The organism is Bradyrhizobium sp. YCK136, assembly GCF_044570075.1.
Classification (GTDB): Bacteria; Pseudomonadota; Alphaproteobacteria; order Rhizobiales; family Xanthobacteraceae; genus Bradyrhizobium; species Bradyrhizobium diazoefficiens.
In genome coordinates this window covers 8,825,358-8,882,126 of record NZ_CP172424.1, presented here as the reverse complement: position 1 = coordinate 8,882,126, position 56,769 = coordinate 8,825,358, and the positions used below count along the sequence as shown (strand labels likewise).

Annotated in this window: 42 protein-coding genes and 17 pseudogenes (2 of these 59 running past the window's edge); 37 read left to right on the top strand and 22 right to left on the bottom strand. The window is 60.5% G+C overall.

Annotation, left to right across the window (positions count from 1 at the left end; all coding sequences use genetic code 11):
* Both ACFLEY_RS42930 and ACFLEY_RS42925 read right to left on the bottom strand, forming a co-directional pair.
* On the bottom strand, positions 1–670 hold the 5' portion of the coding sequence (locus ACFLEY_RS42930; RefSeq protein ID WP_026192128.1) for an IS630-like element ISRj1 family transposase. The gene continues 395 nt to the left of window position 1, outside the view; the window shows 670 of its 1,065 coding nt (coding positions 1–670); its start codon is at positions 668–670; the stop codon falls past the left edge of the window.
* A 398-nt stretch (positions 671–1,068) separates the two neighbouring features.
* Positions 1,069–1,823, bottom strand: a pseudogene (locus ACFLEY_RS42925) (IS6 family transposase).
* 54 nt (positions 1,824–1,877) lie between these two features.
* On the opposite strand from ACFLEY_RS42925, the pseudogene ACFLEY_RS42920 reads away from it, so the two are divergent.
* From ACFLEY_RS42920 to ACFLEY_RS42910, 3 genes and pseudogenes are all read left to right on the top strand, one after another.
* A pseudogene (locus ACFLEY_RS42920) lies at positions 1,878–2,373 on the top strand (transposase); the annotation flags it as partial.
* Positions 2,374–2,611: 238 nt separating this feature from the next.
* A complete protein-coding gene (locus tag ACFLEY_RS42915) occupies positions 2,612–3,037 on the top strand; it encodes a hypothetical protein (protein ID WP_162136781.1) in 426 nt (141 codons plus the stop codon).
* Between the two features lie 554 nt (positions 3,038–3,591).
* Positions 3,592–3,801 (top strand): ClpX C4-type zinc finger protein, encoded by a 210-nt coding sequence (locus ACFLEY_RS42910; protein ID WP_080586299.1) that lies wholly within the window; start codon positions 3,592–3,594, stop codon positions 3,799–3,801.
* Between the two features lie 281 nt (positions 3,802–4,082).
* Here ACFLEY_RS42910 and ACFLEY_RS42905 read toward each other — a convergent pair whose 3' ends face one another.
* Positions 4,083–4,457 carry a PilZ domain-containing protein gene (locus ACFLEY_RS42905; protein WP_396604999.1) on the bottom strand — a complete coding sequence of 125 codons (375 nt, stop codon included), beginning with the start codon at positions 4,455–4,457 and terminating at the stop codon, positions 4,083–4,085.
* A gap of 112 nt (positions 4,458–4,569) precedes the next feature.
* Between ACFLEY_RS42905 and ACFLEY_RS42900 the strand changes: the two are divergent.
* A pseudogene (locus ACFLEY_RS42900) lies at positions 4,570–5,001 on the top strand (transposase); the annotation flags it as partial.
* Positions 5,002–5,636: 635 nt separating this feature from the next.
* Here ACFLEY_RS42900 and ACFLEY_RS42895 read toward each other — a convergent pair.
* Positions 5,637–6,850 (bottom strand): IS3 family transposase gene (locus ACFLEY_RS42895; RefSeq protein ID WP_244433177.1). Its coding sequence is split into 2 segments (ribosomal slippage): positions 5,637–6,574 and positions 6,574–6,850, totalling 1,215 coding nucleotides; the frame shifts between segments, so codons are not numbered across the junction.
* Positions 6,851–6,974: 124 nt separating this feature from the next.
* Here ACFLEY_RS42895 and ACFLEY_RS42890 point away from each other — a divergent pair.
* The gene (locus tag ACFLEY_RS42890; RefSeq protein ID WP_370167447.1) at positions 6,975–7,817 is read left to right on the top strand and encodes a hypothetical protein; all 843 of its coding nucleotides are present in this window, start codon (positions 6,975–6,977) and stop codon (positions 7,815–7,817) included.
* Here the strand turns inward: ACFLEY_RS42890 and ACFLEY_RS42885 are convergent.
* Positions 7,762–8,518, bottom strand: a pseudogene (locus ACFLEY_RS42885) (IS6 family transposase). The gene ACFLEY_RS42890 and the pseudogene ACFLEY_RS42885 sit on opposite strands and share 56 nt — an antisense overlap.
* A 174-nt stretch (positions 8,519–8,692) precedes the next feature.
* Between ACFLEY_RS42885 and ACFLEY_RS42880 the strand changes: the two are divergent.
* The 3 genes and pseudogenes from ACFLEY_RS42880 to ACFLEY_RS42870 form a co-directional block, all read left to right on the top strand.
* A complete protein-coding gene (locus ACFLEY_RS42880) occupies positions 8,693–8,884 on the top strand; it encodes a hypothetical protein (RefSeq protein WP_038945794.1) in 192 nt (63 codons plus the stop codon).
* Between the two features lie 135 nt (positions 8,885–9,019).
* A complete protein-coding gene (locus tag ACFLEY_RS42875; RefSeq protein ID WP_038945793.1) occupies positions 9,020–10,399 on the top strand; it encodes an aspartate aminotransferase family protein in 1,380 nt (459 codons plus the stop codon).
* A gap of 55 nt (positions 10,400–10,454) precedes the next feature.
* A pseudogene (locus tag ACFLEY_RS42870) lies at positions 10,455–10,786 on the top strand (dTDP-4-dehydrorhamnose 3,5-epimerase family protein); the annotation flags it as partial.
* Positions 10,787–11,124: 338 nt separating this feature from the next.
* Here the strand turns inward: ACFLEY_RS42870 and ACFLEY_RS42865 are convergent.
* Complete coding sequence (locus ACFLEY_RS42865) at positions 11,125–11,628, bottom strand: type II toxin-antitoxin system YhaV family toxin (protein ID WP_011084500.1); 504 nt, start codon at positions 11,626–11,628, stop codon at positions 11,125–11,127.
* Positions 11,625–11,966, bottom strand: a complete 342-nt coding sequence (locus ACFLEY_RS42860) for a type II toxin-antitoxin system PrlF family antitoxin (RefSeq protein WP_014498004.1) — start codon at positions 11,964–11,966, stop codon at positions 11,625–11,627. Before ACFLEY_RS42860 ends, ACFLEY_RS42865 begins: the two co-directional genes overlap by 4 nt.
* A 300-nt stretch (positions 11,967–12,266) precedes the next feature.
* On the opposite strand from ACFLEY_RS42860, the pseudogene ACFLEY_RS42855 reads away from it, so the two are divergent.
* From ACFLEY_RS42855 to ACFLEY_RS42835, 5 genes and pseudogenes are all read left to right on the top strand, one after another.
* Positions 12,267–12,679: pseudogene (locus ACFLEY_RS42855) on the top strand (transposase); the annotation flags it as partial.
* Between the two features lie 98 nt (positions 12,680–12,777).
* Positions 12,778–14,309 (top strand): annotated as a pseudogene (istA, locus tag ACFLEY_RS42850) (IS21-like element ISFK1 family transposase).
* Between the two features lie 18 nt (positions 14,310–14,327).
* Positions 14,328–15,088: pseudogene (gene istB / locus ACFLEY_RS42845) on the top strand (IS21-like element ISFK1 family helper ATPase IstB).
* Positions 15,089–15,266: 178 nt separating this feature from the next.
* On the top strand, positions 15,267–20,417 hold the full coding sequence (locus ACFLEY_RS42840; RefSeq protein ID WP_060909230.1) for a Ulp1 family isopeptidase: 5,151 nt from the start codon (positions 15,267–15,269) through the stop codon (positions 20,415–20,417).
* A 365-nt stretch (positions 20,418–20,782) separates the two neighbouring features.
* Positions 20,783–21,104: pseudogene (locus ACFLEY_RS42835) on the top strand (DDE-type integrase/transposase/recombinase); the annotation flags it as partial.
* 50 nt (positions 21,105–21,154) lie between these two features.
* On the opposite strand, the gene ACFLEY_RS42830 reads toward ACFLEY_RS42835, so the two are convergent.
* Complete coding sequence (locus ACFLEY_RS42830) at positions 21,155–21,412, bottom strand: WGR domain-containing protein (RefSeq protein ID WP_060907935.1); 258 nt, start codon at positions 21,410–21,412, stop codon at positions 21,155–21,157.
* A 570-nt stretch (positions 21,413–21,982) separates the two neighbouring features.
* Between ACFLEY_RS42830 and ACFLEY_RS42825 the strand changes: the two genes are divergently transcribed.
* Positions 21,983–22,204: a hypothetical protein gene (locus ACFLEY_RS42825; protein WP_014497999.1), complete on the top strand. Its 222-nt coding sequence runs from the start codon at positions 21,983–21,985 to the stop codon at positions 22,202–22,204.
* A gap of 522 nt (positions 22,205–22,726) precedes the next feature.
* Here the strand turns inward: ACFLEY_RS42825 and ACFLEY_RS42820 are convergent.
* A complete protein-coding gene (locus ACFLEY_RS42820) occupies positions 22,727–23,071 on the bottom strand; it encodes a hypothetical protein (protein ID WP_011084509.1) in 345 nt (114 codons plus the stop codon).
* Positions 23,072–23,227: 156 nt separating this feature from the next.
* On the opposite strand from ACFLEY_RS42820, the gene ACFLEY_RS42815 reads away from it, so the two are divergent.
* The 3 genes from ACFLEY_RS42815 to tnpC (ACFLEY_RS42805) are packed head-to-tail and all read left to right on the top strand — an operon-like array spanning position 23,228 to position 25,292.
* Positions 23,228–23,626 carry a transposase gene (locus ACFLEY_RS42815; RefSeq protein ID WP_026193420.1) on the top strand — a complete coding sequence of 133 codons (399 nt, stop codon included), beginning with the start codon at positions 23,228–23,230 and terminating at the stop codon, positions 23,624–23,626.
* The gene (gene tnpB, locus ACFLEY_RS42810; protein WP_396604431.1) at positions 23,623–23,940 is read left to right on the top strand and encodes an IS66 family insertion sequence element accessory protein TnpB; all 318 of its coding nucleotides are present in this window, start codon (positions 23,623–23,625) and stop codon (positions 23,938–23,940) included. The genes ACFLEY_RS42815 and tnpB (ACFLEY_RS42810) overlap by 4 nt, the downstream gene beginning before the upstream one ends.
* Positions 23,941–23,993: 53 nt before the next feature.
* Positions 23,994–25,292, top strand: a complete 1,299-nt coding sequence (tnpC, locus tag ACFLEY_RS42805) for an IS66 family transposase (protein WP_396604430.1) — start codon at positions 23,994–23,996, stop codon at positions 25,290–25,292.
* A 45-nt stretch (positions 25,293–25,337) separates the two neighbouring features.
* Here the strand turns inward: tnpC (ACFLEY_RS42805) and ACFLEY_RS42800 are convergent.
* A pseudogene (locus ACFLEY_RS42800) lies at positions 25,338–26,209 on the bottom strand (IS630 family transposase); the annotation flags it as partial.
* Between the two features lie 409 nt (positions 26,210–26,618).
* On the opposite strand from ACFLEY_RS42800, the gene ACFLEY_RS42795 reads away from it, so the two are divergent.
* The 5 genes and pseudogenes from ACFLEY_RS42795 to ACFLEY_RS42775 form a co-directional block, all read left to right on the top strand.
* A complete protein-coding gene (locus tag ACFLEY_RS42795; RefSeq protein ID WP_396604998.1) occupies positions 26,619–27,671 on the top strand; it encodes a KamA family radical SAM protein in 1,053 nt (350 codons plus the stop codon).
* Positions 27,672–27,678: 7 nt separating this feature from the next.
* Complete coding sequence (locus ACFLEY_RS42790; protein WP_014498635.1) at positions 27,679–29,301, top strand: gamma-glutamyltransferase family protein; 1,623 nt, start codon at positions 27,679–27,681, stop codon at positions 29,299–29,301.
* Complete coding sequence (locus ACFLEY_RS42785; RefSeq protein ID WP_060909225.1) at positions 29,298–30,161, top strand: 7TM domain-containing protein; 864 nt, start codon at positions 29,298–29,300, stop codon at positions 30,159–30,161. Before ACFLEY_RS42790 ends, ACFLEY_RS42785 begins: the two co-directional genes overlap by 4 nt.
* Positions 30,152–31,198, top strand: coding sequence for an ATP-grasp domain-containing protein (locus ACFLEY_RS42780; protein WP_011090946.1), 1,047 nt, complete (start codon positions 30,152–30,154; stop codon positions 31,196–31,198). The genes ACFLEY_RS42785 and ACFLEY_RS42780 overlap by 10 nt, the downstream gene beginning before the upstream one ends.
* Before the next feature lie 552 nt (positions 31,199–31,750).
* Positions 31,751–32,002, top strand: a pseudogene (locus ACFLEY_RS42775) (IS5/IS1182 family transposase); the annotation flags it as partial.
* Here ACFLEY_RS42775 and ACFLEY_RS42770 read toward each other — a convergent pair.
* Together ACFLEY_RS42770 and ACFLEY_RS42765 are read right to left on the bottom strand one after the other, a co-directional pair.
* A pseudogene (locus ACFLEY_RS42770) lies at positions 31,990–32,587 on the bottom strand (transposase); the annotation flags it as partial. The pseudogenes ACFLEY_RS42775 and ACFLEY_RS42770 overlap by 13 nt on opposite strands.
* A gap of 94 nt (positions 32,588–32,681) precedes the next feature.
* Positions 32,682–33,011, bottom strand: a complete 330-nt coding sequence (locus ACFLEY_RS42765; RefSeq protein ID WP_249163443.1) for a hypothetical protein — start codon at positions 33,009–33,011, stop codon at positions 32,682–32,684.
* 333 nt (positions 33,012–33,344) lie between these two features.
* On the opposite strand from ACFLEY_RS42765, the gene ACFLEY_RS42760 reads away from it, so the two are divergent.
* Positions 33,345–33,671 (top strand): hypothetical protein, encoded by a 327-nt coding sequence (locus tag ACFLEY_RS42760; protein ID WP_162130962.1) that lies wholly within the window; start codon positions 33,345–33,347, stop codon positions 33,669–33,671.
* On the opposite strand, the pseudogene ACFLEY_RS42755 reads toward ACFLEY_RS42760, so the two are convergent.
* Positions 33,580–34,954: pseudogene (locus tag ACFLEY_RS42755) on the bottom strand (IS3 family transposase). The gene ACFLEY_RS42760 and the pseudogene ACFLEY_RS42755 overlap by 92 nt on opposite strands.
* 108 nt (positions 34,955–35,062) lie before the next feature.
* Between ACFLEY_RS42755 and ACFLEY_RS42750 the strand changes: the two are divergent.
* The 5 genes and pseudogenes from ACFLEY_RS42750 to ltrA all read left to right on the top strand — a co-directional run bounded on the left by ACFLEY_RS42750 (position 35,063) and on the right by ltrA (position 39,604).
* The gene (locus tag ACFLEY_RS42750; protein WP_014498644.1) at positions 35,063–35,275 is read left to right on the top strand and encodes an aldehyde dehydrogenase family protein; all 213 of its coding nucleotides are present in this window, start codon (positions 35,063–35,065) and stop codon (positions 35,273–35,275) included.
* 246 nt (positions 35,276–35,521) lie between these two features.
* On the top strand, positions 35,522–36,655 hold the full coding sequence (locus ACFLEY_RS42745; protein WP_060909220.1) for an FAD-dependent oxidoreductase: 1,134 nt from the start codon (positions 35,522–35,524) through the stop codon (positions 36,653–36,655).
* A gap of 302 nt (positions 36,656–36,957) precedes the next feature.
* Positions 36,958–37,621: pseudogene (locus ACFLEY_RS42740) on the top strand (IS6 family transposase).
* A gap of 15 nt (positions 37,622–37,636) precedes the next feature.
* Positions 37,637–37,792 (top strand): NAD(P)-binding domain-containing protein, encoded by a 156-nt coding sequence (locus ACFLEY_RS42735; RefSeq protein ID WP_171901149.1) that lies wholly within the window; start codon positions 37,637–37,639, stop codon positions 37,790–37,792.
* A gap of 336 nt (positions 37,793–38,128) precedes the next feature.
* Positions 38,129–39,604, top strand: coding sequence for a group II intron reverse transcriptase/maturase (ltrA, locus tag ACFLEY_RS42730; protein ID WP_060909086.1), 1,476 nt, complete (start codon positions 38,129–38,131; stop codon positions 39,602–39,604).
* A gap of 98 nt (positions 39,605–39,702) precedes the next feature.
* Here ltrA and ACFLEY_RS42725 read toward each other — a convergent pair.
* Positions 39,703–39,951, bottom strand: a pseudogene (locus ACFLEY_RS42725) (IS701 family transposase); the annotation flags it as partial.
* Positions 39,949–40,158: pseudogene (locus tag ACFLEY_RS42720) on the bottom strand (transposase); the annotation flags it as partial. The pseudogenes ACFLEY_RS42720 and ACFLEY_RS42725, both read right to left, overlap by 3 nt.
* A 172-nt stretch (positions 40,159–40,330) precedes the next feature.
* On the opposite strand from ACFLEY_RS42720, the gene ACFLEY_RS42715 reads away from it, so the two are divergent.
* From ACFLEY_RS42715 to ACFLEY_RS42705, 3 genes are all read left to right on the top strand, one after another.
* On the top strand, positions 40,331–40,735 hold the full coding sequence (locus tag ACFLEY_RS42715; protein WP_011090921.1) for a hypothetical protein: 405 nt from the start codon (positions 40,331–40,333) through the stop codon (positions 40,733–40,735).
* A gap of 235 nt (positions 40,736–40,970) precedes the next feature.
* Complete coding sequence (locus ACFLEY_RS42710) at positions 40,971–41,237, top strand: hypothetical protein (RefSeq protein ID WP_014498652.1); 267 nt, start codon at positions 40,971–40,973, stop codon at positions 41,235–41,237.
* Between the two features lie 131 nt (positions 41,238–41,368).
* Positions 41,369–41,806: a hypothetical protein gene (locus ACFLEY_RS42705; protein WP_038952249.1), complete on the top strand. Its 438-nt coding sequence runs from the start codon at positions 41,369–41,371 to the stop codon at positions 41,804–41,806.
* Here the strand turns inward: ACFLEY_RS42705 and tnpC (ACFLEY_RS42700) are convergent, their stop codons facing one another.
* The gene (tnpC, locus tag ACFLEY_RS42700; protein WP_063824250.1) at positions 41,807–43,390 is read right to left on the bottom strand and encodes an IS66 family transposase; all 1,584 of its coding nucleotides are present in this window, start codon (positions 43,388–43,390) and stop codon (positions 41,807–41,809) included.
* An 89-nt stretch (positions 43,391–43,479) separates the two neighbouring features.
* On the opposite strand from tnpC (ACFLEY_RS42700), the gene ACFLEY_RS42695 reads away from it, so the two are divergent.
* Positions 43,480–43,962, top strand: coding sequence for a hypothetical protein (locus tag ACFLEY_RS42695; protein WP_396604429.1), 483 nt, complete (start codon positions 43,480–43,482; stop codon positions 43,960–43,962).
* A 280-nt stretch (positions 43,963–44,242) separates the two neighbouring features.
* On the opposite strand, the gene ACFLEY_RS42690 is transcribed toward ACFLEY_RS42695, so the two are convergent.
* The 3 genes from ACFLEY_RS42690 to ACFLEY_RS42680 all read right to left on the bottom strand — a co-directional run bounded on the left by ACFLEY_RS42690 (position 44,243) and on the right by ACFLEY_RS42680 (position 46,806).
* On the bottom strand, positions 44,243–44,524 hold the full coding sequence (locus tag ACFLEY_RS42690; RefSeq protein ID WP_060909217.1) for a hypothetical protein: 282 nt from the start codon (positions 44,522–44,524) through the stop codon (positions 44,243–44,245).
* Between the two features lie 368 nt (positions 44,525–44,892).
* Positions 44,893–45,048 carry a hypothetical protein gene (locus ACFLEY_RS42685; RefSeq protein ID WP_166354363.1) on the bottom strand — a complete coding sequence of 52 codons (156 nt, stop codon included), beginning with the start codon at positions 45,046–45,048 and terminating at the stop codon, positions 44,893–44,895.
* Positions 45,049–45,159: 111 nt separating this feature from the next.
* Positions 45,160–46,806 (bottom strand): fibronectin type III domain-containing protein, encoded by a 1,647-nt coding sequence (locus tag ACFLEY_RS42680; protein WP_396604428.1) that lies wholly within the window; start codon positions 46,804–46,806, stop codon positions 45,160–45,162.
* A gap of 580 nt (positions 46,807–47,386) precedes the next feature.
* Between ACFLEY_RS42680 and ACFLEY_RS42675 the strand changes: the two are divergent.
* The 3 genes and pseudogenes from ACFLEY_RS42675 to tnpB (ACFLEY_RS42665) all read left to right on the top strand — a co-directional run.
* Positions 47,387–48,063 (top strand): annotated as a pseudogene (locus ACFLEY_RS42675) (IS3 family transposase); the annotation flags it as partial.
* A 572-nt stretch (positions 48,064–48,635) separates the two neighbouring features.
* Positions 48,636–49,034: a transposase gene (locus tag ACFLEY_RS42670; protein ID WP_026192391.1), complete on the top strand. Its 399-nt coding sequence runs from the start codon at positions 48,636–48,638 to the stop codon at positions 49,032–49,034.
* Complete coding sequence (gene tnpB, locus ACFLEY_RS42665; protein WP_060909277.1) at positions 49,031–49,333, top strand: IS66 family insertion sequence element accessory protein TnpB; 303 nt, start codon at positions 49,031–49,033, stop codon at positions 49,331–49,333. Before ACFLEY_RS42670 ends, tnpB (ACFLEY_RS42665) begins: the two co-directional genes overlap by 4 nt.
* Here the strand turns inward: tnpB (ACFLEY_RS42665) and ACFLEY_RS42660 are convergent.
* Complete coding sequence (locus ACFLEY_RS42660) at positions 49,287–51,392, bottom strand: recombinase family protein (protein ID WP_060909278.1); 2,106 nt, start codon at positions 51,390–51,392, stop codon at positions 49,287–49,289. The genes tnpB (ACFLEY_RS42665) and ACFLEY_RS42660 overlap by 47 nt on opposite strands.
* A gap of 588 nt (positions 51,393–51,980) precedes the next feature.
* Between ACFLEY_RS42660 and tnpC (ACFLEY_RS42655) the strand changes: the two genes are divergently transcribed.
* Complete coding sequence (gene tnpC / locus ACFLEY_RS42655) at positions 51,981–53,525, top strand: IS66 family transposase (RefSeq protein ID WP_224517700.1); 1,545 nt, start codon at positions 51,981–51,983, stop codon at positions 53,523–53,525.
* 552 nt (positions 53,526–54,077) lie between these two features.
* Here tnpC (ACFLEY_RS42655) and ACFLEY_RS42650 read toward each other — a convergent pair.
* On the bottom strand, positions 54,078–55,172 hold the full coding sequence (locus ACFLEY_RS42650) for a hypothetical protein (RefSeq protein WP_129557395.1): 1,095 nt from the start codon (positions 55,170–55,172) through the stop codon (positions 54,078–54,080).
* 145 nt (positions 55,173–55,317) lie between these two features.
* On the bottom strand, positions 55,318–56,646 hold the full coding sequence (locus ACFLEY_RS42645) for a DDE-type integrase/transposase/recombinase (RefSeq protein WP_063824249.1): 1,329 nt from the start codon (positions 56,644–56,646) through the stop codon (positions 55,318–55,320).
* A gap of 114 nt (positions 56,647–56,760) precedes the next feature.
* Between ACFLEY_RS42645 and ACFLEY_RS42640 the strand changes: the two genes are divergently transcribed.
* Positions 56,761–56,769: the start of an IS256 family transposase gene (locus tag ACFLEY_RS42640; RefSeq protein WP_396604997.1), read on the top strand. It continues 1,179 nt past the right edge of the window; the window shows 9 of its 1,188 coding nt (coding positions 1–9); the start codon lies at positions 56,761–56,763; its stop codon lies off the right edge, out of view.

Sequence of the window (56,769 nt, the reverse complement as noted above, 5' to 3'; positions counted from 1 at the left end):
CGGTGGCGACTTCGAGCGCCGCAAACAATGTTGTGGTGCCATGCCGCTTGTAATCGTGGCTTTGGCCGGTCAAGGCGCGGCCATTGGGCAACTTCAGATAACCCTGCGCTCGCTCCAAAGCCTGGATCGAGGGCTTCTCGTCCACGCACAGCACAATGGCCTTCGCCGGCGGCGCGACATAGAGGCCGACAACATCGGCGGCTTTGGCCGTAAAGTTCGGGTCGTTGCTCTCGCACCAGGACTTGCGAGCCACCAGGTCAATCTTGTGGCTGCGCAGGAACCGCCAGACATATTGGACATCGACATCGCCCAGCGCCTCGGCCAGCAGGGGGCCGGTCCAGCGCGCAAACCCTTGCGGTGGCGGCTTATCCAGCAGCTTCAGAATCCGCTTGTCGGTCGTCTTCGTATAGATCGGCTGCTTGCCAGGCCGCGGCTTGTCTTGCAGCCCTTCAAGGCCATGGTCGGCATAGCGATGCCGCCAAAGGCTGACAATCCGCGGCTGGACCCCAACTTCCTTGGCGATCGACCGGGTGCTGCGCCCATCCGCCGCCAACAGAACTATCCGCGCCCGCTTCAAATCGCGCTGCAACGTCACCGGTGAGCGACAGCACGCCTCAAGCACCTTGCGATCTTTCCTCGAAAGGTGGACTTCTCTTGCTTCGGGTATCATCCCGACTAGGCCGGTCATTCCGACAAGATCGATCTCCTCCACGAGGCGTTCGGCCACGGAAGGTCCGATTGTCAGACGTAGACCATCGTCGGTTCGGGCAACGCGGAGTCTGAGGCCTTCGTGCCTATCCATGACATGGGCAAGGGCATGCTCGAGCAATCGGATATTCAGGATTCCGCCGGGCAAGAAGAACAGATCGCCGATGCACGTGGAGGCTGAGCAGGCCAAGGGCTACATGGTGGCCTGGGTCATCGATCGCGCCGATGCAGGCGCCACCAGATGACATTGGTGATTCAAACTCATCGGTTCGACGCTGATCGTAAGCGCAGCTCTGCGGCGCTTTAATTGGCGCTTGACGTCTGTTTGATCACGGTGTGTCCTGGCACGGCATCGTCAACTTAATCGACCGCCGAGCCGAAGGAGGCGATTCTCATAGGTCGAGAGTCGGCGATAGCGCTTGTCATGGAGATCTCGCGCCAAGTCGCAAAGGCTCGCTCGCGCGAAGCACGACGGAAGTCGGCGGTGGCGGCTACCGGGATAGGGGATGTGGAAAAGGTTCGCGACCTGATCGTGAACGGACAGAAACCGTTGAGCCTGATGGGACGATCGCGTCATGATCCGCTCGCGTCGCCGCGTCGGCTGATGAGAATTCTCGGCCCGATTGTTGAGAGCTTTGTGCTGGCGATGTTCGACGTGTAAGCCCATCTTCGCCCTCGCAGCGCCGTACGAACGCAGCTTATCCGTGATCATAACGCGCGGCGGCGTGCCGGCGGATTTCAAGAGCTTCTTCATGAGCCGCTGCGCAGCGCGCGTCTCTTCGACGCTGGATCAAGACGTCGAGAACGAAACCATTCTGGTCGACAGCGCGCCAGAGCCGATGTTGTTCGCCCGCGATCGAGATAACGACCTCGTCCAGATGCCATTTGTCGCCGCGGGCGGGAGCGCGCTGGCGGATCCGATCGGAGAACGGCTTGCCGAATTTCCGTCCCCACTGGCGCACGGTTTCATAGGTCACGCCAATGCCACGCGCCGCCAGCATTTCCTCGACCATGCGCAAGCTTAAGGGAAACCGGAAATACAACCAAACGGCATAGCTGATCACTTCCGGTGGGAAGCGATGGCGGCGGTAAAGAGGGTCCTTGGCAGTCCGCATGCCGCTCGTCTACCCCCTCCGCCGCTCCAATTCGTTAACTTGACGGTACCCCTGCCGGTTCTGCGTGGCTATACCGAGACGCGCCATAAGGCAAAGTCCTGGGATCGCGAACGCCGCACCGTCGCCCGTATTGAGGCGACGATGCTCGGCCTCGACATCCGTTTCGTCGTCACCAGCCTCGATGTCGGCTCGGCCGAGTGGATCTACGACAGCCTGTATTGCGCGCGCGGCCAAGCCGAGAATCTGATCAAGCTGTATAAGACACAGCTCGCCTCCGATCGCACCAGCTGTCGTTCGGCGCTCGCCAACCAGGTCCGTCTCGCGCTCCATACGGCCGCTTATTGGCTGATGCTGACCGTGCGCGACGCCCATTCCCAAAGTCCGGGAATTGGCCGCTGCCGAGTTCGCGACGCTGCGTCTTCGTCTCTTGAAAATCGCTGCCCGTGTGGTCGAGACCACGAGCCGCATTCGCCTTGCGTTTGCCGCGGCATGTCCCGAAGCCGACCTGATCCGCGGCTTGCCAGGCGCGTTGCTGCCGCTCGGTCCTTGACCGGCGGGGCGTCCGCCCCCCGTTCGCCCAACCTATACCTCAAGCGCGTTGCAAAGTACGGGTCGTCAGGCGGTGAAAAGCCGAAGGCAATCCTGTGCGCCTCGTCAGACAAGATGTGCGGCCGCATCAATCGGGCCCAAATGCCGCACTCTCACGAATAGGACGGGCTAGTGCGGATGTCGGATGAGGAACACGTCTTCCTGCTGACCCAGCATCACATCGTCTCGGACGGCGGTCGATGGGCGTGCTGGTGCATGAACTCAGTCGGCTTTACCGGGCGTTCGAGGCTGGACAGGACGATCCTTTGCCGCCGTTGGCGATCCAGTATCCGGATTATGCCGCCTGGCAACGGCAGTGGCTGTCGGGGAACGGCTGCAGAAGCAGGCGAAGTATTGGCGCAACGCCCTGTCAGGCACGGCCCGTCTTGTCTTGCCGACGGACCGTGCGCGGCCGGCCCAGCAGTCGTTTGCCGGGGCCAGTGTTCCTGTTGTCATCGATGCGGGACTTGAAGCGGCTGAGCCGGCAGCATGGCACGACGTTGTTCCTGACGGTGCTGGCGGGCTGGGCGGGGGTGCTGTCGCGTCTGTCGGGGCAGGACGACCCTCCCCATCCGCTGCCAACAGAACTATCCGGGCCCGCTTTTCACGCTCCGGAAGCTGACTGAAACGGAGAGCGGCTTCGAACAAGAAAGTCTCAGCCAAGGGCGCGCAGAAAAGCTGGCGCCGTCTCGATGGCCATAACCAGTTCTTGGTGTTGCACGCCGGAAAGGATTGACAATTCTGTTTTAGAAAGTCGGTCTGACGCTCAATAACCCCGGTGATGACGCAAACGCGCCCGATGGACCTACCAAAAATGGTCGGCCGTACTGTTACAGAACAGGGATATACTGTCGCTCTCAACGGAGTGAGATCTGTGCCTACACGATTAGATGTCATCGAACGGGGTTTAGCCGGAAGTATTTTCCGGTTCAAGGTTGAGCAAGAGAAGCCGTGTGTAAGGCGGAGTGTCTTGACAGATCGGGAGTAGATATAGTCTATATTGGGACTCCCTCATGACATTCAAGACGGGATCGAGGTCATCGCCAAGCCGACCGACCGTCAGCCCACAACCGCCGCCGCCTGACCGGCCCCGGCGGTCACCAAAATTCGGCGATAGCTCGCGACTCGGTCCTGCAGGTAGTACTATTCTGTGTCCCCATCACAGGAATGAGAAGCGACTATGACCTCGGACGTAATCTGTTCTTTCTGTAGAATGGAGGCGCAGCATGTTCTTGTGATCGTCACCGCTCCTGACGGAGCAGCTGCTATTTGTGATGAATGCGTTCAAGTGTGCGTTCAAGCTATCGCAGCTCGTTCACCTGAATGGTTGGAGAAGCATCGACGGTTCGTCGGGGAGCTAGGGAGCAGCGGCGGCTTTCAGCGGGAATAATCGATCAGTTTGAAGACCATCGCAAGCGCAGTCCTGTTCGACAGGCAACCCTTGGATCGGATGGTGCGGTGGCGCACGGTAGCGAAGGTGCTTTCGAAGGGGCGTTTTGGTCGGGAAGCGCTTGCAGTATGGTCACCAACTCTTGGACCGTCATCGCGCCCACCGTGGTTTCGGGCGGTCACACGAGCAAGGCGAGTACTGTCAGCACGACCGGCACTAAGCTGCGCAATTGCGAATGACGACGGATGGGACTGCTCCAGGCCCACCTCATTCATACCGCTCTAGCCGAACAGCCGCATCAGCAACGCCTTGCCGACCGGCGCCGCGCGCACGCTGCGGAAGGCGCGGACATATCCGCCGGCATAGAATGCGCGGACGACATTGATCCGCGTCGCAACCGCGTCCTCGAAACGGACGCCGAAGCCGTCGCGGGTGCGGCGGACAACGGTCGCGCTCACGTTCTGGCCATAGACATTGCACTTGATCGAGGCGCCGATTGCCGGCGAGGCGGGATCGATGAAGCGCGCGCCCGAAATCGAGATGTCGGCCATCCGCACCAGCCGCGGCTCGGCGCCTTCGTGAACCAGGATCGGCTCGTCGCGTTCGAAACGCTCGGCCTTGCGGCGCCGCGGCTGCTCGATGCAGATGAAGCGCACGATCGCGAGCACGACGCAATTGTACAGGCTCCAGGCCAGTGCCAGCCCGCCATAGGCGATGTTTTCGCCGCCAGGTGCAGGATGAAGGCGTAGGCGATCGCCACCAGCGTGAGCGGCCACCCGTCGGGTGCTGCGCCAGGCCTGGGAGCTCGATGACGCCGACAAGGCTGAAAAATTGATCCGCAATCTCGCGGGTCGACTCGACCAGCAATGGCCCGGCGTAGCGGCCAGCATCCTCGAAGGCCTCGACGAAATCCTGACTGTCGTCCGGTTGACGCTGCCGAAGGAGCTTTGTCGATCGCTCGCCTGCACCAACATCGCCGAGAACATGATGGGCACCATTCGCCGCGTCACGCGCAACGTCAAACGCTGGCGGGATGCCGGTATGGCGTTGCGATGGGTCGCGGCCGGCATGATCGAGGCCAACAAGGGCTTCCGACGATTGAAGGCGCATAAGCAATTGTCGGTTCTGCGTGCGGCCCTTCACGCTCATCACGATCGCATGACGATCAAGCCCGTTGCCCACGGCTCGAGGGCCGCGTAACATTCATTCCGGCAACGTCGGCCCGACGTAGTTCAACACCGATCGGGACATCCCCGGGCGACCATTCTTTCCACGGATAATCGCGTGCGCCATTTCTATGCTACCTCCGGCCCGGCTTCTTGAGCTTCTTCACTCGGTGCTTCTGATAATCGAGAACGGCCGCTGCAAGTGGTATCGTGCGCGGCACGCTCACAGGTGTGAGGGAGACGACAAACGCTCTGCCTGTTTGTGAATCGACGCTGAATTGACCCCCGCACGCGCGAAGTCAATCAAGCACTTGGGACGCCGATCGGCGTCCGGATCCCACGCCGATTCATCGTGTCTTCCGTCAGCGTCGAGCCTTGCAACCGCTTTACGAGCGCGCGCGGTTTCGTCGCATTCCGAGTAGAAAATGACTGTTGCAACCGTCTAGGTTGTGTGCAACCATAGGGTTGGGCCTCAGAAATCCAAGCGAGATAGTATCAGTGGCCATCAATGGGCCAGCGTATAACGGCCCCGTTCGGTGGGACGGTGCTCCCATGTCGAAGGGGCACCCCAAAAGCACATTGGCCGTTCAGGATTGAAATGGACCCGCGGAGCGGGACCGGTTGAACCGGTTTGTTAGTTGGAAACGGATCGCTCCTGATCCCTTTCTATCACGCAGCCAGAGACTCTGTCTGCTGGAATTGCTGTGGGCATGTGGTCAACGCGTCAGCGTTGTCCACCATGTCCACAGCCTGCGCGGCCTGCATCCGTTCGCGCCAGACCGCCATCGGCGTGCGATAGCCGAGGGACTGATGAAGGCGACGATCGTTGTAGAAGGCGATCCAGCTCGCGATCCCTGCCTTGGCCTCGCGGCCGTCGGCATAGCCCTTGAGATAGATGTCCTCATGCTTGAGCGACCGCCACAGCCGCTCGATGAAGACATTGTCCATCCAACGACCGCGGCCATCCATGGAGATCTTGATCCCTGCGCCCACCAACGCGCCGGTGAAGGCCACGCTGGTGAACTGGCTGCCCTGGTCGGTGTTGAAAATCTCCGGCGTGCCGTACGTCGCCAGCGCCTCTTCCAGAGCCGCCACGCAGAACGAGACGTCCATCGTATTCGACAACCGCCACGCCAGAACCGCACGGCTCGCCCAGTCGATGATGGCGACGAGATAGAGAAAGCCGCGGCCGATGGGCAGATACGTGATGTCGGCCGCCCACACCTGGTTCGGCCGGTCGATCGTCATGTTGCGCAGCAGATAGGGATAGATCTTGTGGCCCGGCGCCGGCTTTGTCGTGTTCGGCTTCGGTCCCAGCGCCGCGATGCCCATCTTGCGCATCAACCGCTGCACGCGCTTGCGATTGACCTGAAGCCCCTCAGCCTTCAGCATCGCGGTCATTCGCCGCGAGCCCAGGAATGGCCAGGCGGTGAACAGCTCGTCGATCCGCTGCATCAGGGCAAGGTCGTTGTCGTTGGCCGGCTGTGGCGGCCGGTAGACCCCAGAACGGGCGATGCCAAGCAACATGCATTGCCGGCGGATCGACAGCGCCTGGTCGGCGCGATCGAGCATTCCTCGACGGTCCGGCGTGCTCATCTTCCGGACCTCCGCGCTAAAAAATCGCGCTCGACTGTCAGTTGTCCAATCTTGGCGTGCAGCTTCTCGATCTCGCGTTCGCGCGTTTCCTCGCTCTCGCGCCCGACACCCGCGTCAAAAGCCCGGGCCGCCTGGTCCAGCAGCTGCTTCTTCCAGGCATAGATCTGGTTCGGGTGAACCTCATAGCGCTGGGCCAGATCGGCCACCGTCGCCTGCTCCCGCACCGCTTCCAGCGCGATCTTTGCCTTCAACGCCGCGTCGATCTTCCGTCGTGTCTTCTTCGTCATCATGCCCTCCGTCTATCAAACGGAGCGGCCCTTTTCCAACTTAGCCTCTGGTCCCAAAACCGGGGTCCATTTCAGGATTACGGTTTCTGAACCCCGCCCGCACTGACAATTCAGGGGCCGGTCAATGAATCAGGCACAGCAGCAGAAGCCCTCTCCTGAAGACAAAGTTTACGTCACCAAGGATAAGGACGCGGGCGCATGCGGATTGCAGCGCGATTTGCAGGATCGGTTGCAGCCGGCGCACGACGAGCCGGTGAGCGAGCCCGTCAGCGATAGTGCTCCCCATCCCGAAGCACCTGCAGGCTCGGGCCGGTGGGTTCGCCGCCTGCTCAAGGTCGGCATTGGCCTTGCGATCGTGGCCGTCTTCGGATGGTTGCCGCTGAAGGCCGTGCTGCAGACTTCGAGCGTCGAGGCCGTGGTCAATGCCAGGATCGTGACGTTGCGCTCGCCGATCGACGGCACCGTGAGCGCGAGGCCGCCGCAAGGCTCGACGCAACTCAGCGTGGTCCATGAGGGCGACGCGATCCTTCATGTCGTCAACGCGCGTGGCGATCGCGTGCGGCTCGACGATCTTCGGCGGCAGATGTCGCGGCAGGAGAACGAGCGCCCGAGCCTTGCCGCTAAGCTGGCAGCCGCCGAGACCGCGCAACAGGACCTCGCCCGCCAGGCGGGCCAGTTCCGCGATGGCCGCATCCTTCAGCTCGAGGCGCGCATCGCCGAAATCCAGTCGGCGATCGAGGCCGCGGCCGCGCGACGGGAAGAGGCGGCGGCCGCTGTGGAGCGGGCCTCGTCCCTGATCAAATCGGGCAGCGTCTCGACGGTCGAGATGGCCCGCCTGACGCGTGAGCAGGCAATCGCCCAGCAGACCGAGATCGGCGCCCGCCGCCGGCTCGACGCAGGGCATCGTCAACTTAATCGACCGCCGAGCCGAAGGAGGCGATTCTCAGAGGTCGAGAATCGGCGATAGCGCTTGTCATGGAGATCTCGCGCCAAGTCGCAAAGGCTCGCTCGCGCGAAGCACGACGGAAGTCGGCGGTGGCGGCTACCGGGATAGGGGATGTGGAAAAGGTTCGCGACCTGATCGTGAACGGACAGAAACCGTTGAGCCTGATGGGACGATCGCGTCATGATCCGCTCGCGTCGCCGCGTCGGCTGATGAGAATTCTCGGCCCGATTGTTGAGAGCTTTGTGCTGGCGATGTTCGACGTGTAAGCCCATCTTCGCCCTCGCAGCGCCGTACGAACGCAGCTTATCCGTGATCATAACGCGCGGCGGCGTGCCGGCGCATTTCAAGAGCTTCTTCATGAGAAGCTGCGCAGCGCGCGAGTCTCTTCGGCGCTGGATCAAGACGTCGAGAACGAAGCCATTCTGGTCGACAGCGCGCCAGAGCCAATGTTGTTCGCCCGCGATCGAGATAACGACCTCGTCCAGATGCCATTTGTCACCGCGGGCGGGAGCGCGCTGGCGGATCCGATCGGAGAACGGCTTGCCGAATTTCCGTCCCCACTGGCGCACGGTTTCATAGGTCACGCCAATGCCACGCGCCGCCAGCATTTCCTCGACCATGCGCAAGCTTAAGGGAAACCGGAAATACAACCAAACGGCATAGCTGATCACTTCCGGTGGGAAGCGATGGCGGCGATAAAGAGGGGCCCGGGCGGTCGGCATGCCGGTCGTCTACCCCATCGGCCGCCCCTATTCGTTAACTTGACGGTGCCGGTTGGGAGTGAGCCTACAAGCTTTGGCAGGCGACCAACTCAACGAGTTAAGGTATTCTGGGGGAAACTCGGTCGCAGATCACCGCGCAAAGCCGGGACACCGACCAGATCAAGGAGATCACTGATGGCCCACAAGAAACTGGTCAATCAGAGCGGGTTGTTGCTTACAGTGTTACTTATCACGCGTGTTGGCTCGGAGCCCAACCAGTCCGTGACGACGCGCGGCAGCAGCTGGGATAACGTGCTAAACACACATGACACGCTGGCCTTCAGCGGAGCGGACGGCCTGAACGTGGTGGGCTCGAATCAGGCATAGGCAAAAGCGAATCCCTTTAAAGCGATCGTCAACGACGACTATCGCAAGGCCCAGAGAAGCCGTAAACGGACCGGCGCTTCCCCACATGATGCTCCGGTCCCTATCCAATTCTGAACCGATGATGTGACGCCGACCATGCTGCCCAGTTCTCAACAGGCCCGAGATGTGGCCTATCAGCTTCACGCCTATACCAACGCGCGGTCGCACCAACGGGCCGGGCCGCTCATAATTGAACGCGGCGAGGGCCCCTACGTCTTCGACACGGCAGGAAAACGCTACCTCGATGCGATGGCCGGTCTCTGGAGTGCGGGTCTTGGCTTCAGCGAAAAGCGGCTTATCGAAGCCGCGCATCGCCAGATGCAAATCCTGCCATTCTATCATACCTTCGCATCACGATCGAATGGGCCTTCCATCGCGCTTGCCGAGAAGCTGGTGAAGATGTCTCCGGTGCCAATGAGTAAGGTGTTCTTCACAAATTCCGGCTCGGAAGCGAACGATACGGTGTTGAAGCTGATCGCCTATCGATCGAATGCAGTGGGCCAGCCTCAGCGCAAGAAGGTCATCAGCCGGTTGCGCGGCTATCACGGCGTCACGATCGGTGCGGCAAGCCTGACCGGATTTCCAGACAACCACCGCTCTTTCGATCTGCCGCTCCCCAACATTATGCACACGGGCTCCCCCCATTTCTACAAAGACAGCCGTGCGGGCGAATCGGAGGAGACCTTTGCAACGCGTCGGGCCGAGGAGCTCGAGTCGCTGATTCAGCGCGAAGGTGCCGATACCATTGCAGCATTCTTCGGTGAGCCTGTCATGGGCGCGGGCGGCGTCATCGTTCCGCCGCCGACTTACTGGGACAAAATTCAAAGGGTGCTAAAAAAGCATAGCATCCTTTTGGTCGCTGATGAGGTGATTTGCGGCTTTGGCCGGACCGGAAAAATGTTCGGTTGCGAAACCTACAACATCGCGCCCGATGTAATCGTGGTGTCGAAGCAGCTCACGTCCAGTTATTTTCCGTTATCTGCGATCATAATGAATGACTACATGTTCGAACCAATCGCGGACGAGAGCAATAAGGTTGGACTGCTGGCTCATGGCTTCACGGGCGGTGGTCACCCGGTCGGAGCCGCCGTAGCGCTCGAAAACCTCAAACTCATCGAGGAGCGGGGTCTGATTGCGAACGTTGGCCGCATCGGGGCCTACATGCAGGAACGGCTGCGCACGCTCGTTGACCATCCACTCGTTGGGGAGGTCCGTGGCGTTGGCCTTATTGCGGCAATCGAGCTGGTGCTGGACAAGAAACGGAAAGTCGCCGCTACTACTCCGGGCGATGTTGGCAGCATTGCGAGCCGGTTGCTGCACGAGCGAGGGATCATCGTGCGGAATGTAGACGATGCATTGTCGATATGCCCACCTCTGATCGTCAACAAGGATCAAATCGACGAGCTCATCGACGGGATCACGGGCATGCTCCACGATCTTAAGGCGACTGTAGTTAATTGTCGCGAGCCTCACTAGCGTTCACTCAACTCCGCTTAGTGCGCCGCGAGTCCGATTGTCTGGACATCCATCAATGAGGGGCAAGGTGCTCGACGTCGCGGTCGACGTCCGCGTCCGGAGCCCGAATTTCGGACGCTACGTTGCCGTCGAATTAAGCGAGCATAACCGGCGGCAACTATGGGTTCCGCGCGGATTCGCGCACGGTTTCGTTGTGTGCTCTCAGAGACCGCGGACTTTTTCTACAAATGCGATGATTTCTATAATCCGGAGAACGAGGTTTCGATCCGCTGGGACGACCCGGTGATCGGTATAAACTGGGGTATCAAAAAGCCGTCGCTCTCGGCCAAGGACGCGGCCGCGCCGCTGCTTGCCGACATCCAAAACCTTCCATTGTACGGGCGGATACTGGTGACGGGAACCCGCGGGCAGGTCGGAGGTGCATTGATGCCCGCAGGTAAAGGGGATCGAGGCTGAAGTATTGGAAGGTTGAGGAACACGAACCGGTTCACCCGCATCTGAGGGCTGAAATGTCGCCTCCGTCTACACGGCTTAACAGGTGGAATGCTGATGATGATGTCGCCGGACAGTCGGCGCATTCGCCGCTGCCTTTGGGCGTAGCCGACAGCTGGATGGTGGGCATTTCACGGACTCTTCCTGGCCGAATCGTGTCTCTCGCTGCAGACCGGTGCCGGCGGCGCGGGCCGGATCAGCGGGCGGTCGCGGCCGAACGAGGCCAGCTGGGGTCATCTCCCGCGCGTCGAGCGCGATAGACGCGTCTTGGATTCGCCAGTCGAGGCCGCCGCTACGAGTTCGTTCCACGAGTCCGGCGGGTTTCCGCGGTCCAGCATCTTCCTGAACACGGCGTAGGCGTCGTTCGCGCTCTCGTAGGCGCGCAGCGTCGAGTCGTCGTTCACCCAGGCGAGAACGATGATCTTGGCGTCCGCCGATTGCTGATAGCGGAAGAACAGGCGGAACTGCTGCAGCAATTTCGCGCGGAACCAGTGCTTGTACTCGTCGCCGAGAGTGCCGCCCTGCCGATAGACGTCACGCGTTGGGTCACTCGGAATGTCGTCGAACGCCACCTTCAAGACAGCCGACAGGAGCTTCGCGGCGCGCTTCTTCTTGTATCCCTTCGGATCCTTCTTGCGCGCCTTCTCGACCGCCGCGATCATAGTCTCGAACTGGTCGAGAAATAGCGGATGGGCGTAGACCGTCCAACCGTTAACCCCGAAGGTGTCGTCGCTCACGTATCGTCTTCCGGCAGCGCCGCGTCGAGATCGACCTTAACACCCTTGACCAAGCCCTTGCCGCGCGCGACCAGCGACTTCGGCACCGGCCGGATCCGGGCTGGCTCGCTCCCCATGTCGCGGGCCAGGAACGCGAGGAACGTGCCGATCACCGGATCGCCGTGGTCGGCGCTCAACTGCTTCTTCGCGATCACAACGGTGCCGTCAGCGAGCCCCCGAAACACGACCTGGTCGCGCTTTCCCAGGGCCAGCATTTTGCGGATGGCGGCGGGCACGGTCGTCTGGCCGCGGTCTGTGATGGTCGCGGGGATCTCGAGGATTTCGGCGGTCTTGGCCATAGCGGCTCCTTGCGTCGTCACGACATCCCAATGTAATGCATCTGCATTGTAAGTCAAGTCTGCCTGGGTGCCTCGAGATGGCCGCAAACTGGCGATTCCGCCATCTGGTGGAGTTGGCGCTGAAGCTCAAGGAGAATGATGCACAATTGCCCGCCTCCAATGCCGCTGCTACAGCTGTGGCTCGGGGGTCTGCGCGAATGAATGGAAACTATAGAGCTGGCCCCGCAAATTCGGACAGTAGCTTGAGTGGATTTTCTGCCTGATAGCGGCGAGGATTCTTGCTGCGAATCAGGAGCGAAGATGACGAAGAAGAGCCGCCGGACGCATTCTCCGGCATTCAAGGCGAAGGTTGCTTTGGCTGCGGTCAAAGGCGACAAGACACTGGCGGAGCTGGCGCAGCTGTTTGATGTTCATCCGAACCAGATCACGATCTGGAAAAACCAGCTCCTGGAAGGCGCCGCCGGCGTGTTTGGGCATGACAAGACATCGGCCGAGACGCCGGTCGATTTGAAGGCGTTACATGCCAAGATCGGCGAGCTGGCGTTGGAAAACGATTTTTTGTCCGGCGCGCTCACCAAGGCGGGCCTGCTGAGCGCAAAGCGATGATCGACCGCGGTCATGATCTTTCTATCGTGCGCCAGGCGAAGGTCCTGAAGCTGGCTCGCAGCACGGTCTACTATGAACCTCGGCCAGTTTCGGCCGAGGACTGCGCGTTTCGCGGGATCGTGAGCAAGGCTTTCGGAGCCTTGCAGCGCTTCGGCCGACAACTCAACCGGCTTAGGGATGACCTCGTGGTTAACGAGGAAGTCCAATGCCTACCCAGAGATTGTCGATGCGCCGGATCAAGGAAGTCCTTCGGTTAAAACATTTTCAAGGCCTGCCAGAGCGGGCCATCGCGCGGAGCGTGGGCGTCAGCAACGGCGTTGTGCACAGCTACCTGAGCCGCGCCCGCTCTGCTGGGTTGAGCTGGCCGCTTCCGGAGGGAATGACCGATGAAGACCTGGAGCTTTTGCTTTTCCCGGCCCCACGACCAGCGTCTCAGAGCCCGCAGCGGCCGGTGCCCGACTGGAGCTACATCGATAAAGAGCTCCGCCGGCGCAACGTAACCCGTCGCCTGCTCTGGGAGGAGTATCGCGCCGTTAATCCCGACGGTTTCGGGTACACGTGGTTCTGCACTACCTACGAGGCCTGGAAGGGGCGGGTCCGACCTTCGATGCGGCAGATTCATCTGGGCGGCGAGAAGGTGTTCGTGGATTTCGCCGGCGACACCATCGACATCGTCGATCCCCTGACCGGGGAAGTGCAGCCGATGAAGCTGTTCGTCGCGGCGATGGGCGCTTCGAACTACACCTACGCCGAGGCCTGCCCCAGCGAGAGCTTGGCCGACTGGATCCGGGCCCACGTCAACTTGTTCACGTTTTTGAGCGGAACGCCGACGTTCGTGGTCTGCGACAACCTCAAAGCCGCCGTCAGCAACCCCGACCGCTACGATCCCGGCCTCAATCGCACTTATGCCGAGATGGCGAGCCATTACGGCACGGCCATTCTCGCCGCACGGCCGCGGCGCCCAAAAGACAAGGCGAAGGTCGAGGTCGCGGTGCAAATCGCCCAGCGCTGGATTCTGGCCCGGCTGCGCAATCAGCGCTTCTTTTCCCGGGCCGAGCTCAACGCCGCCATCAAGACACTCGTCGACGAACTCAATGCTCGTCAAATGCGTGGCTTCGGCTCAAGCCGCGCCGAACTGTTTGCCGAACTCGACAAACCCAAGCTAACCCCGCTGCCAGATCAGCCTTATGCCTTCGCACGCTGGAAGCGCTGCCGCCTCGCTCCCGATTATCATGTCGAGGTCGACGGCCATTGGTACTCCGCGCCGTATCGTCTGATTGGCGAGCTGGTATCGACGATCGGACGGTCGAGATCTTCCACAAGGGCCAGCGGATCGCCAGCCATGCCCGCGCGCCCAACCGACGCGGACACACCACCATCGCCGACCACATGCCCAGCGCCCATCGCCGCTACGGCAAATGGACCCCCGCCGCGGTGATCGCCGCCGGCGAGCGGATCGGTCCTTCGACAGCAGCGTTTTTCCAGGCCGTGATCGACGCCCGGCCCCATCCAGAACAAGGCTTTCGAACCTGCCTTGGCATTCTGGCGCTCGTCAAAAGCTACGGCGCCGAACGCCTCGACGCAGCCTGCCGGAGGGGCATCCTCATCAAGGCGCGCTCCGTCGCCTCGATTAGATCGATCCTCCAGAACGGCCTCGATCGCACGTTCTTCGACGAATCTTTCGAGCACCAGCCCCTGCGCCACGGCAACATCCGCGGACGCGACTACTTCCACTGAAGCAAGGAGAGACCCGGCATGCTTAACCACCCAACCCACGAACGGCTGATCGAGCTTGGCCTGACCGGAATGGCCAAGGCCTTCGAGGAGCAGCGCCGATCGCCCGATCTCGAAGCCCTGCCGTTCGAAGATCGCATCGGCCTGTTGGTCGACCGCGAAGCCGCCGAACGCGACACCAGGCGGCTCACCACGCGCCTCAAGATCGCCGCACTGCGCCAGACTGCTTGCGTCGAGGACGTCGATCTGCGCACCCCGCGGGCATCGACCGCGCCGTTTTCGCCAAACTCGTCGAAGGTCGCTGGATCGATCGCCACGAGAATTTGCTCGTCACCGGGGCAACCGGCCTGGGCAAAAGTTGGTTAGCCTGCGCGCTCGGCCACAAGGCCTGCCGCGACAACCGATCAGTCCTCTATCATCGCGTTCCAAGGCTGTTCGAGGCGCTCGCGCTCGCGCGCGGAGACGGACGTTACGCTCGGCTCCTCAAAAGCCTCGGCCGCGCTCAGCTTCTGATTTTGGATGATTGGGGACTATCGGTGCTCACCGCCGCGGAACGCCGCGATCTGCTCGAAATCCTCGAGGACCGCCATGGCCGCGCATCCACCATCGTCACAAGTCAGCTCCCCGTGGACACCTGGCATGGAGCCATTGGGGACCCCACGGTCGCCGACGCCATTCTCGATCGCCTCGTCCACAACGCCCACCGCCTCCAGCTCACCGGAGAAAGCATGCGAAAACGCAGCGCCAAAACCATCACCCTTGACGGCCAACCAGAACACTGACTCTATCTCCCATCGGCCGTAGCGGGCTGCTCACGATCGCGCGAAATCGATGCTCACGATCCGTGAAATCCGCAGATGCTCCCGGTGCGGGTCTATCGAGGGCTGTAAAGGGTGGTTTGTTGCTGATCGCCAGCATGCCAGATCGAAGCCCTGGTTCATATTTTGAAAGTGAGAACGGATGGATTTCCCCTCGACCAAGCGGGTGCGTGAACAATCGGACAGCACGGGCCCGCAAGAGAGCTCACCCGCGGCTCCGTCCGCAGCCGCGGCGACCTTTGAGCGGCAATTGAGCGAGATCGGCAGTTCAGGTGAAGGTGATGGAGCAATGCCGGCCGCCTCGACGCCGCAGCCGGCTCAGTCAAAAGGGATTCTGAGAAGGCTCAGCAAAAGCCCCCTTTATTCCCAGGATGCTCCCCTTATTTTGGGGCTTGAGAAGGCCCTCATCAAGGGCGGGGCCGCCAAAGGCACCGCACAAAATAATCTATATTCTCTTCGCAGCTTTGGCCAGTGGCTCTTCGCAAATAACAAAGATCCCATTGCTGCTCGGCTCGACGACGAAGAGTCGCTGACCGTTGATGCGCGCGTGTTCGAAAAGCGTCCCGCGACACTCCTTAGGGCAATAGACCATCTCAGGACCTCGCGGTCGACGGGCGGAATCGTGCCGATCGCAGGCCGCACTGAGTTGCATCCTTATCCCCAGGACGCAGCTCTGATCGAAGAGTACAAAAACGACGCAGCGACAGATACCGGCAAGAAGGATGCAAGCAAGAATGCAACTGCTCTTCGCAGTTTCAGCGACTACCTGCGTGAAAACAGCAAGAAGGGCATTGCTGCTCGTCTTTCAGACGAGGCGTTGGATGGAGATGTCAAGAGCTATAAGAGGGCCCCCGGTGCTGATTCGAGGATCGGTGCCGCTCTGGCTCATCTCCGAAAATCGCAGGCGGGCGCTAAGGCGATGGAGCTCGAGCGCCATATTGATTCCGAAGACGCGGCCCTGAAGGAGTCGAGGCAGGTCGGCGACGCTGCTGCGCAGCACAGTTCGTCGCAGAAAGCTGGCAGTTGGCCAGAGGAATTGCTTCCTGCGGAAGGCCATGATCAGAATTTGCTTTTGGGTCCGATGGACGAACCCGGCCCGCCGTCCTCGGCGCCGCAACCGGCTCAGTCAACTGGGGTTGCGATAGGGCACAAGAAGCGGCCTCTTCATTCCGAGGATGTTCCCCTTATTGCGGGGTTTGAGGAGGCCCTCCGGAATGGGAGCGCCGCCGAACGCACCGTCCGAAACTATCTATCTTCTCTTCGCAGCTTTGGCCAGAGGCTCTACGCAAATAACAAAAAGAGCATTTTTGCTCGGCTCGACGACGAAGAGTCACTGACCGCTGATGCGCGCGAGTTGTTCGAAAAGCGTCCCGCGACACTCCTTAGGGCAATAGACCATCTCAGGACCTCGCGGTTGACGGGCGGAATCGTGCCAATCGCAGGCCGCACTGAGTTGCATCCTTATCCCCAGGACGCAGCTCTCATCGAAGAGTACAAAAACGAAGCAGCGACAGATACCGGCAAGAAGGAAGAAGCCAGGAGGGATGCAACGGCTCTTCGCAGTTTCAGTGACTACCTGCGTGAAAACAACAAGAAGGGCATTGCTGGTCGGCTTTCAGGCAAGGCGCTGGATGGAGATGTCAAGAGCTATAAGAAGGACGCCGGTGCTGATTCGAGGATCGGTGCCGCTCTGGCTCATCTCCGAAAATCACAGGCGGGCCCTAAAGCGATGGAGCTCGAGCGCCATATTGATCCCGAAGACGCGGCCCTGATGGAGTCGAGACAGGTCGGCGACGCCGCTGCGCAGCACAGTGCGTGGCAGAAAGCTGGCAGTTGGCCAGAGGAATTGCTTCCTGCGGAAGGCCACGATCAGGATTTGGGCCGGATGGACGAACCCGGCCCGTCGTCCTCGGCGCCGCAGCCGGCTCAGTCAACTGGGATTTTGAGAGGGCACGACGAGCAGCCTCTTCATACCGAGGATGCTCCCCTTATTTCGGGGCTTGAGGAGGCCCTCCGTAATGGGAACGCCGCCGAACGCACCGCCAGGGGCTATGTACGTACTCTTCTCAGCTTTGGCCACTGGCTCTTCGCAAATAACAAAGATCCCATTGCTGCTCGGCTCGACGACGAAAAGTCACTGACCGCTGATGCGCGCGAGTTCATCGGAAAGGGTAATCCCTTAAGACTTCTTGCGGCGATAGTTCATCTCCGAACCTCGCAGTCGACGGGCGGAGTCGTGCGGATCGCAGGCCGCACTGAGTTGCATCCTTATCCCCAGGACGCGGCTCTCATCGAAGAGTACAAAAACGAAGCAGCGACAGATACCGGCAAGAAGGATGCAAGCAGGAAGGATGCAACTGCTCTTCGCAGTTTCAGCGACTACCTGCGTGACAACAACAGGCCGGGCATTGCTGCTGGGCTCGGCACGTCGTTTGATGGAGATGTCGAGAGCTATAGGAAGGTCGCCGGTGCTGATTCCAGGATTGGTGCCGCACTGGCTCGTCTCCGAAAATCGCAGGCCGGCGCTGAGGCGATGGAGCACGAGCGCCATATTGATCCCGAAGAGGCGGCCCTGAGGGAGTCGAGGCGGGTCGGCGACGCCGCTGCGCAGCACATTGCGTCGCAGAAGGGTGGCAGTTGGCCAGAGGAATTGCTTCCTGCGGAAGGCCATGATCAGGATTTGCTTTTGGGGCTGATGGATGAACCCGGCCCGTCGTCCTCGGCGCCGCAGTCGGCTCAGTCAACTTGGATTGTGATAGGGAAGAGGAAGCAGCCTCTTTATTCCGTGGATGCTCCCCTTATTTCGGGGCTTGAGAGGGCCCTCATCAAGGGCGGGTTCAGCAAATCCGCTGCCGAGCAGCACGGAGGTTCTCTTCGTAGCTTTAGCCGTTGGCTTTTCGCAAAAGAAAAACCGAGCATTCGTGATCGGCTCGACAATAAGTCGCTGACCGATGGCGGTGAGGTGCTCGAGTTCACCGGAGAGGGTAATCCAAAGAGACTCGTTCAGGCAATCGACTATCTCCGGACCTTGCGGTCGACGGGCGAAGTGCCGATCTCACGACGCGCTAAGCTGAATCCTCACCCCCAGAACGTGGCCTTTATCAATCCCGAAGACACGGTACTGATGGAGCCGAGGCGCGTCGACGCCGCCGCTGCGCAGCACAGCGCGTCGCAGGAAACTGGCCGTCGGCCAGAGGAGCTTCCCGCGGAAGGCCGCGATCAGGATTTGCTTTTGGGGCTGATGGACGAACCCCGCTCGTCGTCATCTCTCGAGCCAGCCGCGCGCCATGACCAGGCACCGGATCCCGGAGAGCCCGACCGCCAGCAGTCCCCGGACGAGCCGATGGCTGCGCTTGCCAGGAGCAACCGCCTGCCAAGCGAGGAGGTCCTCATCAACGATGAGCATGACACAGCTGAGTTGAGGCCAGCGAAGAGGCAGAGGACCCTAAACAATCCGCAAGGCGTTGCCGGCGAGCGGCAGCTGAGCGAGATCGCCAATTCAGGCGGCCAGCCGACACCGGCGCCTACCCATCAACAGGGTACGTCGTCATGGGAGACGCAGCCGATGCTGCTGCGGAGCGGCTACGAAGATGTCACGGCGCCGCATGCGGTCGCGACGTACGTCGGGGGCGCCGCTGCGCAGCACAGCGCGCGGCAGCGAGCTGTCAGTCGGCCATTGGTCCTCCCGGAAGGTTACGATCAGGATCTGCGCTTAATGGTGGAAGACGGCCCATCGTGGCCCGAGGTTCCTCCTGAGCAGGCGCAGGACATAGTCCAAGCTGGGCAGGAACCTGCCCGGCCGACCGTGGAAGCAGCGCCAACGCACTCTGCCAGGGCTCGCTCAAATACCTACGGCGGTATTGAGGTGTCGTTTAATCCGAATTCGCCCGCATCATTTGAGTTGCGTGACAATGCTTGGAGCCCGGCGCCTGGCTTTCCGCCGCCGTTTGCCGGGCCGGTACCGGGGCATCACCAGGGCGCTCAACAGCTCGGCTCGCCGCAGGGGCTTTCTCCGGTGTCCGCCCACTCGGACGATGACGCTTTGGCGTGGTTGAGCGAGGAGCTTGCGCGGCAGATGCAAGAACCGGCATCACCATCAACTGCCAGGGCTCAGGATCTCTATCGTGGATTTGAGGCACTCCTTGATCCGGATGTGGCCGAGTTGGATGACAGTGCTCACTTTGCGCCAGCGCCTTCTGCCAGGGCTTGCTCAGACACCTACGGCGGTCTTGAGGTATCGTTTAATCCGAATTCGCCCGCATCATTTGAGTTGCGCGACAATGCTTGGAGCCGGGCGCCTGGCTTTCCGCCGCCGTTTGCCGGGCCGGTACCGGGGCATCACCAGGGCGCTCGACAGCTCGGCTCGCCGCAGGGGCTTTCTCCGGTGTCCGCCCACTCGGACGATGACGCTTTGGCGTGGTTGAGCGAGGAGCTTGCGCGGCAGATGCAAGAACCGGCATCACCATCAACTGCCAGGGCTCAGGATCTCTATCGTGGGTTTGGGGCACTGCTTGATCCGGATGCGGCCGAGTTGGATGACAGTGCTCACTTTGCGCCAGCGCCTTCTGCCAGGGCTCGTTCAGACACCTACGACGGTCTTCCATTGGTTGATCTGACCGCGCCCGCACCGTCCCCATTGCGCGACGATATCGTGCGGCGGTTTCCGATCACCTCCTCCGATGCTCAGATCGGGGCGTTGAATCCGATAGCCTTGTCCCACAACCGCGGGCTGGTGCTCGAGGACACGGAATGGCTGGGCGACGAGCATATCCTCAGGGATTACCAGCTTCAGGAGCTGGATTTGCAGAGGAGCGATTCGGATCTCGCCGCCCGGACGCGGTTCGTAGATCCCCTCGAAGCGCTGCGGCTGCGCCTGGGCGCGGAGAGCGACGTGCTACGCGTATTCCATCGCATCGTCCATGATCGGCGTGATAACGATACAGCCGACTTCCTGTTGCTGCCAGTGAACGATGCCAGTGCTACGGACCGCGGCAGGCATTGGTCGCTGCTGTTCGTTGATCGCAGCAACCGGCAATGGCCTGTCGCCTATCACTACGATTCCTACGGGAGATACAACGAGACGCATGCAAGACAACTCGCAGAAAGGCTGAACATCGCCCTGCAGCCCGCCGGCATGGCCCAGCAGCAGAACACTTATGATTGCGGCGTCTTTGTCGTGGACGGCACGCGGGAGCTGGTTAGGCAATTGGCGCAAGGACGGGAGCCAGACCAGCTGAACCTCAGCAACGTCGTTGCCAATCGGCAGGCGCTGCAAGCGCGACTCAGGGGTTGATGTCGCCGTGGGCGGACCTCGCGGCGCTTCGCTTTGAGCTTGAATGACGGCTGGAAGAAGTTCACCAGCAGGCGCGCCGCGGCGTAGAGACGTGCCATCACGCGGGCCGTCTCGCCCCCGTCGAAGCGCCCGTATCCGACGAGCCGCCGGACCACCGGCAGCGCGATGCGGTTGTCGGCAAGGGCGAGCGCGCGACACTGCGCTTCGGAAAGACCGGTCAGCTCGATGACCGGCGCCTCGAGGAGACCGAGCTTTCGCGCGGCCAGGTATCGGCCTTCGCCCGCGATGATCGTGCCATCGCTGTCGACGAGCAGCGGGTACCGTCAAGTTAACGAATTGGAGCGGCCGAGGGGTAGACGACCGGCATGCCGACCGCCCGGGACCCTCTTTATCGCCGCCATCGCTTCCCACCGGAAGTGATCAGCTATGCCGTTTGGTTGTATTTCCGGTTTCCCAGCGGCTCATGAAGAAGCTCTTGAAATCCGCCGGCACGCCGCCGCGCGTGATGATCACGGACAAGCGTTCGCACGGCGCTGCGAGGGCGAAGATGGGCTTTTTCGTCGAACATCGCCAGCACAGAGCTCTCAACAATCGGGCTGAGAATTCTCATCAGCCGACGCGGCAACGCGGCGGATCATGAAGCGTTTCAAATCGTCCCGTCAGGCTCAACGGTTTCTGTCACTTCACGTTCCAGGCATCGTAAGTGGATCCGTAATCCCCGGGAAATTGACGAAACCTCAGACTCTCTCCTCAGCAGAGGTGTATCCGCGCCTGCGCTTGGCGCGCTCCAGCCGTCCGAATGCTTCGCCCGCTTCAGCGCTGGCATCGAAAGTCTGCACCATCGTCTGGCCGGTCGTGCCGATCCGGCCCCAGTTGCGGATCAGCGAGACCCCGCCGAACAAGGTCGGTTGGATCGAAAGCAAGTAAAACCGCCGCATGTTGCGGGTGGTGTCGATGCGGCGAAGGTAAAGCGGCCCTAGCTTGAGGTTCGGCATGCATGGATTCTCGCTTCCTGTGGAAGCGAGGTCCAATGCTTTCTATGAATCGATCAGGGCCAAACGATTCATTCTCTCGCTACATCAATTGCACCAGGCGGGTGTCTTCGGACTGTGGCGATGATGTGGAGGCTCCACGGCCCGATTTGAACCCCACCGTCTCGCGGCAAAACCGAGACCGCAGTCTGAACTGATCGAGAAGCTCACTGAATCGCGCCGGAGCTCGGTCCAAGCATTGTCGATCCAGCAGCCTCAGCAAGGTTTGAAAGCTGACTAGGTGACATCGGTGCAGCCGTTGAGGCGATCGACGGAGCAATTGCGGACGAACGGGAAATCGAAGTCCGGACACGGGTGAATTATGGAATGACACCCGGGCACTTCTTTGCCGGTGCTGCTGCAGAAAATCAAGCGCGCGATGTGGTCGGACATCGCCGACCTGCGTCTGGCAGCCCGACCAACCTTATGGGGTGTTGAAGAAGCGCGCGGCCTCTTAAAGGCCGCATTCTCTGTGGTAGGGCAGTATCTGAAAGCGCGTATGGCCGCGCAACCTGAGGCGAGAGGAGGATTCCGATGTTCGAGGCTAAAGACTATCGCGTGTGCTGCCATCACTTTGTCACCCCGACCGACCGCGCCGTCTACCCGGCGCAAGAGCCCTTACTAACCTACTCTGAGGCCCTCCGGCAGGTGCAGACCGAGCAGGCCAAGGGCTACATGGTGGCCTGGGTCATCGATCGCACCGGAGCAGGCGCCACCAATGAGATTGGTGGTTCGAACGCATCGGTTCGACGTTGATCGTAAGCGCAGCTCTGGCCCTTGGATTGGCGCTTGACGTCTGTTTTGATTACGGTGTGAGCCGGCACGGCTTCCACTTTTCCGACAACGTTGACGCTGGCCTCAAGCGCCTGCCTGTCGTCGAACCATTTTTTAGAGCTTGATCACATGATCGCAGCCGCGCCGAAGATCGAAGAGGCTGCAATGCCGTTTCCACGCCGAGTCACAAGCAGAAGAAACTCAACCAGGACTCGCTGGTCAGCGTCATCAGAAACTGTGCACGCTCGACAGGACGATCGAGCCAGTGCGTCGAGGTCTATTCCTGCATAGGAGGACGCGGCGAGGCGGCGGGAAAGTTGGAAGGTTGGGATCCAGCAAGGTCCCGATTCGCGCGCTGTACCTCGGCGGTCCCAAACACGAGGACGCAGAGAGGTCTGTTTTGGGCGCGGGATTTTGGCTGGGACACGAGCCCGTCAGAGCGTTGCCGCCGCCGCTCTGAAATGGTCGGGAAACCTTCCGATCGTGCGAGACTCTTATCTAACCTCACTTGTGATCCGCTCCCCTCGAGACTTTTGGAAGATATCCCAACTGCCGTTCCAGAGCAGCTAAGGTTCGACGGGCCGAATCCAATCTCGCAGTCGCCTCGACCAGGTCGGCCCATGTTTTATCCGACCGTGCAACCGCCGTGGAGCCGGTCTCAAACAGGTTGTTGTTGAGATGCGGGGCCGCTTCGCCTCGCAGGGCACGCTCCAAATCGAGCAGGGTGCTCGTCAGCGCTCGATGCGCGCACGCGTCCTCTCGTTCCAGGTTTTCCGCCACGTCGAGCGCCGCACGATAGTGTCGTATCGCTGCAACGACTCTGCTCTCGAGGTCGGGCTCATCGCTCATCTGCTTTTCTCTCCACGAATCTTTGAGCAATTTGTGTCGGTCTGAACGAGCAAAAATTGTAAGCGGAGCTTTTCTCCCATTTGATTGACTGGTTTCGCTTCGGCTTTCGCTCTGCGATCCTTGGCTTGTCAGAGAGCCGAGAGGAGACTGAAGGCGATGGAACAATCGGGGGAGGAAGCCGAAGCTGATGGCTTTGTGGGGAAGCTTACGCGCCGGACGCGTTCTGGAGGCCGGTTATGGTCTGCGGAGATCAAGGGGCGCGCTGTTTTCGAGAGCATGAAGCCCGACGCCCGGGTATGTGATGTCGCACGGCGTTATGGTGTGAAGGCCCAGCAGTTGACGAGGTGGCGCAGATTGGCGCGTGCTGGCCGGCTCGCATTGGTCACGGACGACGCGGCGGATTTCGTGTCGATCGAGCTGAGCGATCCAGTGGCGTCAGGCAAGAGCGAGGGGCCCGTCGAGATTACGATTGGCAAGGTTTCGGTCCGCCTGGATGCGGACGTGTCGGCGGTGCGGATCGCGGAGATCGTGACTGCGATCGAGCGCGGCGCATGATCATTCCGGCGCAGGGACTGCGGATTGTGCTTGCTGTGCGTCCTGTTGACTTCCGGTGCGGGCACGACGCGCTGGCCGGTCTTGTGCAAAACACGCTTGGGCTCGATCCGCATTCGGGCCTGATCGTGGTTTTTCGTTCGAAGCGCGCCGACCGGCTGAAGATTTTGCTATGGGACGGCACGGGCCTCGTTTTGGTCTACAAGCGCCTTGGCCGCGATGGTCGTTTCGAGTGGCCGCAGATCAGCGACGGCGTCATGCATCTGACGCGCGTGGTGGGCGAACGGATTGTCGCGACGCCAGCTGCGGCGAACTGACTCAGACCCGACAACCTGTTTCGCGCGGGGCTTTGGGATGATAGCTTGCGGATGTGCCGCCGTCCCCCATTGATCCCGCCCGTCTTGCAGCGCTGCCCGCCGATTTGCGCGCGCTCTTCCGCGCGCAGGAAGCGATGATTGAAGCCGAGCGTCGTCGCGCAGACGATGAATGCTCGGCGCGCCTTCATGTCGAGAGTGAACTGGCTGCGTCCAAAGAGAGCGTCGAACGCCTCGAACTGCTCGTGAAGGAGTACGAGCGCGCACGTTTCGGTAAACGCTCGGAAAAGTTCAATCCCGATCAGATGCAACTGGTTCTCGAGGACATCGAGATTGCCATCGCCGAAGTCCAGGAACGCCAGGACGATCGTGCGCGCCGCGCCGGCACGGCGCCGTCCAGCCGCCGGACCAGGCGCGCTGCCCGTGCCTTTCCCGCGCACCTGCCGCGCATCGAGCAGGTGATCGAACCCGAGAACCTCGAGTGTCCCTGCGGCTGCGGCCGGATGGTCCAGATCGGCGAGGATCGCTCCCGCCGTCTCGATGTCATGGCCGCCCAGTATCGTGTGATCGAGACGGTGCGACCGCGCTACGCCTGCGCAAAGGGCTGCACCGGTGTTGCTCAGGCGCCGGCGCCCGCCCATCTCGTGGAGGGTGGCATCCCCACCGAGGCGCTGCTGGCGGTCGCCAAGTTCAGCGAGCACATGCCACTCTATCGTCAGTCGCAGGTTCTGGCTCGGCATGGCATCTTCATCGATCGCGCCGTTCTGGCAGACTGGATGGGAACGGTCGCCTTCCACCTCGCGCCGCTGGTCGAGCGCATGAGCGTCGTGATGAAGCAATCGGGCCGCTTGTTCATAGACGAGACCAGGGCGCCTGTGCTCGATCCGGGCCGGGGCCGAACGAAGACCGGCTATCTGTGGGCTGTCCTGCGCGACGATCGCGGCCACGGCGGCGCTGATCCACCAATCGTGGTCTACCACTACGCGCCAGGACGCGGTGGTGACCATGCTGAGCGCATCCTCGAGGGCTTCGACGGCATCCTTCAGGTCGACGGATACCAGGGCTATCATCGGCTCGCACGGCCCAAGCGCAAAGGCGGCGTGCCGCTGCGGCTGGCCGCATGTTGGTCCCACTCAAGGCGCAAGATCATCGCAGCGACTCCGAAAGCCGGCTCACCCATCGCCGAAGCCGTTCTCGCGCGCATCGCCGCACTCTATGCGATCGAGAAGGAGATCCGTGGCGCCGACGCCCCGGCTCGGCAAACGACCCGTAACGAGCGATCACGGCCGCTCGTCGCTGAACTCGAGAGGTTTCTGCGCGAGCAAGCCGCTCAGGCCGCTGACTCTGACGCGTAAAAATAGTTTATTTGCTGGTCACGACGAAGGTGGTCGTTCATGGGCTAAGATGGAAAACCATACTTCGACCTGATTGAGCCATGACGCACTTGTCGGCGTGAAATGAAATTGCACGTTGGGGTGGGCCTTGAGCCAGTCCTCGTTCTTTTTATGGGTGTTGAGGTTGTCGAGGATGACGTGAAGCTTGCGGTTCGGAAAAGCCGCGGTGACGCTGTTCATGAAATCGAGAAACTCGACGCGGCGCCGGCGTTTTGAATGGGTCGCGATGATCTTTCCGGTGGCGACTTCGAGCGCCGCAAACAATGTTGTGGTGCCATGCCGCTTGTAATCGTGGCTTTGGCCGGTCAAGGCGCGGCCATTGGGCAACTTCAGATAACCCTGCGCTCGCTCCAAAGCCTGGATCGAGGGCTTCTCGTCCACGCACAGCACAATGGCCTTCGCCGGCGGCGCGACATAGAGGCCGACAACATCGGCGGCTTTGGCCGTAAAGTTCGGGTCGTTGCTCTCGCACCAGGACTTGCGAGCCACCAGGTCAATCTTGTGGCTGCGCAGGAACCGCCAGACATATTGGACATCGACATCGCCCAGCGCCTCGGCCAGCAGGGGGCCGGTCCAGCGCGCAAACCCTTGCGGTGGCGGCTTATCCAGCAGCTTCAGAATCCGCTTGTCGGTCGTCTTCGTATAGATCGGCTGCTTGCCAGGCCGCGGCTTGTCTTGCAGCCCTTCAAGGCCATGACAATCCGCGGCTGGACCCCAACTTCCTTGGCGATCGACCGGGTGCTGCGCCCATCCGCCGCCAACAGAACTATCCGCGCCCGCTTCAAATCGCGCTGCAACGTCACCGGTGAGCGACAGCACGCCTCAAGCACCTTGCGATCTTTCCTCGAAAGGTGGACTTCTCTTGCTTCGGGTATCATCCCGACCTTGAATCACGACTCACGTTCCAAGCTAGTATTCACTCGCGTCCGGCTGGTGACACAATGTCGGCAACCCGACTCTGCGTCTCGTGCTGCGCAGAAGAGACGCATCATCCTATTGTCATTGAAGCTTAACTACACAGAGTCTCTGGTGGCACATCAATTGCTAGTCCAGACTTTGCCCGGGGATCAGTTCCGGTCCACGCGCTGGGGAGAATCAGCTATGACGAACAAGATGCTAGGCCGATCTGCGCAAGCTCGCGTCGCCACCGGAAGACGTCCGGTGGTCGAGATACCGTCCTCATCACAAGATCAACAAGGAGTTGTTCATGCTGACAACCCCGGAGGCGCGGGTTTGCGCACCTCATCACGGCCTATCGCGCACGGCCTGCGGCCGCACACCGCGGTCATGAATTTCATCGAGGGCGCGCGCGCCATTACCGAGAGTGAGCTGCAAGCCAACAACATCACGCAGTATCACGCCACAAATTTTTATCGCGATCAGATCGCCAACAGTGGCTACTACGACCAGCTTAAATACATTGTAGAGCCCACAATTGCTGAGTTCAAGAGTCCCGGAAGTCTTGACACCAGCGGCGAGCATGACAATACCGTCGTGCCCGGGCTTCAGCACAAATACGCGCAGACCGGTCTGCTGCTGGTAACGGACCGTTGCGCGTCCTATTGCCGTTACTGCTTTCGCAAACGCATCGTCGGCAAGGACTCCGATGAGATCGCGCCCGATTTCGCCCGGGTCGCGCAGTATATCGCCGGCCATCCTGAGATGACGAACGTGCTGCTATCTGGAGGCGACCCGTTCGTGCTCAGCACCGCTAAGCTCGGCGAGATTCTTGATCATCTGCTACCGATCCCGCACTTGGAGTCAATTCGATTCGGCACAAAAATAGTCGCCTTCGCACCCAGGCGGTTTGAGGATCCCGCACTCCCGGCGTTGTTCCGGCGGATCAGTGAAGCGGGAAAGACCGCAGTGATCGTCGCGCATTTCGACCACATCGGCGAGATCTCGGTCGATGCGGAGCGCAACATTCGCGCGCTACGCGCACAGGGCGTGCAGTTTCTGAATCAGTCCGTGCTTCTGGCGAAAGTCAACGACGATCCCGAAATCTTGGCGGCGACCTTTGCAAAGTGTCACCAAATGGGCGTCCGCCCTTATTATCTTTTTCAAGGCAGGCCGGTGAAAGGCGCATCGCACTTTCAGGTCTCGCTGCGGCGCGGTATAGAGATCGCGCGCGGCATCAACCGACGTCTCAGCGGTATCCAGAAGACGTTCAAATACATCATGTCCCATTACACGGGGAAGATCGAGGTTCTCGACCTTGGTGCCGATGGCCGCGTGTATATGCGATATCATCAAAACAAGATTCCCGAAGAACTCGGAAAGGTCTTTTCCCGGCGGCACGTCGAGGGCGCCTGCTGGTTGGACGATTTGCCCGAAGGCTGAGATCGAAATGCGCGCGATGCTGATGCCCAACTTGGAGCGCGTGGAGCTCGACGGCCCTGCCGCTTCCGTAGGGCAGCGCCACGAGGCTGTGGTGACGGCTTTCCCGAACGCTACCGAAGCCGGGGTGGAAATCCTGCGCGCCGGCGGAAACGCGATCGACGCCGCTGTGGCCGCCGCCTGGGCGCTTTGCGTGTGCGAACCCAGTGCATCGGGTCTGGGCGGGCAGACCGTGTTGCTCGTCCGTTTTGCGGATGATCGAATTCGGATCATCGACGGACATTCCCGTGCGCCCGCAGCCGCTTCGCTCGACACGATCAAAGCGGGCCAGCAGCGGCGCGGGTATCGCTCCTGCACGATTCCATCGACTCCCGCGACGCTGGACTGGGCGCACAGGAAATACGGCGTGCTCAGCCGCGAAACTGTGATGGCGCCAGCGATCCGCATTGCGGAAGAAGGCTATCCGATCACGCCATTGCAGCACCGACAAGCCCGATGGGTGGCCGATGATCTGCGAGCATCGCCGGCCGGTGAGCTGTTTCTCCAAGACGGTCTGCCACCGGAAATCGGCCACATGTTTCGACAACCGGAGCTCGCGGGCACGCTTCGCCGGTTGGCCGATTTCGGCACCGAGGACTTCTATCACGGCGGAATTGCCCGGCAGATCGCAGCCGATATGCGAGCGGCCGGCGGTCTCATCACCGAAGAAGATCTAGCAAGCTGCGGTCCGCCCGCACAGGTGGAGCCGGTTTCGACGTCCTATCGCGGCCATCGGATTCTCAGCATCCCGCCGCCTAGCGGCGGACTGCAACTCTTGTTTGCACTTAACATCATCGCGCAGATATCAGCGACAAACTCGGAGTCATCCGACGATAGCTGGCACGAAGCGATCGCGCTCGCGTCATCCGCCGTCTTTCGCGAGCGGGAGCTCCGCCCGTTGCTGCCCGATGATCTCATTCCGCAATCGCGTCAAGGGCGGTTGAGCGAAGATTACGCGCGGCAAGTCGCAGATAGCATCCTGGCGCCGCAAAGTACCAAAGAGCTCGCGACCGACAGTGCCGAAGAACCGGGCGATACGACCCATCTTTCGGTCTGCGATCGAGATGGCATCATTGTAGTGCTGACACAGTCTATCCAATCGGTGTTCGGCGCCAAGGTGGCACACCGGGATCTGGGTTTCCTCTACAACAATTATCTGTGCACGTGTCCCCGCCTTTCTCACCCCTATGAGCTCGGACCAGGTTGTCGACCGCGCTCGAACATGGCCCCAACGCTGGTGTTACAGGGCGCCACCGGCCGCCCGCTCCTGGCACTGGGCGCCGCCGGCAGTCGACGGATCATTTCGGCAATTCTCCATGTCCTAAGTGGAGTCATCGACTTGGGCTTGGATATCACGGACGCTGTGGCGGCGCCTCGCGTACATGGACTGGTCGGTCGCAAAGTCTGGATCGAGCGGCCGGCAGCCAGCAATGCCCTGTTGGCAAGATTGCGCGCCCGTAACCGCATCCCAATCGTCAAATCACGACTCAATTTTGCGATGGGTTCGGTCAACGCGCTCCAACTCATGACTGACGGAAGCGCGAAAGGCGCTGCCGATCCCCGGCGTGATGGCCTGGTGGAGGTGCTCTCTTGAGTGAAACGTGCAGAAATAAGAATGCCTCGGCGGACGCCGCGCCAAAGACCGATTGGTTGCTCGTGGGCCTCTTTGTCCTGCCGCTCGGCGTAGCGCTCGCCAAACTGCCGATGCTATCGACTTCGTCCATCAGTGCGAGTTTTGTTTCGCTCACAGAGTTACCGGCCCAGTTCCACAAGTCAGCCGAGAGCGTGGTGTTCGTCTCCTTGGGAGCTGTCTTCGTCGTACTCTTTCGCCTCACTCTTGGCGTCAGGGTGCTGGGGCTTCTTCGGCCGATCTTGTTGGCGATGGCTTTCGATACCGTCAGCATCCCGATCAGCCTTGCCTTCCTGCTGTTCGTACTCCTCGTCGTTGTCGCCTTGCGGCCGCTGCTCAAGACAGACCACAGTTACGCGCGAGTGGCTGTGCTGTTGAGCTTGGCGGCAGCGCTGCTGTTTGCGCCTTTGACCGCGGGGGAATGGTGGCATATCGCCTGGCTTCGTGAGATTGCGTTCTTTCCGGTTATCGCCTTGTGTTTGACCTGCGAAAGCTTCGCAAAAGTGCTCAACCAAAATGGAGTCCGTGAAGCGATCTGGCGCGCCTTCACGACGGTGTTGGCCGCCCTCATCATCGTGGCTCTATCGAGTTTGCCAGGCACGTTGGAACTCTTCCTGCGATTCCCGGAACTGCTGTTGGTGCAGGCCGGGTGCATTTTGCTAATCAACAAGTATCTCGATTTCCGCTTGTTGGAAGGAGTGAACCCGCTCGTCGCCTGGCCTTGGGGCGCGGGCACTCCAGGCGAGCCGTCCCTCTCGATCTGCCAAATCCAGGCGAATGAACGTGAAAGCCGGCAACATACAGGGAGCAGCTCATGCGGGTAGCCGTCGTGTGGAACGATGATCATAGGGGCGTGATCAACCACTTCGGTCAACCTTGCCCGGAGAAATACGGCCGCAAGACGGTCGAAAGCGTGGTGGCGGCACTGCAAGAGGGTAACCACGACACGCTGCTGTGCGAAGGTGATAAAGGACTGCTCGCGACGCTTGAGCGGTTCATGCCACCCGATTCGCAAGCCCGCCCTTCAGGGATCGTTTTCAACATGGCGTACGGAATTCAGGGCGAGTGCCGCTACACGCACGTTCCGGCCATGCTCGAGATGGCTGGCGTTCCGTACACCGGCTCCAGCCCGCTCGGGCACGCACTGGCGCTCGACAAGGCCATTACCAAACAGCTCATCCGCGATTGCGGCGTGCCGACGCCGAACTTTCGTGTGATGCGTAGGGGCACCGAGAGTACCGGCGATCTGTGCTTCCCGTTGGTAGTAAAGCCGCGTCATGAATCCACGAGCTTCGGATTGCAGCTCGTATATGAGCCCGCCCAGTTGAGACAGGCCGTAGAAGTGATCGTCACGCAATATGCGCAGGATGCGCTCGTAGAAGAATACATCGAAGGGCGGGAGATCTGCGTTGCCCTGCTGGGAAACGGAGAGCTTGAGGCGTTGCCTCTGGTGGAGCAGGACTTCGGCGAGCGCGAGACGCGTCTTATCACTTGGGAAGACAAGATGCACATGGCGGTCGTGGAGCCCCAGAAGATTTGCCCGGCGCAGGTCGGGAGCAATCTCGCGACAATACTGCGGGATATTTCGGTTGCGACCTTCCGCGCCTGCCGCTGCCGGGATTACGCCCGCGTCGACATCCGGATCGACCGCTCCGGGCACCCCTTTGTCCTGGAGATCAACTCGATGGCCGCACTCGGTATCGGCGCGTCTTATGTCCTGGCCGCGAAAGCCGCCGGGTACACCTTCTCGAGTTTGGTCAACGGTATCCTCGACGTCGCCCACGCGCGGTATTTCGGAACTGGCATTTCCCAGGCCGAACAACCGTCAAATCGCGAGCGGATTTATTATGCCGCTGGGTAGTGTGTTGAGAGCTGTCACTTTTTGTCGATCGTATGGTTCGGCGGAGCAACAATAGCGATGTTTGCACAGGCAAATGGAGGGCGGTTTTCCTGCCGGACTCGAAACTGATGATGCAGACGATCGCTGAAGCTGTGCGCTCGGGTTGTTGGTGCCGGCACTTCCGGAGGGATGGGCGGAAACGGCTTGCGTGCGCGAAAGGACCTGGCGGGAAATGCGGCGACATATGCAGACCGCGATAACGACCGGTACCGACTGCCTCGTTATCTTAGCTTTACAGTTGGTGCGCCGGGAGACTGGCAAGGTGCATGGCTCGGATGTTTCAGGAGTCGTCATCTTTCGCAAGACGCTGCGACGAGATCAGCTCCTCAAATTCTTCGCGAGCCGCGCGTGAAGAATTCGGAAGCGATTGATACGTCGCGATGATTTAACCTGAGCAAGTATTCGATTTTGCAAGAAAGCCGGGGGGAGGGTCGGTTTCTTGCGTTTTGGGATACCGGATTTTGGTGGATCGTGATTCCTTTGACGGCAAGATTCGCTGTTGGAGAACGGGCCGTGAGTCAGCCGCGCGACGATCGCCAGGACGACCTATTTCGGGCTTCTCTGGATGCGATCATCAACCTTCGTCATCCGCTGGTGCGGCTTGCGGCGGAGATTGATTGGGATTTTCTGGCGAAGCGCTTCAGCTCGGTGTGTCGCAACGGGCCGGGCCAGCCGCCGCTGCCAACGAGGCTCGTGGCCGGGCTGTTCATCCTCAAACATATGCACAATCTGTCTGACGAAGCGCTGTGCGGGCGGTGCTTGGAATGGATGCCGTCGGCCCAGATGTAGATGTAGCGCTTCGCCGACAGATCGCGCTTCTGCCACGCGGCGTGCTCGTCAATCCGACGTCCTCCAGCCGGCCGATCGCGGATGCCGACAACCCGCCAGCATCGTTGCCGAGCAGCGCCGGCAGCGCCTCGGAGAAGTCGCCGGTCGAGATCCCTTTCAGGTAAAGGATCGGCAGCAGTGTCTCGATCGACTTGGAGTGGCGCATGTTGGCCGCAGCATCGACGGAGAGAACCGGCGCCCAGGTAGCGGCCGCCTCGCGAGCGCGTACACGCGGCCGGCGGACGGCGACCGGACCGATGCCGGCCATCACCTCGCGCTCCGGCAGGTGACCGTGGCGCGCGATGCGCTGGTGGCCGTCCGCGGTCTTCAAATCGGCATGCTGGCCGAGAAAGTCTGCGACTTTGGCCTCGACCGCCTTGGCGAGAAGGCACGTGCCCCGTTGCGCAAGACTTCTGTGAGTTGATCGTCAACGATTCCTGGCTGAATCGGCTGGATGACGTTATCGTTGGACACGGCATATCGCTCCTTCGGTGGAGAAGTGGAGGCGTCAAGCCCCCCCACGGGGTGCCGCCTTTGCGATTCCGCCGTCACCAACTTTCAGCGATAGCTCTCTTGCGCTTCCCGCGCACCGGCCGGTTCAATTCCAGAGGTGGCGCTACCTCACACTGATCTCATCCACCGCGTCCGCCAGCGTCCTCAGAAACGATTGGTGCCAATCATTTTCATCAGACAGCAGCCAAGCCGGTAGGCTGGCTACGTAGCGGCTCAGGGCGATTACGCCCGCAAGCGTAGTAGGCTTGGAGTGGATGAGCACGTCTGCATACTCCTCGAGAGCCAACCCTCTTTCCTCGCTGATCGCGTCGGCGGCATCAAACTCGGGACCTGCGACAAGTTTCGAGGATACCGATGCCGCGGCGGCGTGCTGCGCGGAAAGCTCGCGGTGACGCTCAATCACATCAAAAATCGTATCTAATTCAGTCGCCATGGCGCATTTGCCCCAGGCCACATCAGATCGGCACCAACCAATCTTGGTAGGTGCTTCCAGTCGTTCTCAGCGATACTGTCTGGTAGCGCCCTTGGAATTGAAGCCTCTCGGGGAGGTGGTCGGTCTCGCGAATCCAAGGGCGAAGGCTGGCCACCGAAGTTTGCAGCGCGTGGTGGGGACAGCGCTTCCGGAGCCGTGAGCGCCGAGTCACCGCCGCCAACTTCACTGGCAGCGCGGGCGCGGCAGGAACAGCGGCGGGTTTTCACTCTCCACGGCGTCGAGTCATGTCCGCGTGCCTCCAAGTCCGCGTGTGCGCCGCAGAGTGGAGCAACCATGATGCCCACATTTATTGCCTCGTACGATCTAAAAGAGGCTAGGCCAGACCCGCACGAACACTTTCTTACAAATGCGATCGAGTACGGCTGGTTTCCCTGGATTCTGGACCATGACGACACTCTATTTACTCTTCCGAACACCACCTTGGAGGGTTCGTTTGTCGACCAAACGCAAGCGGTCGCAGCACTCAACGCAGCAAGGATAGAGACGGAAAAAGAGCTTGGGATCACGGTCATGATGGAAAAATGGATCGTTTCCCTCGGATGCGTTTTCGTTCTGCGAGGATCGCCTCGGCCCTGCCGAAGTAGGCATCGGCTGCTGTGAGGTTGTCGATGCTCTCATGATAACGGACGTGATTGTAGTGTTCGACGAAGGCCCGTACCTGACGTTCGAGATCACCGGGCAGGTAGTAGTTGTCGAGCAGGATGCGGTTCTTCAGCGTCTGATGCCAGCGCTCGATCTTTCCGCTCGATCTTTCCCTGGGTCATGGTACGGAGCGCCGCGCACATGCTGCATGCCCTTCTGGTCGAGCCACTTGGCCAGATCGTCCGCCACGTAACTCGAACCATTGTCGCTGAGAAGCCTTGGCCGGTGCGCGACGGCGATGTGGTCAAGGCCGGATACAGCGAGTGCCTGGTCGAGGGTGGCTGTGACGTCGGAAGCGCACATGGTGGGACCAAGCCTCCAGGCCACGATGTAGCGCGAGAAGTCGTCAAGCACGGTCGAGAGATAGTACCACCCCCATCCGGTGATCTTGAGGTAGGTGAAGTCGGTCTGCCAGAGCTGACTGACGGCCGTCGTCTTGTCCTTGAACTCGTTCGCGGCCTTGATCACCACATAGGCCGGGCTGGTGATGAGGTCATGCGCCTTCAGCAGCCGGTAGACCGAGGCCTCGGATACAAAGTACTTTCGTTCGTCGGTGAACCGCACGGCCAGCTCGCGTGGCGACAGCTCAGGCAACTCCAACGCCAGGTCGATGATCTGACCCCGCACATCGTCGGGGATGCGATTCCAGACCCGGTCTGGTCGAGACCGGTGATCGGCCAGCGCTTCAACGCCTCCCTCGCGGTAGCGATCATACCAGCGATAGAATGTGGCGCGCGGGATACCGATCTTGTCCAGCGTGCGCTTGGCGGGAAGATGCGATTGCTCGACCTGCTGGATGATCTCGGCCTTCTCAGAGGCGGGATACCTCATGCCTCGTCCTCCCCCTCTCTCACCCGACAGGTGAATGCGGAGCATTCACCTGTAGAGCCCGTTCATGCTATTTTTGAGCAGACGGTTCTCCAGGGTCAGATCGGCTACGGCCTCCTTCAGGGCAACAGTCTCCCGGCGGAGATCCTTCACCTCGCCGGAGGTCGCAGCTCGTGCCGTGTCGCCCGCCAGGCGGCGCTTGCCGGCCTCGAGGAACTCCTTGGACCAGCCGTAATACATCGAGGCGGCAATGCCCTCGCGGCGACAGAGCTCGGAGATATTTTCCTCGCCGCGCAATCCTTCCAGCACAATGCGGATCTTCTCCTCCGACGAATAATGCCGGCGGGTTTGTCGCAGAATGTCTTTTAGAACTTGTTCTGCGGCACTTTGCCCGGTACGGATTTCTGCTTCATCTTCGCTCCTGGTGGCTACGATGAACCAGAAATCCTCCCTCCGCAAAATCCTTCAATTTGTCTCACAGGTCCTGACGGCGAACACCCTTCGACGATGAGGCGCGCGCCGTGAAGTTGGCCAACGACACCGAATTTGGGCCGATTTCCTACGTCTACACCGAGGACCTGAAGCGTGGTTTGCGCCTTTCCGGGCAAATGCAGAGCGGCATGGTCGCGCTGAACAGAGGACTTGCGTCCGATCGGGCGGCGCCCTTCGGTGGCAGCAAGGCAAGCGGCCTCGGTCGTGAAGGCTCGAACCGAAGGCATCAAGGAATACCTTGAAACCAAAGTACATTGCGGTCTCGCTCTAGCGCGCGATGGGTAGTCGTGTGCCGATCTTTGGACGAGCGGATCGAGCCCGACGACGTCATTGAAATGGATGTAAGCGGGATCGGTGTTGCGCTTGGTGGTGCTCGGCGAGAGCAGGATTGGTAGGTTACAGAATACAATGCTTTTCATAGAACGCGGCGGCCCCCGGGGGGTGATCGCCAAGAAATAAAAAAGATACCAACAAGTGGAGGAGGAGAAATGGGCGCGGTGAAGAAGGTTTTCATCGTAGGTGGCGGGATTGGCGGCTTGACGGTCGCCCATGCGCTTCAGCGGATAGGCGTATCTACCAGAGTCATTGAGATGGGAGATAAGCGTGACCGGATCGGCACCGGTATCACGCTGCTGGGGAATGCCTTGCGGGCACTTGCCGAATTGGGATTGGTGGATGCCTGCCTCGAAGGCGGCCTTGGTTGGGATACCGTGTCGGTACGCGATGGCGCGGGAACGATTCTGAGCGAACAGTCCTCACCAAGAATTTGGGACGCTGATCGTCCAGCCGCACTGGGACTCATGCGGCCACGTCTGGGACAGATTCTGGAAGACTTTGCGACGAAGAGCGGCGCGAAAATCGATTTCAACACAACGATCACCCGTATTGATCAGGACGATCGAGGGGTGACGGTTCAGCTATCGAACGGCGAGACAGATCGCGCCGATCTGCTGATCGCTGCGGATGGAGTCTATTCCAAGATCCGCCAGAGCATCTTCGGCGACGAGTTCAAGCCGCACTACGCCGGCCAAGGGGTATGGCGTTATACGGTTTCTCGCACCGAGGCGATGAATGGCTTCGTCCTGTACCGCCTTCCGACGGGCCGCGTAGTTGGCGCGCTGCCGCTATCGAAGGAATTGTGCTATCTATTCTTCCTGGAAAGCACGGACGAAAAGCTTCGTATTCCGCAAGATCAGGTGTGCGACTATCTCCGTAACCTGCTCGCCCCCTTTACGGCGCCCGAACTGGTCGCGGCTGCCAAGGTGATCGGCGAAGACAAGCACATAAGCTACCGCCCATTTGATGTCTTGATGATGCCAGCCCCCTGGCACCGTGGCCGTGTCGTGCTGCTCGGCGATGCTGCCCATTCGTTGATGCCGCAAATGACATCCGGCGGCGGAATGGCGATCGAGGATGCGCTGGTTCTGGCCCAGGAACTGAATCGCAACGACGATCTGGAGACTGCGCTCAAGACCTATTGCCGACGCCGCGAAGAAAGAGTCGGGCGCGTATACGACATTGCATACGCCATTTGCCGGGAAGAGCGCAAACCGGAGCATGGCCGCGACTATTCGATGGGCCTTCTTCGTGAAGGCTACGCGTTTCTGGCTGCGCCCGTCTGATTAGAAGCAGGCGAAGTCACATGGGAATTTGACGGACGTCGCTACCGCGGTGGATCGGCCACATCCGTGGACTGAAGGTAAACTCTGTAGCATTTTGGCCGACAACAAGCATGTCACGACAGGGGAAATGCATGACAAGACAAGCAGGTTCGTTGCAGGGATGGATTTTGACCTCCGCCCATGGATGACGGTGTTCGGAGTGGTCCTGCTATCGCCAGTCCTGCCACTTGCGCATTCGGGTTTTGTGCGAGATCCTTCATCATGAACGGTGGTTGTATTTCCGGTTTCCCTTAAGCTTGCGCATGGTCAAGGAAATGCTGGCGGCGCGTGGCATTGGCATGACCTATGAAACCGTGCGCCAGGGGGGACGGAAATTCGGCAAGCTGTTCTCCGATCGGATCCGTCGAGCGCGCTCCCACCCGCGGTGACAAATGGCATCTGGACGAGGTCGTTATCTCGATCGCGGGCGAACAACATTGGCTCTGGCGCGCTGTCGACCAGAATGGCTTCGTTCTCGACGTCTTGATCCAGCGCCGAAGAGAGACTAGCGCGCTGCCCAGCGGCTCATGAAGAAGCTCTTGAAATCCGCCGGCACGCCGCCGCGCGTGATGATCACGGATAAGCTGCGTTCGTACGGCGCTGCGAGGGCGAAGATGGGCTTTCACGTCGAACATCGCCAGCACAAAGCTCTCAACAATCGGGCCGAGAATTCTCATCAGCCGACGCGGCGACGCGAGCGGATCATGAAGCGTTTAAAATCGTCCCCATCAGGCTCAACGGTTTCTGTCAGTTCACGATCAGGTCGCGAACCTTTTCCACATCCCCTATCCCGGAGCCGTCACGGCCGACTTCCGTCGAGCTTCGCGCGAACGAGCCTTTGCGACTTGGCGCGAGATCTCCAGGACAAGCGCTATCGCCGACTCTCGACCTCTGAGACTCGCCTCCTTCAGCTCGGCGATCGATTAGTTGACGATGCCTGCGATGGACCTCGGCTTCATCGGGCTTGGCCACATGGGTGCGCCAATGGCGCGGAACCTGCTAAAGGCTAGCCATCATCTCATCGTCTACAATCGCACGCGCAGCGATATTGAAGCCCTAACACTACTTTGGGTGCGCCGGGAGACCGGCAAGGAATAGATGGTGGAAGTCCATTGCGATGAAGGTGTAGCGAACCACATCGGCCCCGAGCCGTGCGCAGGCGTCCGCGAGGGTGTCGGCGAAGCGTCGGTAGGGGAGCATGCAGGCCAGCCATTGAGCCGCGAAACAGTGTTATCTCGGGAGCCGACGCTGTCCAAAGAGCGGAAGGCAATATGGGCGAGTGCGCAAACGCGAGCACCCGTCCAACCCGGCGTGGTCGTAGACCCTGGCATGTATGGAAGCTCCTTGTACGGGAACCGGGATATCTCCGGGTCGGCCATCTTCCTTCTCGGAGGAGATGGTCCGCAGCGGGAAGGCGAGGAGCTGTAGCCGCTGATGCACGACACGGAGAAGTCTGACTCTGGCATAGTAGCTGAGAAGCCAACGAACAAAGCCGGATTACTGGCGGCGGAGTGGGCGGAGCCAAGGCCGGGGACCAAGGGAAACGCGGAACAGCAGCGCATGCACCGGACACAGGGCCGGGCTCGCATGACCCAGTCGCTGGACCGCGTACGGACAGCCGCAAGGCTGAGGAAGAAGGACCGGTTCACCGCGCTCTTTCACCACATCAATGTCGATACACTGCGGGCGGCGTTCTTTGCGCTCAGGCGTAAGGCTGCTCCCGGAGTGGATGGCATGACGTGGGAGGACTACGAGGAAGATCTCGAGCCCCGGCTCGCCGATCTGCACAAACGGGTCCAACGAGGAGCGTATCGCCCGCAACCGTCTCGCCGGACGTACATACCAAAGGCAGACGGCAAGCAGCGCCCGTTAGCGATCGCGGCTCTCGAAGACAAAATCGTCCAGGGCGCCACCGTCATCGTGCTCAACGCCATCTACGAAGGAGACTTCTGTGGCTTTTCCTACGGGTTTCGGCCCGGCAGAGGACCACATGATGCGTTGGACGCGCTCTGCACAGCGATCGAGACGCGGAACGTGAACTGGATCATTGACGCCGACATCCAAAACTTCTTTGGCGCAGTCAGTCAACCTTGGCTGGTTCGCTTCTTGGAACATAGGATCGGCGACAAGCGCATCATCCGCCTCATTCAGAAATGGCTGAAGGCGGGTGTTCTCGAAGACGGCGTCGTAGCCGCTGATGACAGGGGAACGGGTCAAGGTTCGGTGATTTCACCGCTTCTGGGCAACATCTACCTGCACTACGCTCTCGACCTGTGGGCCAAACGCTGGCGACAGCGCGAGGTCTCCGGCGGCATGATCATCGTGCGTTACGCGGACGATGTAGTAGTCGGCTTTGAGCGCGAGGATGACGCACGTCGTTTCCTTGACGCGATGCGCGCGAGACTGGAGGAGTTCGAGCTGACGCTCCACCCGGCCAAGACCCGCCTGATTGAGTTTGGTCGCCATGCGGCGGCTCAACGCAAGCAGCGCGGACTCGGAAAGCCGGAAACCTTTGCGTTCATGGGGTTCACGTTTATCTGCGGCAAATCACGCCAAGGGCGCTTCCAGCTTCAACGGAAGACCCGTAGCGACCGCTTGCGAACCAAACTCCGCGAAATCAAGGAGGAGCTAAGGCGCCGAATGCACTGGCCGATCCCTGCACAAGGGAAATGGCTGAGGCAGGTCTTGACCGGCCACTTTGCGTACTTTGCTGTCCCGACGAATGGCCGAGCGCTCAATGCGTTTCGGTTCTATCTGACCGATCTCTGGAGGCGGACGCTTCGGCGGCGCAGTCAGCGGACCTGTCTGACCTGGGATCGCATAACGCAGATCACCGATGACTGGCTCCCCAAGGCTCGCATCCTTCATCCATGGCCGAAGCTGCGCTTCGCCGTCAAACACCCGAGGTAGGAGCCCGGTGCCTTAATTGGGCTCGCCGGGATCTGCGCGGGGGGCGCCCAGTGATGGGTGTCCCTACCGCGAACAGAATGTGTTTTGGCCGCTGTTTTTCAAGGATTTGCTTTCGGCAATATGGGCATTGCTGAGGCGGCGGCCGAAGGATGAGATCGACGATGGCATGGCGTGCGGCGGGCATGGTTGGTTGAGGCGGAGGCCCGTTGATTCTTTTTTTTCCGCCCCGCGTATGCGAGGCGACGATGTTGCAGGAAGGCGTAGGCAATCATTGTCATAAGGGCGTGGCGATGAAGACCTTGCCATGATCGCCCTTCGAAGTGATCAAGTCCAAGCTCCTCCTTCATATCGACAAGGCTGTGCACGACCCGCGTCGGATCGCGCCGATCCGGGAACACCCGGGCCAGATTGTCGGCCAAGCCGAGACGCCGCTCGGCCATCGCCAGAAGCATCACGCCCCCGTTCGAGGTTAGGCGCCCACCATCGAAGGCAGCTGTGACTTTCTTGGCGTGAATGGCTGGAAACGAGAAGGGCGGAATCGTATCGTCGGTCATGGCGGGCGTGGCGTTCGCGGTTGGAGGTGATGGGGTTGGCTTCACAACCGAATCCTACGCCGTATCAGCGCTTTACACCACGCTCGCCAGCCTCTCGGGCGCCTCTTACGAATAAGACAGGTTAGTCGGTCCGACCCGTCATGTTTTTGGGGTTTCGGACAAGGTTCTGACGATGACGCTTTCATCCGTTTTGATGGCGGATCGCGAGGCCCGTCCTGATTGGTATGCAGTTGGCATTGCCATGATCGTCGTGGATCGGCTGGTTCACAACTTTCTGGTCCGAACCGGGATTTTGGAGCAACTTGGCATGGTTCATCCGTACGGTCCCCGTTGCTATGCAGACGGCGGCTGCGCCGAGGTCTTGCGGCGCGTCTCGGCACAGATCGACGCGCGCCAGTTTGATCGTAATTTTCCGGCGGATTTTCCGCGCTTTGTTCAGCACGCTCTTTGGCGTTACTGCGCTGCTGACGGTTTGAACGTCTGCAACGGCAACAATATTGATGATCGCAAGTCATGCGATCTTTCGTCGTGTATTGTTTACAGTAATTGTGCCAAAAAAGCGCGGAAATTACAGTAATTATCTTCTATTTAAGCGCAATTTTTCTGCAGCTAAATTATTGCAATCATTGCGCTTTTGGAGGATATGCTTTATTATACTTACGACGAGATTGTTTGAACGCTCTTCTCGTCTTCAGCAAAGGAGTCGTCCAATGACAAGACCGCCATTGCCGGGAGCATCCCGCAGGACCAGCGACAACGCCGTTTCAGAAAGGGGCCCAAATCGGGCCCCTTCGGCTTTTCAGGAGGGCAAAATGGCCAAGCCCAATCTCACGAACCAAAAGACACTCTCCGCCTCGGCAATCATCGTTTACGGGATCGACGCGACCGGCAAGCCGAAGGCCGGCCGGTTTCCGGAGCGCCAGGCGGCGGCGGCCAAAAAGGCCGCGCGCTCACTCAAGCTCGCTGTTTGCAACGTCGATCGACCAGCTCTTGTCGAAATCGTTGCGAAAATTCCGGTCGGACGCGTTCACGACCAAGGCAGTCGCTTCTGCCCTACATCAAACGCAGCTTGTACGTGAGCGTCACGACAGGATCACGGTTCCCGGGCTTGACTTGCGCGGAATGCTCTGGATAGCGCGGTCGGGATGATTGACGCCGCCGGGGCGCGGTGATGGGGTGATCCCGGTTCGGAGCGGGCAACGGGATCAGAATGAACAGCGAGTCGCAGCTGCGCGAGAAGCTTCGGAAGATCGAGGCGTTGTTCGTGGGGGCCGGAACTGCTGGTGAGCGCCATGCGGCGGAAGCCGCGCTGCAGCGGGTGCGGGCCCGGGTCGAGGAACTCGCTCGCCACGATCCACCAATCGAACAGCAATTCTCACTCCCCGACCAGTGGTCTCGGCACCTTTTTCTGGCGCTTTGCCGCCGATATGGGCTGCGGCCGTTTCGTTATCGCCGGCAGCGACGCAACACGGTGATGGTCCGTGCGTCACGGGGCTTCGTCGATCGAGTCCTGCTGCCGGAGTTCACCGAGCTGGAGCGTGCGCTGCAAGTGTATCTGCACGAGGTGACGCTGCGCGTGATCCGCGAAGAGATCTACGACGACGCCAGCGATGCGCAGGAAGTTCCAGATGCCCTGCCGTCGAACTGATCAGGCGGCGAGCTTTGCCTGCGAACTATCGCGCTCGGCCTTCCAATTCCACGGCAACAGCATGTGCAGCTGATTGATCTTTGTACTTCCGGAGACGATGCGCTCGAGAACATCGGTCAGATAGTGCCGCGGGTCGATGTCGTGCAGCTTTGCCGTGTTGATGAGCGATGCGAGGGTGGCCCAGCTTTCGGCGCCGCCCTCACTGCCGGCGAACAAGTAATTCTTTTTTCCCAGGCCTATCGGCTTGATGCTGCGTTCGACCGTATTGCTGTCGATCTCGATGCGACCATCATCGATGAAGCGCGTCAAGCCTTCCCAATGGTTGAGGGTGTAGCGGATCGCCTTGCCAAGGCCGGATTTCTTCGAGACTTCCAGTAGCCGCCCCTCGAGCCAGGGTTTGAAGCCCTCGATCGACGGCCTGGTGTCGGTCTGCCGCACTGCAGCCCGATGCGCCGCCGGCAGACCGCGGATGCGATCCTCGATGGCGTAGAACATCGCGATCCGTTGCAGCGCTTCCGCAGCAATCGGCGACTTCGTCGCGACGTGAACGTCCCAGTACTTCCGCCGCGCATGCGCGAAGCAGAACGCCAACTGCACCAGATGGCCGCCGTTCTTGATCAGGCCCTTGTAGGCGGCATAGCCGTCGACCTGCAGGATGCCGTGGTAGTCCCCGAACAGCTGCTTGGCGCGGATCGCCTTGCGATCCTCAGCAAACGTGTAGACTACCGCCGGCGGTGCCGGGCCGCCCCACGGACGGTCATCGGTGGCGATCGCCCAGAACTGGCAGACTTTGGCCCTGCCACGGCCGGGATCGAGAACTGGCAGCGGCGTCTCGTCGGCAAACAGCCGCGGGTAGGACATCACTGTGTCGCGCAACAGCGTGTGAAGCGGCTTCAGCCGCCAGGCGGCGCGGCCCATCCACGAGGCCAGCGTCTGCCGATCGAGCGTGATGCCTTGCGCGGCGAACATCTGTTCCTGCCGATACAGCGGCAACTGGTAGCCGTATTTCATCACCGCGATGTGGGCCAGCAAGGCTTCCGTCACCATCCCGCCATCGATCGCCTGGGCCGGCGCAGGTGCCTGCATCACACCCTGGCGGCATCCCCGGCAGCCATACCGCGGACGCACAATGCGCTTGACCCGGTACTGCATCGGAACGACGTCGAAGGCTTCCTTGACGGTCTCCCCGATCTTGTGCAGCCGCTCGCCGCAGCAAGGGCAGATGTGGCTCTCGACATCGATTACGACATCGATGCGCGGCAAATGCTCCGGAAGCTTCCCCCGGTTGCGTCGCGCCGGTCGCTTTCCACGGCCCTCCGCTCCATCAGGCAGCCTGCCTCCGGTTACGTCGGCGTTGGCCGCGGCACGAGCCGCCTGTGCCGTGATGGTGAAGAGAGGCAGCTGTCCGCGATCCAGTGTCTCGGAGCGGGGACCGAAGATCGTGCGCTTGAACTGGGACAGGATCATCAGGAGCTTGTCGTTCTCCTGAACCGCAGCGTCGCGTTGGGCGATCGCCGCATCACGCTCGGCCGAGAGCGTGCTGCATTCCGCCGACAACGCCGCAAGCCTTGACGACAGCGCCATCACGGTGTGTCGGAGCAATGCTGGATCGGAAGGCAAATCACTCATGCAAAGTGATTTTACAACAACTCCGCATGAGTGACGAGCTACTCTTGATACGGATCAACCAGCTCGCGCTGGCTGATCCACAACTCGCATCGGCACACGCTTCCAGTCTGAGCCATCGAGCGAGGGCGCATCGAAATATCCCCTCTGGGGAGTCTGACGAATCACCTGCCATCGAAGTTACAGTGTTCGAACCGACGCATCCGCTGTTCGGCCGCACGTTCCGCGTCATTCGCCGCTCGGTTCATCGTGGCGGGGGCTTCCCGCTTTCGTACGAGGTCGTGAACAATTCCCACGACACCTTATCGGGATTGTTCAGTGCGGGATCGGGATCAGGAGCCTGGGCGCGCGCAGCGACCCCGAGCACAAATGTGACCAGAAGAACTGATGCGATCCGCTTCATCGTTGCCTCCTTATCGTCGTCGAAGCTGTCGGCGGCGACTCCAGCTTTGCCGTTGAAGACATACTTTCCCCTGGTATCCAACGACGACAAAAATGGCTCATCCGTCACCGGTGGGCAAACACGTTGATTGGTGAGCCTGGATTGGTGAGCCTGCGCTTGCGTTGGACAGTATCGCCCAGAAAGACCTGCGCGGCACCTACGAAAACTGGTTGGCATTCATTCGCTCCTGGAAGATGGCGGCCTAGCGGACTTCGAATGTATCAAGCAGGTCTTCGCGACAATTGAATTCCTCATGCAAGCTGCAGAGCCTCGTTACGAGGAGACAACCTTGGCCAGGGCTTCAGATCAATCACAGCGCGCTAGCGGTTGATGCGCACGACATTGCGGCGCTGACGACATGGTGGTCACTAGGATCCCCGATGGCGTATCCCCGAACACAACCGCGGAGCCATGCTTGCCATCGAGATGGCCTTCTCAGCTCTTACACTATTGCTACCACTGGCCAAAAACTCGTTCAGCAAGTGCTGTTTGATTGTCGCGGCCTCCCGCTCTCCCTGTGAGGCAAGCCAAAGAATGCGCTCCGCGATCTCCAGCGCAGAGCGGTGCTCCTGCCAGATGAACGTGGGGCTAGCAAGTACTTCATCAAGGACGTTGCGGAGCATCTGCACCGTAGCAGTGTCGTAGGCCATGCGCGAATACCCATGCCGACAAATCACTGAGCAAAAAACATTGCGCGTCACTCCGACCAGCAGCGGCAATTTGTCGGACCAAGCTACTTAGCACGCTTTTATTGCAGGTTTATGACCGCTGCTTACGCAGACGGACATCAATCACATGATGTGGTTCTGCGACCTTTCCAAGTACGGCGACGTCAAGACAGATGCTGATCGGATTTTTCGCAGACTGAGGCGCAGGGCGGGCCGGTGATGCCGCCGCCTCCTGCGAAAGGCGGGGATGGACCCTGGTCGACGCAGAAGATTGCACTGTTCGAGAGCTGGATCGACGGCGGCTATCAGCCCTGAGCTGGGCCCGGTCCGGCGATTTTTCCGAGGAGCTTTCATGCCGAAGCGAGGTCGATCTCTTGTTTCGTCACCTGTTCATTTTTATGCGGCTCATTGGCGCGGTCGCTCAACAGCCTCCGGTCGGTTTCTCCGTGTACCGCCAGGCTTCGATTATCCCGCGAACAAGCAGACACTTGGGCAATATCGGACATAGGTAAACGTCCCGTGCAGCGTCTCCACGTCTGGAAGATGAGATTGCCAGGATTGGCAAGGCGCCGATGCGAACCGGCCTCTTGTCGCAGGCGGTAGAGGCCAAGAGTCTTCTATTTGGTCACCGGGCAAGTCCCCGGATGGTTGCAGCGTGGAGGCGTCGATCGCGTGGTCGCGCTGGCTTCCCCGGACGCAGGTCCCTCTGCTCCATTGAGAACGGCCGAGACGCGCCAGCGATATGTTGTTTGCGGCCTAAGATCGGAATCGCCGAAGCTGGCTCCTGCAACCTCGCCGATCCTCTGAAATGTGTCATCAGGGCCTGCACGCAGCACGCGGTATGTCGTTGCCCCTACCAGCGGCGACCAGACCAGATCAACGCTAGTATCCGAAGCATCGATCACCGTGAGCCCCTGAGGTGCTGATGTCAATTGCCGCGTCGCGCTGACGGGCGTCGCGCCATCGGCCGCGAGCGCGTCGAGCATAGCCTTGACCGCTTGGATCTGCGCCCCAGACTTGGTCACGTAGCTGCTCGTGTGATTGACGTAGCCCCACCAGTCCCAGCAGGCCTGCGGATTGGTGGGCCGATATAAGCTGGTCCTGGTCTGTGGATAGAGAATGATCAAACGGTTCGTATCCGCCCAGGCATTATAGCCGGTATCATTGACGAACTTGAGCCCGATCTCGCGGGCATTCTGGCGGCATCCGTGCAGCGCCACGTGGACACGGCAGAGAGCGCCTTGCTCGCAGTCCTGAGGCACGAAGAGATAGCCGGTATCGCTCAGGCTCAACGCGGCGGGCGCCTGCGGCCTGGTATAGAGTGACTGATCGAAGCTCTTCACGACGCCCGCGAGCTGCCCGCGATTAGGTGGATTGAGGCGGGCATAAATATGCTGCAGGATGATTCCGGCCTGATCGTAGCCGCATTGGTCAATATACGGTTCCTTGTTAGCACTGCAGCTATTCAGTCCGGTGTCGCCCTGCTTGGCCACCACGAAAGAGTGCCCGGCGCCGAGGGCGGTCTGATAGAAGAGATTGCCTCGATTGGCGTCACCTAGATAGCGACGGTAGAAGTCGGCAGCCGCATCGGTGACGGCCCTATCGACGACCGCGTCGTTGTAGCCGTGAAAGAGATAGATCTTCTGCCCGGCAAGGTTACTATCCGGATCGATCTTGCCTGCTGACGCGTTCGCATCAGCCTTCGTCGTGAACGCCGTGATGTTCAGGCCCGATGCAGGCCCTTTCATGCACGGACCCGTCGCACGCCACATCTTGGCCTCAGCGCACCAATAGGGACCGCCAGCGACCACCCCCACTCCCTTGACGATCGAGGACCAGGCTGCGCCGAACTGGACTGCCATGAAGGCGCCTGATGAAATGCCGGAGATCGAGCTCTCGCCGATGGGCGCGTGATAGCTGCGCAATGCCAAGGGCTCGGCAGAGAGCGGCGACACTCCAACGACCGCGGCACAAATGGCGCCGATAGCGTGTTGCCGCAAGATGGCCAAGTCCTTGAAAAACGTGCTAATCGAACCGACGGGCAGTCTCCGGTGTTCATGTGAAAACGCGCCATCGGAACAAGAAATCACTCGCCAGTTCCGAAAAGGATTCTGCGGATTACCATAGTCGACCGTCTGCCTGCCGTCCCGCGGCAGCGCCGACGTGATGATCCTGTCGGGCTGGTTCGGCTCCAAGGCAACAGGCGTGATGGGCGCCCCCTTGAGCATCCGTCCGCTTTGATTGATCAGTTTCTGGTAGGCCATGTCTGATCTCCTTCATCTGGTCAGACGTTCCCGGACGCCGCCGGGAAAGCGGGGGATAGGTGCTGGTGAAGGAAATTCATGACAGGCGATCAATGCGCACGAGGAATTCGCGTGTTGAAGCAAGGATATCGAAGCTGGTTTCCAGGGTTTCGCCAGCCGAAAACCACTAGCTCGATTATGATACGAGTAGAATCCCAGCTGATGGCCGGCCTCTGCTCCAATGAACTGCTAGGCGTTTGGACATGGTGGCATTCTACGCAGCCGAAACCGACGCCGACGTCAGCGGTCGCTTCACTTGCCACTCCTTATCAACAGTTCCCTAATGCAAGATGTTCGATCCTTCTAACCAACCCTAGTTTTGATTCCTTGAACGTTCCACCCGCCAAAACTTGTAGGGTTCAACCTACCCTGTTGAGTTCAGCGTGCCTGCTTGCTTGGTGTCGATTCAAGTCGTTGGACGAAATGCCGTCAAAATTGGACATCGGTATGCTAGAGAGCCGGCCCCGGAATTCTGCACAGGGCGATAAGTGGAGTTTCCGCCTGACAGCGGGCACGCTGTGCCTGCGAATCAGGAGCGACAATGAGCAGAAGAACACGCCGGAACCACACACCGGCCTTCAAGGCGAAGGTGGCGCTCGCCGCCGTGAAGGGCGATCGAACGCTGGCTCAGCTTGCCGAGCAGTTCGACGTCCACCCCAATCAGATCACGGCGTGGAAGGCTCAGCTTGAAAGCAAGACCGCCGATGCGTTCGGTCCCGGCGGCGGCTCCGGAGCGGAGCAAGCAGCCATCGACGTGAAGTCGTTACACGCCAAGATCGGCGAACTGACGCTGGAGAACGATTTTTTAGAAGGAGCGCTCACCAAGGCGGGATTGCTGAGCGCAAAGCGATGATCGACCGTGAGTACGAGCTGTCGATCACCAGGCAGGCGGAGGCTTTGAACATCAGCCGCGGCAGCGTGTACTACCTGCCGCGGCCGGTGCCGGACGCCGACCTTGCGATCATGCAGCGCCTCGACCGGCTGCATCTGGAGTTCCCTTTTGCCGGCTCTCGCATGTTGCGAGGGCTGCTGGCTGCCGATGGGTGCAAGATCGGCCGTCGGCATGTGAAGACGCTGATGCGGCGGATGGGGATAGAAGCGCTCTATCGCCGTCCACGCACGACAAAGCCCGAGCCGGGCCACAAGATCTACCCGTACCTGCTGCGCGGGATGGAGATCACGCGGCCGAACCAGGTGTGGGCGATGGACATCACCTACAGTGCGCCTCGCCCCAGATTTGGGGAAGCGCGTATGACTGGAATGCAAAAGAGAAAGGAGGACTGGAAAAAAATGACTTGTTCCCTGCTGTGAGGGGACATGAGCCCAAGCGGCGGTGACCTGTCGTCAACTGGCAGGGTGACGTAGCCCGCAGGTAAAGGGGATTGAGGCGAAGCCGTTAAGCCGAGATGGTCCCCGAGGCTGAAGTATTGGAAGGTTGAGGAACACGAACCGGTTCACCCGCATCTGAGGGCTGAAATGTCGCCTCCGCCTACACGGTTTAACAGGTGGAATGCTGATGATGTCGCGGGTATGACGGCATGAATCCGAACGTGAGCCCAGATGTAAGGACGCTCGCGAGGGATCATGGGGAGAACGCAGCCAGACCATGGCATCGGCATCGACTTGCGGAAAGCAAGGGAAAAGATTGCGACCGGCAGCCTCACCAATACGACGACGTCCAGCATATGAACGGTAAGCGGAGCTTTTCTCCCATTTGATTGACTGGTTTCGCTTCGGCTTTCGCTCTGCGATCCTTGGCTTGTCAGAGAGCCGAGAGGAGACTGAAGGCGATGGAACAATCGGGGGAGGAAGCCGAAGCTGATGGCTTTGTAGGGAAGCTTACGCGCCGGACGCGTTCTGGAGGCCGGTTATGGTCTGCGGAGATCAAGGGGCGCGCTGTTTTCGAGAGCATGAAGCCCGACGCCCGGGTATGTGATGTCGCACGGCGTTACGGTGTGAAGGCCCAGCAGTTGACGACGTGGCGCAGATTGGCGCGTGCTGGCCGGCTCGCATTGGTCACGGACGACGCGGCGGATTTCGTGTCGATCGAGCTAAGCGATCCAGTGGCGTCAGGCAAGAGCGAGGGGCCCGTCGAGATTACGATTGGCAAGGTTTCGGTCCGCCTGGATGCGGACGTGTCGGCGGTGCGGATCGCGGAGATCGTGACTGCGATCGAGCGCGGCGCATGATCATTCCGGCGCAGGGACTGCGGATTGTGCTTGCTGTGCGTCCTGTTGACTTCCGGTGCGGGCACGACGCGCTGGCCGGTCTTGTGCAAAACACGCTTGGGCTCGATCCGCATTCGGGCCTGATCGTGGTTTTTCGTTCGAAGCGCGCCGACCGGCTGAAGATTTTGCTATGGGACGGCACGGGCCTCGTTTTGGTCTACAAGCGCCTTGGCCGCGATGGTCGTTTCGAGTGGCCGCAGATCAGCGACGGCGTCATGCATCTGACGCGCGTGCAGTTCGAAGATGCCCCTCCTTGTTAGGCTGACAGATTCTTAGATCAAGTTGCGCGATGACGTGGTTTCGAAGGTCTCCGATGGCGTGAAGAACGGATGGTGTATTCGGGAAGAGATAGGCGCCGCTGGGCTGGCGATCAATTAGCAAACGCTTGGTTCGGATCTGAACATAGAGCCAGTTTACTGGAATCTCGAGCCTTCGGGCCAGTTCGGGCGGGCTGAGGTATGAGTCGTCATGCTCCCATCGGCTGCGCTGGGCAGTTACCTTGATGGCGGCGGCACGACGGAGCCGCCCAACGGTGATAGGCAGCACCTTATCGGCGCAACGGGGAGAGCGGTGACCTTCCCGAGTAAGGATTGTGGCGATCTTGTCGTCTGGGACGCCGTCGCGAGCGAGCGTCAGAAGGCGTTCCCGCATCTCTGTGCCTCGCGTCAATCTGGTGACGGAGTTGACGCTCATCTTCACTTCGAGCTCCGTCACGGCGCCTCCCCGCCAGACGATCCTAGCCAGGGCCAAGTCGCGCTCACCGCGGTCGAGAACGACCTTTTCGATGAGACATCGCAACAACGCCTTGCGATGCGCATCCGAGATAGTCTCGTCACCCCATATCTGCGGGAGGCGGCCGGTGAGGCTGATGACCTTGTCGTTGAGCTCCTTGCTTATGGCCACTTGTGTGATGGCTTTGGGCGGCGTCTGTCGGGCAAGCGCCTCTTCGGCGGCGCGCACGTCGTTTAGCGCCGCTTCCCATCGACGCTCGAGTTCCGAGGCGACCAACCGATTATCTGGATCAGCTCGGTTGAACTGCCGTTCGGCGAGCGCCGCCGTGTATCGCTTGCGCTCGAGCTCTCGTTCTGCACTGGAGCGTAGCGCATTGTTCGTCTGCTGCTGCACCCGGCGGGAGCGCGACAAGGCATCGAGTTCGGCCGGCGCTAGTGCGGTTAGGAATGCGTCGCCAACGGCTGCATCGATATGGGCGGCGCGGATGTGTTGGCAGGTTGGCTGACCTTCCTGGGTACGCAGGTGATTGCATACATATTCGCCGCCGCCCTTGTAGCGGACGTACATCTTATGGCCACATCGTGCGCACCAGGCAATGCCGTGGAGCAGGAGCTCGCCATTGCGAGGCGCGCCGCGGGTTTTGATGCGCATGTATTCGGCTCGGTTATCTCTGATGACGGATCGGATTTTTTCATAAATTGGCCAGTCGATATAGGCTGGATATCGATCTTTAACGACGATCCGCCACTCCTCCATCGGCCGCGGAGCCTTTTGTGGCAGGGCCCCCTCCCGCTTCGGCGGCCGGAAGCGGGTTCGTCCATAGACAAAGGCGCCCGCGTATGCGGGGTTCTTCAAGATCGCCGCGACGGCAGCCAGCGTCGCGCGCGTCCAGCACAAATCGCCATATCGATCACGACGCGGCAGTTCCAGGTCACGCTCGTTCAACGCTCGCATGACCTTGGCAACGCTGCGCAGCTGCAGGAATAACTGGAAGACGAGACCGAGCCGCCCTTGCACGGCCATGTCGGGATCCTTAACGACCACACCGCTCGGGTCCCGCATCAGCCCGATTGGCAGCATAACCGCAAGTTCGCCGCGTTCGGCTTTGGCCAGCAGGCCGGCGGTCAGCCGGCTGCGGATCGTATGTAGCTCAAGCTCGGAGATCGAACCCTTCAGCCCGAGAAGCAACCGTCCGTTGGGAGTGCCCGGATCATAGACACCATCGCGGTCGGCGATCAGGCAGCCACGTAGACCACAGATATCCAGGAGCGGATACCAGTCGGTACAATTACGCGCCAAGCGGGTCACGTCGATCGACAGGATGAGTCCCACTTCACTCAGGCCAACACGGCCAACGAGTTCCTTGAAGCCGTTACGCTGTGCTATAGACGCGCCGCTCAACCCGAGATCGGCATCAATCACGTCGATGGCCGCCTCACGCCATCCGAGTTCGCGGGCGCGCTGGCGAAGCGCGTATTGAAGGCGCAGGCTCTCCTGATTGCTTACGACCTGATGGGGCGTCGACTGCCGGATGTAGACTACGGCTTTGCGCGCCAAGTGGCTTGGTGTGACCAGCTCGGACTTCATGAGGGATCTCCGCCAAAATTGCGGCGACGTCTTCGACGATCTGGCGTCGGAGCGCGGGCGTCAGCGTCGACCAAAGATCGGCTGGATCCATGCTCATGTGCGTCGGGACAATCCGCTGTCGATAAAAGCTCGAGTAGAGCCTCCATACTCAGCTTAATCTGATTTGCCTCTTGCTCATAATATTCGATTGCGGTTGCTTGAATCAGAAGACTGCTTCCTGCGCGATACTCAACTTCATACGAAGCGGGAATGCCTCGGCCTCGCTGACCGATCTTCCTAATCACTCGATATGAGCGCCCCCACAAAGGATGGTGGGGGTCCCGAACCTCGACCACCTCCGGAAATGATTCGTCAGACTCACTATCAGGGACATTCCTCAATCCCCTCGTTTGAAGGGCTGAACTGGAAGCGAGTGGGCGAACGGATTGTCGCGACGCCAGCTGCGGCGAACTGACTCAGACCCGACAACCTGTTTCGCGCGGGGCTTTGGGATGATAGCTTGCGGATGTGCCGCCGTCCCCCATTGATCCCGCCCGTCTTGCAGCGCTGCCCGCCGATTTGCGCGCGCTCTTCCGCGCGCAGGAAGCGATGATTGAAGCCGAGCGTCGTCGCGCAGACGATGAATGCTCGGCGCGCCTTCATGTCGAGAGTGAACTGGCTGCGTCCAAAGAGAGCGTCGAACGCCTCGAACTGCTCGTGAAGGAGTACGAGCGCGCACGTTTCGGTAAACGCTCGGAAAAGTTCAATCCCGATCAGATGCAACTGGTTCTCGAGGACATCGAGATTGCCATCGCCGAAGTCCAGGAACGCCAGGACGATCGTGCGCGCCGCGCCGGCACGGCGCCGTCCAGCCGCCGGACCAGGCGCGCTGCCCGTGCCTTTCCCGCGCACCTGCCGCGCATCGAGCAGGTGATCGAACCCGAGAACCTCGAGTGTCCCTGCGGCTGCGGCCGGATGGTCCAGATCGGCGAGGATCGCTCCCGCCGTCTCGATGTCATGGCCGCCCAGTATCGTGTGATCGAGACGGTGCGACCGCGCTACGCCTGCGCAAAGGGCTGCACCGGTGTTGCTCAGGCGCCGGCGCCCGCCCATCTCGTGGAGGGTGGCATCCCCACCGAGGCGCTGCTGGCGCAGGTGGCGGTCGCCAAGTTCAGCGAGCACATGCCACTCTATCGTCAGTCGCAGGTTCTGGCTCGGCATGGCATCTTCATCGATCGCGCCGTTCTGGCAGACTGGATGGGAACGGTCGCCTTCCACCTCGCGCCGCTGGTCGAGCGCATGAGCGTCGTGATGAAGCAATCGGGCCGCTTGTTCATAGACGAGACCAGGGCGCCTGTGCTCGATCCGGGCCGGGGCCGAACGAAGACCGGCTATCTGTGGGCTGTCCTGCGCGACGATCGCGGCCACGGCGGCGCTGATCCACCAATCGTGGTCTACCACTACGCGCCAGGACGCGGTGGTGACCATGCTGAGCGCATCCTCGAGGGCTTCGACGGCATCCTTCAGGTCGACGGATACCAGGGCTATCATCGGCTCGCACGGCCCAAGCGCAAAGGCGGCGTGCCGCTGCGGCTGGCCGCATGTTGGTCCCACTCAAGGCGCAAGATCATCGCAGCGACTCCGAAAGCCGGCTCACCCATCGCCGAAGCCGTTCTCGCGCGCATCGCCGCACTCTATGCGATCGAGAAGGAGATCCGTGGCGCCGACGCCCCGGCTCGGCAAACGACCCGTAACGAGCGATCACGGCCGCTCGTCGCTGAACTCGAGAGGTTTCTGCGCGAGCAAGCCGCTCGCCTGTCGCCGGGCAGCGAGATGGGCAAGGCGATCGCCTATCTCCTGAACCATTGGGATGGCCTCACCTTGTTTCTCGACGATGGTTGCGTTGAGATGGACACCAATCCCGTCGAAAATCAAATCAGGCCGCTGACTCTGACGCGTAAAAATAGTTTATTTGCTGGTCACGACGAAGGTGGTCGTTCATGGGCGCGCATAGCTTCGCTCATCGCCACCTGCAAAATCAACAGCGTGGAGCCCTACGTCTGGATGAAAGCGACGCTCAAAGCGATCGCAACCGGTCACCCGCAGTCCCGGATCGACGAGCTCCTGCCCTGGTCGTTCGGCCGCACCTCGTAATTCTCCGTCGTTGCCGCCTCCATACCCCCCGCCAACGATTTGCAAACACGTTGATCAACAGACTGCAATCCCCACGCCAAACCTTTGCGAATGGGACGCGAACGTCGCTTACTATGAACGAGGGAAGGCATGATGGAATGCCCACGATGCTCTGCGTCGCAAGGGAGTTGACCCTGATGTCCATCATGCTGGCGGAGTTCTCGTAGTAGTCCGCGGCAGGGAAAACCTGCCACATGGCGAAGGGGAACAGTTCAAACTGCTTGGAGTGCAAACTACCTGACCGAATGAGGTGAAGACCTTTGATAATCAGTGAAATGCAGCACAAGCGCCGAGAGCGATCCGAACCGAAGGTTCGATCGCCTCCCTCGGCTGATTGCCAACCGGGAATGGCTTGCCGAGGCCGCTCGGATTGTTCTGGCGTCAAGTGGCGCACGAACACCGGGCATCGACGGAATAGATAAGCAACGATTGCAGGTCAGATTGGATCAGCATCTGGATGACCTGCGGAAAAGCCTACTGGACGAGAGTTATCGCACAGCCGGTGAAGCGAATCTATATCCCGAAAACCAACGGCAAGCTACACCCACTGGGTATTCCGACGCACCACGCATAATGCACCTCATACAGTTTGCGTTGGGGATGATGGATGAAGATGCCCGGAATTTGCCACCCATTTTCGCAGACGTCGATCAACAGTGTTATCAATCGCGATGGCGTATTTGGTTTGCCGTGCACCGCTGAGACAACGCCGCGCTCGATCCAGTAGTGGACGACCCACGGGCTGACGCCATATCTCTCACGAACTTGGCTGACTGTAAGCGTTCCGGTCGAAAGCGACGGGCCGGGGATAAGATGCTTAAACCGGATCCAACGTACGATGCTGACCGTGAAGGGCTTGCCGGTTGAGCTTGTCAGCCCTTCGCCATTGAGCCGTTGGACGATCTCTTTATCATCGTATTTTTCCGCCATCGTACGGATTTTAGCAACAAAGGTGTCGGAATAACGGATGGCCTCGGCGCGGTTTGGCTGGCGACGGACATCGATCGTTTCGGTCGCTCCGCCCTGCCAACGAATTTGCAAATGCAACAGCTTGGGTTCCGTACCCTTGACGACGCTGACATCACGGATCAACAAACGCAGCATTCGCTTGCGGTCGCAAGCTGAAGTGGTTGTTGCCTTCCAAAGTCGAGGAAAGTCTTTGCCGAGCTGTAGAACTTGCTGCTTTTGTTCAGGTGTGAGGCTGCGCATTGCTTGACGCTCAAAGTCGGCGACCTCGGCCTTGAGTTCGATCATCCGCTGCATAGCGTCGTTCCAGCGCTTTTCGAGCGTGCTGGCAACCAGGCGATTGCTGGGGTCGGCCTCCTCATAGCGGCGTTCTGCCAAGTCAGCATCGTAGCGTGCCCGCTCGATCCTTCGGTGCCATTGCGCAGAAATCGCGTTGTCGCGCGCTTCCAAATTGGTCAGCGCTTCGAGTGCAAGTTTGATTGTCAGTGGCGTAACGGCGGTCAACAAACGCGCAGCGATGGCTGTCAATCGGCGTTTGACTGGGACCCCCCGTATTGCCGCATCTGCGAATGTTACCCTGATGGCGCCGTTGCAGCGGTCGATGCGATGTCGACTGATTGGCCGCGCCAGGTTGCTTTCCAAGCTTGCTCGGTGGGAGGGGCTGTGGGCGGGTCGGGCCCTACATAGCCCGAGCCGTCCACAACCCCGGACAATGGGGCAGCGGTGGTGGCGTCGCCGAGCGACTCCTCCGCGACCAACTGCTCGGCAGCCCTCCGTCTAAGCGCCCTCAGCAGACGCTGCACGATCGAATGCTGTCTCGTCCCGAACTCCTCGGGTGTTTCTCGCTCAGCCGGCCGACGATGGCGAGTGCAGTCAGCTGCGGCTGCTCTGCGAGCCAGGCTTCGATCGCAGCAAGATGCGGGTCGAGCTTGGACGGCATGCGAACCCTGGTCTTATAGGGCCGACGGCTTCGCCGGTGCGTGGCACGCGGCTCGCCGGCCGTCACCGTCTTGCCGAGCGTCTTCGCAAACGTCGCCGCGGTCGCCGGCGCGGTGCTCGTGCAAGCGCGTTGCAGGCAGCGCGCCTGTCCGGCACGACGATCGACGCGATTGCCGAGTTCGTCCTGGGTTGCGCGAATCTCGGCCAACAGCGCGACCGGATCGAGCGAGCGATACTGATCGCGTAGCCGCCGCTTTACAGCCGCGGTCACCTTGGGATGGGCCAGCGCGCGCTGATAGGGCGTCAACGGAGCATGATAACGCTTGATCACTTTAGCCCCTTCGCGACGCTTCTCCTTCAGCTTGAACGACGGCTGGAAGAAGTTGACGTAGAGCCGTGCCGCAGCATAAAGGCGGCCCATCATACGCGCCGTCTCGACGCCATCGAAGCGGCCATAGCCCATGAGGCGGCGGACGACGGCACCATTCTTCTGCTCGACGAACGCCTGATCGTTCTTCTTATAGGCACGCGAGCGCGTCACCTCGAGCTTCTGTTGGCGGCACCATGGCACGACGACATCGTTCATGAAGGCGCTGTCGTTGTCGAAGTCCACGCCGCGCAAGAGCCAGGGGAACAGGCTCTGTGCGCGGTTGATCGCCTCGGCAACCAGCGAGCCATCCCGCGTCAGCAACGGCAGGCACTCCGTCCAGCCCGTGGCGATATCGACCATCGTGAGGGTCTGGATGAACGAGCCAGCCACCGACGTGCCGCCATGGGCGACCATGTCGACCTCGCAGAAGCCCGGCGGCGGGCTGTTCCAGTCATTGAAGGTGCGGATCGGGACCTCGCGCCGGATTGCCGAATGGAACCCGGCACGGCGCCGCCTGCCGCCGCTCGCCGCGATCTTCACATCGACGAGCAGGCGATCGATGGTGGCGGCGCTGATAGCCAGAACACGGTCACGGTCCGACTGGCCAAGCTGCAATCGGCCATGTCGCTCAAGGGCAGGCAGCAAGGTCGGGATCATCACCTTGAGCCGCTTGCCGCACACCCGATCCGACGCCTCCCACAGCGCAGTCAGCGCGTCCTTGATCGTCGCGCCATATCTGCGTCTTCGCTTTCTTGTTGCCTCGACCTCGCCCGGTCCAACCGCCTCGCGTCGCCTGAGCGCGCGCACCGCATGCTTGCGATGCTAGCCAGTCGTCGCGGATAACGTACAGAGTCTTTCGCACTTTCAGGATTGACGGCTTCCTCTAGAATGAAGGAGCTTTGAATGAACGATGGGAATGCCATGGGTCAG

What these genes read in the sequence shown, in the direction of transcription:
- ACFLEY_RS42880 (WP_038945794.1), top strand. Translation starts at nt 8,693, where the DNA reads ATGGCCCACAAGAAACTGGTCAATCAGAGCGGGTTGTTGCTTACAGTG.
- tnpC (WP_063824250.1), bottom strand. Translation starts at nt 43,390, where the DNA reads ATGGCGCTGTCGTCAAGGCTTGCGGCGTTGTCGGCGGAATGCAGCACG.
- ACFLEY_RS42780 (WP_011090946.1), top strand. Translation starts at nt 30,152, where the DNA reads ATGCGGGTAGCCGTCGTGTGGAACGATGATCATAGGGGCGTGATCAAC.
- ACFLEY_RS42875 (WP_038945793.1), top strand. Translation starts at nt 9,020, where the DNA reads ATGCTGCCCAGTTCTCAACAGGCCCGAGATGTGGCCTATCAGCTTCAC.
- ACFLEY_RS42860 (WP_014498004.1), bottom strand. Translation starts at nt 11,966, where the DNA reads ATGGCCAAGACCGCCGAAATCCTCGAGATCCCCGCGACCATCACAGAC.
- ACFLEY_RS42795 (WP_396604998.1), top strand. Translation starts at nt 26,619, where the DNA reads ATGAATTTCATCGAGGGCGCGCGCGCCATTACCGAGAGTGAGCTGCAA.
- tnpB (WP_060909277.1), top strand. Translation starts at nt 49,031, where the DNA reads ATGATCATTCCGGCGCAGGGACTGCGGATTGTGCTTGCTGTGCGTCCT.
- ACFLEY_RS42915 (WP_162136781.1), top strand. Translation starts at nt 2,612, where the DNA reads ATGGGCGTGCTGGTGCATGAACTCAGTCGGCTTTACCGGGCGTTCGAG.
- ACFLEY_RS42735 (WP_171901149.1), top strand. Translation starts at nt 37,637, where the DNA reads ATGGACCTCGGCTTCATCGGGCTTGGCCACATGGGTGCGCCAATGGCG.
- ACFLEY_RS42680 (WP_396604428.1), bottom strand. Translation starts at nt 46,806, where the DNA reads ATGGCCTACCAGAAACTGATCAATCAAAGCGGACGGATGCTCAAGGGG.
- ACFLEY_RS42790 (WP_014498635.1), top strand. Translation starts at nt 27,679, where the DNA reads ATGCGCGCGATGCTGATGCCCAACTTGGAGCGCGTGGAGCTCGACGGC.
- ACFLEY_RS42660 (WP_060909278.1), bottom strand. Translation starts at nt 51,392, where the DNA reads ATGAAGTCCGAGCTGGTCACACCAAGCCACTTGGCGCGCAAAGCCGTA.
- ACFLEY_RS42690 (WP_060909217.1), bottom strand. Translation starts at nt 44,524, where the DNA reads ATGGCCTACGACACTGCTACGGTGCAGATGCTCCGCAACGTCCTTGAT.
- ACFLEY_RS42910 (WP_080586299.1), top strand. Translation starts at nt 3,592, where the DNA reads ATGACCTCGGACGTAATCTGTTCTTTCTGTAGAATGGAGGCGCAGCAT.
- ACFLEY_RS42890 (WP_370167447.1), top strand. Translation starts at nt 6,975, where the DNA reads ATGAATCAGGCACAGCAGCAGAAGCCCTCTCCTGAAGACAAAGTTTAC.
- ACFLEY_RS42670 (WP_026192391.1), top strand. Translation starts at nt 48,636, where the DNA reads ATGGAACAATCGGGGGAGGAAGCCGAAGCTGATGGCTTTGTAGGGAAG.
- ltrA (WP_060909086.1), top strand. Translation starts at nt 38,129, where the DNA reads ATGCACGACACGGAGAAGTCTGACTCTGGCATAGTAGCTGAGAAGCCA.
- ACFLEY_RS42820 (WP_011084509.1), bottom strand. Translation starts at nt 23,071, where the DNA reads ATGAGCGATGAGCCCGACCTCGAGAGCAGAGTCGTTGCAGCGATACGA.
- ACFLEY_RS42705 (WP_038952249.1), top strand. Translation starts at nt 41,369, where the DNA reads ATGAACAGCGAGTCGCAGCTGCGCGAGAAGCTTCGGAAGATCGAGGCG.
- ACFLEY_RS42840 (WP_060909230.1), top strand. Translation starts at nt 15,267, where the DNA reads ATGGATTTCCCCTCGACCAAGCGGGTGCGTGAACAATCGGACAGCACG.
- tnpB (WP_396604431.1), top strand. Translation starts at nt 23,623, where the DNA reads ATGATCATTCCGGCGCAGGGACTGCGGATTGTGCTTGCTGTGCGTCCT.
- ACFLEY_RS42715 (WP_011090921.1), top strand. Translation starts at nt 40,331, where the DNA reads ATGACGCTTTCATCCGTTTTGATGGCGGATCGCGAGGCCCGTCCTGAT.
- ACFLEY_RS42760 (WP_162130962.1), top strand. Translation starts at nt 33,345, where the DNA reads ATGATGCCCACATTTATTGCCTCGTACGATCTAAAAGAGGCTAGGCCA.
- ACFLEY_RS42765 (WP_249163443.1), bottom strand. Translation starts at nt 33,011, where the DNA reads ATGGCGACTGAATTAGATACGATTTTTGATGTGATTGAGCGTCACCGC.
- ACFLEY_RS42685 (WP_166354363.1), bottom strand. Translation starts at nt 45,048, where the DNA reads ATGTCCGATATTGCCCAAGTGTCTGCTTGTTCGCGGGATAATCGAAGC.
- tnpC (WP_224517700.1), top strand. Translation starts at nt 51,981, where the DNA reads ATGATTGAAGCCGAGCGTCGTCGCGCAGACGATGAATGCTCGGCGCGC.
- ACFLEY_RS42830 (WP_060907935.1), bottom strand. Translation starts at nt 21,412, where the DNA reads ATGCCGAACCTCAAGCTAGGGCCGCTTTACCTTCGCCGCATCGACACC.
- ACFLEY_RS42815 (WP_026193420.1), top strand. Translation starts at nt 23,228, where the DNA reads ATGGAACAATCGGGGGAGGAAGCCGAAGCTGATGGCTTTGTGGGGAAG.
- ACFLEY_RS42745 (WP_060909220.1), top strand. Translation starts at nt 35,522, where the DNA reads ATGGGCGCGGTGAAGAAGGTTTTCATCGTAGGTGGCGGGATTGGCGGC.
- ACFLEY_RS42825 (WP_014497999.1), top strand. Translation starts at nt 21,983, where the DNA reads ATGTTCGAGGCTAAAGACTATCGCGTGTGCTGCCATCACTTTGTCACC.
- ACFLEY_RS42710 (WP_014498652.1), top strand. Translation starts at nt 40,971, where the DNA reads ATGGCCAAGCCCAATCTCACGAACCAAAAGACACTCTCCGCCTCGGCA.